Source organism: Streptomyces monashensis (assembly GCF_001866665.1).
Lineage (GTDB): Bacteria > Actinomycetota > Actinomycetes > Streptomycetales > Streptomycetaceae > Streptomyces > Streptomyces monashensis.
The window spans coordinates 1-57,239 of record NZ_MLYO01000059.1; the positions used below are offsets into that span (position 1 = coordinate 1).

At 70.3% G+C, this 57,239-nt stretch carries 48 protein-coding genes and 2 pseudogenes; 28 read left to right on the forward strand and 22 right to left on the reverse strand.

The window, feature by feature from the left end:
- Positions 1–1,036: 1,036 nt before the first annotated feature.
- Both BIV23_RS31475 and BIV23_RS31480 read right to left on the reverse strand, forming a co-directional pair.
- Complete coding sequence (locus tag BIV23_RS31475) at positions 1,037–2,284, reverse strand: FAD-dependent monooxygenase (RefSeq protein WP_071384384.1); 1,248 nt, start codon at positions 2,282–2,284, stop codon at positions 1,037–1,039.
- Between the two features lie 18 nt (positions 2,285–2,302).
- Positions 2,303–3,151, reverse strand: coding sequence for an alpha/beta fold hydrolase (locus BIV23_RS31480; protein WP_071384385.1), 849 nt, complete (start codon positions 3,149–3,151; stop codon positions 2,303–2,305).
- Between the two features lie 77 nt (positions 3,152–3,228).
- Here BIV23_RS31480 and BIV23_RS31485 point away from each other — a divergent pair, with 77 nt between their 5' ends.
- Positions 3,229–4,134 (forward strand): helix-turn-helix domain-containing protein, encoded by a 906-nt coding sequence (locus BIV23_RS31485; protein ID WP_245790730.1) that lies wholly within the window; start codon positions 3,229–3,231, stop codon positions 4,132–4,134.
- A gap of 331 nt (positions 4,135–4,465) precedes the next feature.
- Positions 4,466–4,606, forward strand: a complete 141-nt coding sequence (locus BIV23_RS53650) for a hypothetical protein (RefSeq protein ID WP_425443543.1) — start codon at positions 4,466–4,468, stop codon at positions 4,604–4,606.
- On the opposite strand, the gene BIV23_RS31490 is transcribed toward BIV23_RS53650, so the two are convergent.
- Complete coding sequence (locus tag BIV23_RS31490; protein ID WP_071384386.1) at positions 4,590–5,153, reverse strand: dihydrofolate reductase family protein; 564 nt, start codon at positions 5,151–5,153, stop codon at positions 4,590–4,592. The two genes, BIV23_RS53650 and BIV23_RS31490, sit on opposite strands and share 17 nt — an antisense overlap.
- Positions 5,154–5,327: 174 nt before the next feature.
- Here BIV23_RS31490 and BIV23_RS31495 point away from each other — a divergent pair, with 174 nt between their 5' ends.
- Positions 5,328–6,350 carry an RNA polymerase subunit sigma-70 gene (locus tag BIV23_RS31495; RefSeq protein ID WP_071384387.1) on the forward strand — a complete coding sequence of 341 codons (1,023 nt, stop codon included), beginning with the start codon at positions 5,328–5,330 and terminating at the stop codon, positions 6,348–6,350.
- A gap of 436 nt (positions 6,351–6,786) precedes the next feature.
- Here BIV23_RS31495 and BIV23_RS50670 read toward each other — a convergent pair whose 3' ends face one another.
- The 3 genes from BIV23_RS50670 to BIV23_RS50675 form a co-directional block, all read right to left on the reverse strand.
- Positions 6,787–6,939 carry a hypothetical protein gene (locus tag BIV23_RS50670; RefSeq protein WP_177240107.1) on the reverse strand — a complete coding sequence of 51 codons (153 nt, stop codon included), beginning with the start codon at positions 6,937–6,939 and terminating at the stop codon, positions 6,787–6,789.
- Positions 6,936–7,367: a hypothetical protein gene (locus tag BIV23_RS52405; protein WP_245790731.1), complete on the reverse strand. Its 432-nt coding sequence runs from the start codon at positions 7,365–7,367 to the stop codon at positions 6,936–6,938. The genes BIV23_RS50670 and BIV23_RS52405 overlap by 4 nt, the downstream gene beginning before the upstream one ends.
- A 141-nt stretch (positions 7,368–7,508) precedes the next feature.
- Positions 7,509–7,682 carry a hypothetical protein gene (locus BIV23_RS50675; RefSeq protein WP_177240108.1) on the reverse strand — a complete coding sequence of 58 codons (174 nt, stop codon included), beginning with the start codon at positions 7,680–7,682 and terminating at the stop codon, positions 7,509–7,511.
- A 120-nt stretch (positions 7,683–7,802) separates the two neighbouring features.
- Between BIV23_RS50675 and BIV23_RS31510 the strand changes: the two genes are divergently transcribed.
- The gene (locus tag BIV23_RS31510; protein ID WP_071384389.1) at positions 7,803–9,092 is read left to right on the forward strand and encodes a hypothetical protein; all 1,290 of its coding nucleotides are present in this window, start codon (positions 7,803–7,805) and stop codon (positions 9,090–9,092) included.
- 40 nt (positions 9,093–9,132) lie between these two features.
- Here the strand turns inward: BIV23_RS31510 and BIV23_RS31515 are convergent, their stop codons facing one another.
- Together BIV23_RS31515 and BIV23_RS31520 are read right to left on the reverse strand one after the other, a co-directional pair.
- A complete protein-coding gene (locus BIV23_RS31515; protein WP_071384390.1) occupies positions 9,133–9,390 on the reverse strand; it encodes a hypothetical protein in 258 nt (85 codons plus the stop codon).
- Between the two features lie 500 nt (positions 9,391–9,890).
- Positions 9,891–10,670 (reverse strand): NAD(P)H-dependent oxidoreductase, encoded by a 780-nt coding sequence (locus BIV23_RS31520; RefSeq protein ID WP_071384391.1) that lies wholly within the window; start codon positions 10,668–10,670, stop codon positions 9,891–9,893.
- 138 nt (positions 10,671–10,808) lie between these two features.
- Here BIV23_RS31520 and BIV23_RS31525 point away from each other — a divergent pair, with 138 nt between their 5' ends.
- The 4 genes from BIV23_RS31525 to BIV23_RS53310 all read left to right on the forward strand — a co-directional run bounded on the left by BIV23_RS31525 (position 10,809) and on the right by BIV23_RS53310 (position 15,949).
- Positions 10,809–11,660, forward strand: coding sequence for a helix-turn-helix transcriptional regulator (locus tag BIV23_RS31525; protein ID WP_071384392.1), 852 nt, complete (start codon positions 10,809–10,811; stop codon positions 11,658–11,660).
- A gap of 207 nt (positions 11,661–11,867) precedes the next feature.
- Positions 11,868–12,008, forward strand: coding sequence for a hypothetical protein (locus BIV23_RS52410; RefSeq protein WP_245790732.1), 141 nt, complete (start codon positions 11,868–11,870; stop codon positions 12,006–12,008).
- A 1,251-nt stretch (positions 12,009–13,259) separates the two neighbouring features.
- A complete protein-coding gene (locus tag BIV23_RS31530) occupies positions 13,260–14,561 on the forward strand; it encodes a hypothetical protein (protein WP_143079151.1) in 1,302 nt (433 codons plus the stop codon).
- A gap of 566 nt (positions 14,562–15,127) precedes the next feature.
- Positions 15,128–15,949, forward strand: a complete 822-nt coding sequence (locus BIV23_RS53310; RefSeq protein WP_079173514.1) for an AfsR/SARP family transcriptional regulator — start codon at positions 15,128–15,130, stop codon at positions 15,947–15,949.
- Here the strand turns inward: BIV23_RS53310 and BIV23_RS54090 are convergent.
- The 5 genes and pseudogenes from BIV23_RS54090 to BIV23_RS31560 form a co-directional block, all read right to left on the reverse strand.
- Positions 15,937–16,137 (reverse strand): annotated as a pseudogene (locus tag BIV23_RS54090) (IS5/IS1182 family transposase); the annotation flags it as partial. The gene BIV23_RS53310 and the pseudogene BIV23_RS54090 sit on opposite strands and share 13 nt — an antisense overlap.
- A gap of 315 nt (positions 16,138–16,452) precedes the next feature.
- Positions 16,453–17,685: a class I adenylate-forming enzyme family protein gene (locus BIV23_RS31545; protein ID WP_071384396.1), complete on the reverse strand. Its 1,233-nt coding sequence runs from the start codon at positions 17,683–17,685 to the stop codon at positions 16,453–16,455.
- A 110-nt stretch (positions 17,686–17,795) separates the two neighbouring features.
- The gene (locus BIV23_RS31550; RefSeq protein WP_245790733.1) at positions 17,796–18,263 is read right to left on the reverse strand and encodes a methylated-DNA--[protein]-cysteine S-methyltransferase; all 468 of its coding nucleotides are present in this window, start codon (positions 18,261–18,263) and stop codon (positions 17,796–17,798) included.
- Between the two features lie 110 nt (positions 18,264–18,373).
- The gene (locus tag BIV23_RS31555) at positions 18,374–19,225 is read right to left on the reverse strand and encodes an Ada metal-binding domain-containing protein (RefSeq protein ID WP_071384398.1); all 852 of its coding nucleotides are present in this window, start codon (positions 19,223–19,225) and stop codon (positions 18,374–18,376) included.
- Positions 19,222–19,800 (reverse strand): RNA polymerase sigma factor, encoded by a 579-nt coding sequence (locus BIV23_RS31560; RefSeq protein WP_071384399.1) that lies wholly within the window; start codon positions 19,798–19,800, stop codon positions 19,222–19,224. Before BIV23_RS31560 ends, BIV23_RS31555 begins: the two co-directional genes overlap by 4 nt.
- A gap of 306 nt (positions 19,801–20,106) precedes the next feature.
- Here BIV23_RS31560 and BIV23_RS31565 point away from each other — a divergent pair, with 306 nt between their 5' ends.
- Positions 20,107–21,759 (forward strand): FAD-dependent monooxygenase, encoded by a 1,653-nt coding sequence (locus BIV23_RS31565; protein ID WP_071384400.1) that lies wholly within the window; start codon positions 20,107–20,109, stop codon positions 21,757–21,759.
- Between the two features lie 152 nt (positions 21,760–21,911).
- On the opposite strand, the gene BIV23_RS31570 is transcribed toward BIV23_RS31565, so the two are convergent.
- Positions 21,912–22,763 carry a fumarylacetoacetate hydrolase family protein gene (locus BIV23_RS31570; RefSeq protein WP_071384401.1) on the reverse strand — a complete coding sequence of 284 codons (852 nt, stop codon included), beginning with the start codon at positions 22,761–22,763 and terminating at the stop codon, positions 21,912–21,914.
- A gap of 314 nt (positions 22,764–23,077) precedes the next feature.
- Between BIV23_RS31570 and BIV23_RS31575 the strand changes: the two genes are divergently transcribed.
- The 17 genes from BIV23_RS31575 (at position 23,078) to BIV23_RS31655 (ending at position 43,011) form a co-directional block, all read left to right on the forward strand.
- Entirely contained in the window at positions 23,078–24,031 is a 954-nt protein-coding gene (locus BIV23_RS31575) for a VOC family protein (RefSeq protein WP_071384402.1), read from the forward strand.
- Positions 24,032–24,180: 149 nt separating this feature from the next.
- Positions 24,181–25,635, forward strand: coding sequence for an MFS transporter (locus tag BIV23_RS31580; RefSeq protein ID WP_245790734.1), 1,455 nt, complete (start codon positions 24,181–24,183; stop codon positions 25,633–25,635).
- A 312-nt stretch (positions 25,636–25,947) separates the two neighbouring features.
- Positions 25,948–26,757: a 2-amino-3,7-dideoxy-D-threo-hept-6-ulosonate synthase gene (locus tag BIV23_RS31585; RefSeq protein ID WP_071384404.1), complete on the forward strand. Its 810-nt coding sequence runs from the start codon at positions 25,948–25,950 to the stop codon at positions 26,755–26,757.
- Positions 26,754–27,857 (forward strand): 3-dehydroquinate synthase II, encoded by a 1,104-nt coding sequence (locus tag BIV23_RS31590; protein WP_071384405.1) that lies wholly within the window; start codon positions 26,754–26,756, stop codon positions 27,855–27,857. Before BIV23_RS31585 ends, BIV23_RS31590 begins: the two co-directional genes overlap by 4 nt.
- Positions 27,854–28,777 carry a bifunctional transcriptional activator/DNA repair enzyme AdaA gene (locus BIV23_RS31595; RefSeq protein WP_071384406.1) on the forward strand — a complete coding sequence of 308 codons (924 nt, stop codon included), beginning with the start codon at positions 27,854–27,856 and terminating at the stop codon, positions 28,775–28,777. Before BIV23_RS31590 ends, BIV23_RS31595 begins: the two co-directional genes overlap by 4 nt.
- Positions 28,778–28,788: 11 nt before the next feature.
- Complete coding sequence (locus BIV23_RS31600) at positions 28,789–30,531, forward strand: AMP-binding protein (protein WP_071384407.1); 1,743 nt, start codon at positions 28,789–28,791, stop codon at positions 30,529–30,531.
- Between the two features lie 80 nt (positions 30,532–30,611).
- Positions 30,612–31,628: a methyltransferase gene (locus BIV23_RS31605; protein ID WP_071384408.1), complete on the forward strand. Its 1,017-nt coding sequence runs from the start codon at positions 30,612–30,614 to the stop codon at positions 31,626–31,628.
- The gene (locus tag BIV23_RS31610) at positions 31,625–33,469 is read left to right on the forward strand and encodes an FAD-dependent monooxygenase (protein ID WP_071384409.1); all 1,845 of its coding nucleotides are present in this window, start codon (positions 31,625–31,627) and stop codon (positions 33,467–33,469) included. The genes BIV23_RS31605 and BIV23_RS31610 overlap by 4 nt, the downstream gene beginning before the upstream one ends.
- Complete coding sequence (locus BIV23_RS31615) at positions 33,470–35,164, forward strand: FAD-dependent monooxygenase (protein WP_071384410.1); 1,695 nt, start codon at positions 33,470–33,472, stop codon at positions 35,162–35,164.
- On the forward strand, positions 35,161–37,140 hold the full coding sequence (locus BIV23_RS31620; protein WP_071384411.1) for an FAD/NAD(P)-binding protein: 1,980 nt from the start codon (positions 35,161–35,163) through the stop codon (positions 37,138–37,140). Before BIV23_RS31615 ends, BIV23_RS31620 begins: the two co-directional genes overlap by 4 nt.
- Entirely contained in the window at positions 37,137–38,570 is a 1,434-nt protein-coding gene (locus tag BIV23_RS31625; protein ID WP_071384412.1) for a nitrosuccinate lyase, read from the forward strand. The genes BIV23_RS31620 and BIV23_RS31625 overlap by 4 nt, the downstream gene beginning before the upstream one ends.
- Entirely contained in the window at positions 38,570–39,778 is a 1,209-nt protein-coding gene (metK, locus tag BIV23_RS31630; RefSeq protein WP_071384413.1) for a methionine adenosyltransferase, read from the forward strand. Before BIV23_RS31625 ends, metK begins: the two co-directional genes overlap by 1 nt.
- A gap of 1 nt (position 39,779) precedes the next feature.
- Entirely contained in the window at positions 39,780–40,763 is a 984-nt protein-coding gene (locus BIV23_RS31635; protein WP_071384414.1) for a carbohydrate kinase family protein, read from the forward strand.
- Positions 40,764–40,878: 115 nt separating this feature from the next.
- Positions 40,879–41,601: a 2OG-Fe(II) oxygenase gene (locus BIV23_RS31640; protein ID WP_071384415.1), complete on the forward strand. Its 723-nt coding sequence runs from the start codon at positions 40,879–40,881 to the stop codon at positions 41,599–41,601.
- A gap of 68 nt (positions 41,602–41,669) precedes the next feature.
- Entirely contained in the window at positions 41,670–42,410 is a 741-nt protein-coding gene (locus tag BIV23_RS31645; protein ID WP_071384416.1) for a 2OG-Fe(II) oxygenase, read from the forward strand.
- A gap of 14 nt (positions 42,411–42,424) precedes the next feature.
- Complete coding sequence (locus BIV23_RS31650; RefSeq protein WP_071384417.1) at positions 42,425–42,685, forward strand: Ada metal-binding domain-containing protein; 261 nt, start codon at positions 42,425–42,427, stop codon at positions 42,683–42,685.
- Positions 42,682–43,011, forward strand: a complete 330-nt coding sequence (locus BIV23_RS31655) for a hypothetical protein (RefSeq protein WP_071384418.1) — start codon at positions 42,682–42,684, stop codon at positions 43,009–43,011. Before BIV23_RS31650 ends, BIV23_RS31655 begins: the two co-directional genes overlap by 4 nt.
- Before the next feature lie 213 nt (positions 43,012–43,224).
- Here the strand turns inward: BIV23_RS31655 and BIV23_RS31660 are convergent, their stop codons facing one another.
- The 3 genes from BIV23_RS31660 to BIV23_RS50680 form a co-directional block, all read right to left on the reverse strand.
- Positions 43,225–43,419 carry a hypothetical protein gene (locus BIV23_RS31660; protein ID WP_071384419.1) on the reverse strand — a complete coding sequence of 65 codons (195 nt, stop codon included), beginning with the start codon at positions 43,417–43,419 and terminating at the stop codon, positions 43,225–43,227.
- Between the two features lie 27 nt (positions 43,420–43,446).
- Positions 43,447–45,285, reverse strand: a complete 1,839-nt coding sequence (locus tag BIV23_RS31665; protein ID WP_245790735.1) for a trypsin-like serine peptidase — start codon at positions 45,283–45,285, stop codon at positions 43,447–43,449.
- A 457-nt stretch (positions 45,286–45,742) separates the two neighbouring features.
- On the reverse strand, positions 45,743–46,198 hold the full coding sequence (locus BIV23_RS50680; RefSeq protein ID WP_071384420.1) for a DUF4232 domain-containing protein: 456 nt from the start codon (positions 46,196–46,198) through the stop codon (positions 45,743–45,745).
- 636 nt (positions 46,199–46,834) lie between these two features.
- Here BIV23_RS50680 and BIV23_RS52425 point away from each other — a divergent pair.
- Both BIV23_RS52425 and BIV23_RS47170 read left to right on the forward strand, forming a co-directional pair.
- Positions 46,835–47,287, forward strand: coding sequence for a site-specific integrase (locus BIV23_RS52425; RefSeq protein WP_071384421.1), 453 nt, complete (start codon positions 46,835–46,837; stop codon positions 47,285–47,287).
- 108 nt (positions 47,288–47,395) lie between these two features.
- Positions 47,396–47,797: pseudogene (locus tag BIV23_RS47170) on the forward strand (transposase); the annotation flags it as partial.
- Positions 47,798–47,857: 60 nt separating this feature from the next.
- On the opposite strand, the gene upp reads toward BIV23_RS47170, so the two are convergent.
- From upp to BIV23_RS31700, 5 genes are all read right to left on the reverse strand, one after another.
- Positions 47,858–48,580, reverse strand: coding sequence for a uracil phosphoribosyltransferase (gene upp, locus BIV23_RS31680; RefSeq protein ID WP_079173516.1), 723 nt, complete (start codon positions 48,578–48,580; stop codon positions 47,858–47,860).
- Between the two features lie 26 nt (positions 48,581–48,606).
- The gene (locus BIV23_RS31685; RefSeq protein ID WP_245790736.1) at positions 48,607–50,457 is read right to left on the reverse strand and encodes an HAD-IA family hydrolase; all 1,851 of its coding nucleotides are present in this window, start codon (positions 50,455–50,457) and stop codon (positions 48,607–48,609) included.
- Between the two features lie 35 nt (positions 50,458–50,492).
- Positions 50,493–51,446, reverse strand: a complete 954-nt coding sequence (locus BIV23_RS31690) for a pseudouridine-5'-phosphate glycosidase (protein WP_071384422.1) — start codon at positions 51,444–51,446, stop codon at positions 50,493–50,495.
- A gap of 31 nt (positions 51,447–51,477) precedes the next feature.
- Positions 51,478–55,617, reverse strand: a complete 4,140-nt coding sequence (locus BIV23_RS31695) for an amino acid adenylation domain-containing protein (RefSeq protein ID WP_071384423.1) — start codon at positions 55,615–55,617, stop codon at positions 51,478–51,480.
- Between the two features lie 324 nt (positions 55,618–55,941).
- Entirely contained in the window at positions 55,942–57,201 is a 1,260-nt protein-coding gene (locus BIV23_RS31700) for a CynX/NimT family MFS transporter (RefSeq protein WP_079173517.1), read from the reverse strand.
- Positions 57,202–57,239: the final 38 nt, after the last annotated feature.

Here is a 57,239-nt window from a genome sequence, read left to right on the forward strand (position 1 = left end):
TGTCCCGGTCAATGTGATCTACATCGGTCTCGCGGGAGACGCGATGAGTGCGCCGTCCGCGCCGGCGGTCTACGCCAGGTGGTCGCACGGTGTGCGGAGTGGCCCCGACCGCCCCCGTCACCGTGCGCGCCTACCAGGGCGTCATCTGCGCTGTGCCCGGGCGCTGCGGATCGGTGGCACCGGCGGTTCACCAGCCGCTCCGGACACGACACCTGCCCAAGACCAGGATCAACACCACCGGCGACGACGCCGTCCGGCTGCTGGAGCATCTGCGCGAGCACGGCGCCGGCCGCGCCTTCGGTCCCGGGGTCCAGGCTCTGCGGCAGATCATGGTGCAGAACCACTACCGTGACGAGGCGGGCCGCCTGCGCTGGCGCACCGTCGGCGACGGCGGGCTGCCGCCCCCTCCTCGGCGATCGTCTCTCCCTACGACATCACAGCGCGCTACGTCCGGCACGGGCACATCATCAGCTGGAAGGGATTCGCGGCCCATGTCACCGAGACGTGTGCCTCCGACAGCGTCAACGCGATCACGGACGTGGCCACCACCCCGGCCGCCACGAACGACGGCCAGGCCCTGCCCGGTATCCCTGCCCGGCCGGCGCGGCGCGGACTGTTGCCCGCCGAGCATCCGGTCGACGGTGGCTACACCTCTCTCGTCCACCTGGAACGAGCCGAGAGGGAACACCGGGTCACCGTCAGCGGGCCGCTGCCGGGCAACCCCACCCGCCAGCACCGCAGGAACGAGGGTTTCGGCCGGGACGACTTCCGCATCGACTTCGACCGCCGGCAGGTCACCTGCCCCCGGGGCCAGGTCGGCGCGGGCCGGCATGGCCCCTACCCGACCTCCTCGCCGCGTCCGCACCGAGCAGCAGACACCCGAGCACAAGGCCCGCTACGTGGTCCGCTCCGGGGTGGAGGGCTGCCCAAGAGCAGCACCTGCGCCTTGTTGACCAGCAGGTCCTTTCCCACGCGGCCAACAGGCTCAGGCCCATTGTGGGCATTGCTGCGCGCGGTGCCGCCGCTGCGGCGGTCTTCAACGAGGCCGTGAGACGTCCCTGGCTGGCACGGTCGCGTGGCCTGATGACGGCCGGTAGTCGTCGACGGTCATGGAGTTGTAGAGGCGTGCGCTCTTGGTGGTGAGGCGGAGGAGGGCGCGGCTGGGGCCCGCGGGCAGGGCGGAGATCAGGCGGGCCCCCTGGGCCAGTCCCTTCACGCCGAGGCGTGAGGTGGGGATCAGGGTCTTCGCCGCGCTCAGCGCGACCGCGCGGCTGCCGTGCACGTGCTCCGCCATCATGCGCTCGTAGGCGGGGAAGGCGCGCTCGTGGTCGCCGCCCGCGCGCGCCAGTTCTCCGGCGAGGACGTACGCGCCGACGACGGCCAGGGTGGTGCTGCCGCCGACGGCCGGACCGGGGCAGTAGCCCGCGTCGCCGACGAGCGTCACCCTCCCCTGCGACCAGGTGTCCATGCGGAGCTGGGTGATCGAGTCGAAGTAGAACGCCGGGGTGCGGTCGAGCTCGTCCAGCCAGCGGTCCACGTGGGCGTGCATGCCGGCGAACGCACCGCGCAGCAGCTCCTTGTGCCGGGGCACGTCGTGGTGGTGGTAGTCGAGCTCACGCTCGCTCCGGAACAGGAACAACGCCCGCGCGTCGCCGAGGTGCCGCGCGCCGTACATGCCGGCAGTGCGGCCGACGCCGACGTGGATGAGGAGTTCGCCGTCGAGGTCGGAGATGTTCGGCAGGGTCAGCACCCCGAGGTAGGCACCGATGAAGGCGCTGAAGCGGGGCTCCTCGTCGAAGACGAGGCGGCGCACGTTGGAGTGCAGCCCGTCCGCGCCGACGACGAGGTCGAAGCGGCGCGGCGCGGCGTTTTCGAACCGCACCTCGCCGTCGGGCGAGATCGCGGTGATCGAGTCGCCGAAGTGGTACTCGACGTCGTCGCGTGTGGCGTTGTGGTAGATCTCGCTCAGGTCGTCGCGCATGATCTCGACGTGCCGGTCGGACGCGGCGCTGAAGATCTTGGAGAGGTCCGCCCGGACGGGACGCCGTGCGCCCTCCCGGTAGACGGTCATTCGGTTGGTGCCGGTGGCCCGCTCCTCGATACGCGGGAGCACGCCCATCTTCTCCGAGATGTTCATCGCGGGCCGAAACAGGTCGACCGCGTGGCCGCCGGTCTTGCGCAGAGCCGACGCGCGCTCAACGACGGTGACGCAGAAGCCGTGCCTGGTGAGCCAGTAGGCCAGCACCGGACCGGCGACGCTGGCGCCGGAGACGAGAATCTGCATGGCACCCCTCGTTTTCATTCAGTCCGCCTGTACGGCGTGGATCGCGGTGAAGGCCAGCAGGGGGGTGGCGGTCCGCGGGGGATCCTCGAGTATGGGTGAGTGTCCGAGACCGGACAGCAGCTCGACCCTTGCGCCCGGAACGGCGCGGTAGTCGGAGGCGGATGAGGATCGCCATCTGCGGTCGTCCTCGCCGAAGATCACCAGTAGCGGCTTGCCCAGAACCGTCAGCCGATCCGGAAGCGTCCGCTGCTCGAGGTAGGAGCGGGTGGCCCGCATCGTCGTGGTGAGCGAGTGGTACGTCATACCGCGCACATCGTCCAGGAGCTCTGCTGGGATCTGGTAGCCCGCGCGGCTGAAGCCCGTGCTCGCGAACTGCCGGAGTTGCTCGTCGGTCGGCGGCCACTGCGAGAGGCCGATTGCGGCGGACTCCGATGCGATGAAGGCGTCCAGGCTGGGACCGGTGTTGACGAGCACGAGCGCGGTCACCAGGTCGGGCCGCTGTTCGGCGAGGGCGGTGGCGACCACGCCGCCGCTGGAATGACCGACGACCACGGCGTGCTCGACGCCGAGCCGGTCCAGTGCCACGCCGGCCCGGCGTGCCTGGTCCGGGATCGCGTAGCTGCGGTCGGCCGGTTTGGCCGACCGGCCGTGCCCGAGCAGGTCGATCCGGACGACGCGGTGAGATGTGGTCAGCAGCGGAACCATCGGGTTCCACGAGCGGGTCGAGGATGCGGACCCGTGGATGAGGAGGAGAGCGGGGGCGTCGCGGGGGCCGTCCTGGCACACGTGGATGTCGCCGTCGTCCAGCGACAGGGTCGAACTCTCGGCGTCGCCGTTCACGTACGGACCGCCGTCAGAAACAGTCATGAGCCCACTGTCTCCGCCAGTACGCACCGGTGGATTGGACGAATGTTCCCCTCAGCCGGCGCACGTAGCATGGGATGATGCGGTCTTTTGTGCACGACGCGGCTGTGTGGGGCGTGGAGTGCCCGCGGCTGCCCAGCCGGGTGGCCGGTGTCACCATGGCCGGGTTCAGTGTCCGTGACCTGGACGCGCTCCGGATAGTCCCGCACCCGGCTGTGACGCTGCTCCTGGAGTTCGGCGCCGGTTCGCCCGTCCTTGACTGTGCCGCAGGGCGGCAGCAGCGGGGAAGCATCGTCGCCGGGCCCGGGCTCGGGTCCGCGGGCGCGGTTCGGGCGCGGGGAGAGAACGTCGAGTGCGTACAGGTGCGCCTGTCCCCCGTGATCGCACGCGCGATTCTGGGCGCCTCCCCCGCCGACCTCGACGGCGGCGTCGTGTCGCTGGGCGACCTGTGGGGCCGGGAGGCGTCACGGATCCGCGAGCAACTCGGCGATGTCTCGTCCTGGCGGGATCGCTTCGTGTTGACGGACGCGCTGCTCGCCCGGCGGCATGAGGCGGGGCCGCCGGTGGACCCGGAGGTGTCCTGGGCCTGGCACCGGATCGTTGTCAGCCGTGGCCTGATCCGGGTGGATGGACTGGCGGCCGAGGTCGGGTGGAGCCGTAAGCGGCTGTGGTCCCGGTTCCGGTCGCAGCTCGGCCTGCCGCCCAAACGCGCCGTGAAGCTGGTGCGTTTCGACCATGCCGCCCACCGCCTGGTCGCGGGTGAAGGCGCGGCCCACGTCGCCGCCGACACCGGCTACGCCGACCAGTCCCACCTGCATCGGGACGTCATGGCGTTCACCGGGGCAACCCCCGCGACCGTGGCCGACGAGCCGTTTCTCGCCGTTGACGACATCGCCTGGCCCAGCCGCGGAACAACCGCCATGCCACACGTCCCCAGGGAGCTCCTGCTCGGTCGCCGGCCGGAGGCGAGACGGCCACCGCTGTGAACGTCGCCTGCCACCGGGCTCCTTCAGTTGTGCGTCGTGAAACCCACCTTCACCGGCAGCCTCTGGTAGAGCCGCGAGATCACCCGTGTTTGCGGCTGGTGACACGAAGCGGTGATGACAGGAGCCGCGGTGCTCGACGCGGCGGTGGTGACCGGGACGGCGGCGATTGGGGTAGCAGCGACGCCGGCGCACCTGCCGCCTGGTCCGGCGAGACACCAAGAGGCGCGGATCTCGATGTGTTTGTGACCGGTCACCTGTCACAAACAGGCACGCTGCCGCGGGTGATGCGCCAGCGCCCGTCACGGCCGTGAAGGTCTGGCGGGCCCGGATCGTGTCCGAGCCCGTCACCGACTACATCCGCTTCGAGCACGCCACTCGTTCATCAGGTGAGGGGCGCGGTCACGGAGTTCGGCCCGGCCGGCCTGGACCGCCGCCCCCGCGACGAAAGATTCGGGTCAACGCCGGTAGGTGAGATAGACGAGGTCTTCGACGGTGTCGGTTGCGGCGAGGTGCCAGTGTTTGGCGTCGGCGGTGTCGCTGAAGAGGCGGGTACCGTGGCCGATTACCAGCGGAAAGACGACCAGGCGAAGCTCGTCGATCAGGTCGTGCTCGACCAGTTCACGCACCAGCAGGGAGCTGGCCCAGATCATGATCGTTCCGTCGACGTCGGCCTTGAGCTTGGCTGCTTCGGTGGCGGCGTCACCGTTGAGCACGGTGGTGTTGGTCCAGGACGGGTCGGTCAATGTGCTGGACAGGACGTACTTCGGGATGCTCCTGGTGAGTTCCGCGACGGGGTTGGTGCCGTCGGCGTAGCGCGGAGCAAAGAATTCGTAGGTGCGGCGGCCGAACAGCATTGCCTGCACGCCACGCGTGTCGTGCACGATGCGTTGGATCCATTCTTCGTTGGCGGCCGCCGACAGGCTGTCGCGCCAGTCGAAGGCGCTGACGCTCTCCTCGCCGATCGGGTCCTGCATGACACCGTCGAGGGTGATGTTTTCGAAGACGGCGATCTGTCCCATTGGGTGCTCCTATTGTTCGAGGTCACCGAGGTAGATCCGGGGCGCGGCGAAAACTGGGCGGTGCGCGCCGCCCAGTTTCCCCGGGGCGCGGGGTCGGTCTGGTGGACGGCTTGTCCGGCCGGATCCGCAGCCGAAACCGGCGGCGCTCGACCGGCCCGAGGAGAGGATGATGCGGTGACCGCAGAGCTGATCGCCCGGTGCAGGGCCGGCGACGCCGACGCGTTTCGCGAGCTCGTCGAACCGTTCCGCCGGGAGCTGCTGGTGCACTGCTACCGGTTCCTCGGTTCGATGCACGATGCCGAGGACGCCCTGCAGGAGACGTTGTTCGACGCCTGGCGGGGGCTCAGCGCGTTCGAGGCGCGGTCGGCGGTGCGAACCTGGCTTTACCGCGTCGCGACGAACCGCTGCCTCAAGGTGTTGCGGGCCGCCGGCAGGAGGCCGCGAATGGCGATCCCCGGTACCAACGCGGCTGGGTTGGAGCTGCCCGAGCCGTCTGCCCACGGCGAGGTGGTCTGGCTCGAGCCCTGTCCCGACGTGCTGCTCGACGGGGTTCCCGACACCGCGCCCGGACCCGAGGCGCGCTACGCATCGAAACAGGCGATATCGCTGGCGTTCGTCACCGCCGTCCAACTGCTGCCGCCGCGTCAGCGCGCCGTGCTCATCCTGCGGGACGTACTCGGCTACCGTGCCGCCGACGTCGCCGAATTCCTTGACAGCACTGAAGAATCCGTCACCAGCGCCCTCAAGCGCGCCCGCGCCGGCCTCCGAGCGCAGACGTCACGATGCGGCGCCACGCAGCCACCACCTCCGCCCGACTCGCCATGTGAGCGGCAGCTCGTTGACGGCCTCACCCGGGCCTTCGAATCCGGCGACGTCGACGGCGTGGTCGCGCTGCTCGCCGACGACGTCCGCCTCACGATGCCGCCGCTGCCGGTCGAATACCTCGGCCGCGAAGCGGTCACCCGTCTCCTGGCCGCCGTCTTCCAGCGGATCACCCGTTACCGCCTCGTCGCGACCCGAGCCAACAGTCAACCCGCCTTCGGCGTCTACCTCCTGGACCGCCACACGGTCACTTGGCGCGCCACCGGCTTGCTGGTCCTCACCCTCGCGGCAGACCGCATCACCGCAGTGACCCGCTTCGAAAACAGCCACCTACCCCGCTTCGGCCTACCCCGCACCCTGCCACCCGACCACTGACAAGGCCGAGCTGTTGCGTTCGGCCGCCCGGGGGAGGGCGCCCACGTTGCACGCAACACAACTGGCGACGGTATCCCGGTGTGGCGCCCTGACCTGGCGCGTCAGGGGCGTGCGGTCGGCGTACGCCTGCGCCACGCTCCGAAAGCGTTGTTCCGCCCGTTCCCGGGCCTGCACCGCCTGGCTGCTCTCCCCGAGCTCGCGCAGCTGTTTGTCGCTGACGGCACGGTCCGGGGTCGTGGAACAGGCCGAGACGGCTAACAGGACGATCACCGCCAACGATCCCCACACGCTCTTCGAGCCGGCGGCACGTCGCGCGAAAGCTCCCACACTTGTCCGCCTCTCATCGGCAGGCGCCTCTCCAGCGCCGTACGCCCGGCCCGGCTGTCACTGTCCATCAGGACGGCCGGGCCGGACATGAGTACCCGTACTCAGACGGCTACAGGCTCATGGCTGCCATCATGCGTTCGAGAGCATGCGCGTACAGGCGCGTGCCCCCGATCTTCGGGTGGAACGACTGGGCCGACAGGCCGTACTGGTTGATGAGCGGCCAGTCCTTGATCGGCTCGTCGGACTTGGTCAAGGTCTTCACGAGGCCGTGAACCTGTTCCGGGTCACCGCACACGCCCTTGCCGGCGAAGTCGCTCTTCGGGTTGGAGAACACACGTTGATGCCCGAGGCCTTGGCGTCGTCGGCCGCGCCCTGCATCTGCGCCGCCAGTGTGTCGGCGGTGTCGTCGAGCCAGCCCGCGGATTCTCGTGCGGTGAGCAGCCGGTCGGCGTAGACGGGCGGCAGAGCCTGGGTGATGTCGCGGATCCGGGCGTCGTCGGTGGTGCCCGGCGCGGCGGTGAACCCGAAGCAGGCCCGGGTTGAAACGACCAGGCCGGCGGTGGTCGCGGCCCTCTTCTTCGCCTTTGCCAGCGCACCGGGGGTGGCCGCATCGGCGCGTGCGGCCGCCGTGACGAGCCAGCCGGCGAGAGGGCCGAAGGGGTGCCGTGCGATGAGGTTCGCCGGATCCATGAGCCGCGGATCAGCGCGCCATGACCGGCTCGTGCGGTGGGCCCTACAGGTGATCACGGGCCCAGCTGGTGAGCCATCCGGCGAGGAGGGTACCGACGGCGGTGGCGGCGCCGCGGACGAGGCCCGTGAGGGCGGCACGCGTCATGCTGCGGCGAAGACGGCGTTGCCGTTGCGCGGAGGGCGGGTGGACACGGTGCCGGGCGCCTTGCCGGTCGGCAGCGGGCCATTGGGGACGCCGCGGGGCGGGGGTGCCGGCTTCTCGTGAGTCCATGTCGGTGCCTTCCTGCTCTGGTCGTCGAGTCCCTGCCACACCATGAGGCTCCAGGCTGCGCCGGCCTCAATCGGGTGCGGGCTGCTGAGAGGATGCACAGGTCGGGAGTTTGTGCGGAAGCAGCAAAAACCCTGTGAGCAGGGTTTTTCGGGGGTTGGGAAGCGATGGCGGTGCCGCGTGAGGACCGGGTGCACAACGGGCCGGGCCGGCCGCGCAAGGATCCGGAGGGCCTGGCCCAGCCGGTTGCGAAGTGGGCCGAATATCTGCGGCCGCGGGTGGATGCCTGGCCCGTGCGGCGCGAGGCGGCCGAGGCGTTGGGCACGGAGGAGTCGCGGCTGTCGCGCATCGTCCGGGGCGAGGTGATCCCGTCCCGGGAGTGGCTGGCCACATTCCACGAGGCCTACGCGCGCAAGACGGGACGCCCCGTGTCGGACCGTGATCGCAAGGACGCCGCCGTGCTGTACATGGAGGCGCTGCGGGCCGTAGAGGAAGCGGCCCGGGAACGGACCAAAGGCCGGAACCCGCATCAAAGAAGGTCGGTGTTCTACCAACTCGAGGACAAGCTCGGCGAAGCCCTGCACCGGGAACAGGAAGCGGTGCAGGAGCTGGAGCAGGCCCAGCAGGCGCAGCGGACCCTGGATGTGGAGGTGGCGCGGCTGAAGGCCGCGCTCGCCCGGGCACGGGCAGATCTGCCCGCCGCCGAGGCGGACAACAGACGCCTGCGCGCGGCGAACGAGCAGCAAGACCAGCAGCTCGTCGCCGCAGCCGCCTACGTGCGCGACCTGGAGACACAACTGCACAACCGCGAGCTGCAGCGTGTCTCCATGCTGGAGACGATCCGCCAGCTCCGCCAGGAGATCACCGAACTACGCCAGCACGGCCATCAGCTTCAGCAGCGGCGCCAGCGCTTCCTCTCCAAGGCCCGGATCGCCAAAGCGGAACTCAACCCGGTCGACCTCTTGACCTCACTGATCCCCGTCGGCCTCGGCCTGTGGACCGCCACCCTCCTCATACCGAAATTCACCCTGCACGGTGCCATCCCGCAGCAGTTGCTCGCCCTCCTGTGCTGCGCCCTCGCGTTCACCGCCTCCATCGCGGTCGCCAACACGCCGCTCAGCTTGCTCCGGGTCTTCATCGGCCAAAAGTGGTACGAGGCGGACGAACACGAAACCGTCCTCTTCATCCTCGGGACTGTGCTCAACCTGATCGCGTTCCTTGTCCGCGTGGCCTCCTATGGCGTGGCCCTGTGGCTTTCGGTGATCCTCTGCCACACCGTGGGACTGCCCGTCGACCTCTCCGGGAAGAGCGCCGCGCTCCTGTCCGGCATCATCGCCGCAGCCGTCTCGGGAGTCATCGTGCATACGATCGCTGTCGCCGCAGCCATGCTCCGGGCCAAAGAAGACCAAGCTGCCCTCGAACGTCACCGAGAAATGATCAAAAGGCAGCGGGCATGAGAGCACACCCTCCGTACCAGGTGTGGCTGGTCCAAGTCGCTTACCGGGCCAGGCATCGGCTGCCCGAGGGCGACACGGCGCGGCGGGCGCCGGTGATGCCGCGGCCGGCCGCCGTGGTGTTCTGCGTAATGGCCGGTCGGACCTGATGGACGAGCGTGGTGGCGCGCTCCGGTTCGCCGCTGCGGGAGCGGTGGGTGCTGGCGGCCCTGTCGTTCAGCGCGGTGGCGTCCGCTTTCTGCGGCGTGGCCGGGGCGGACGAACCGTAGTTGGCGGCCAGGCTGTTGAGCCTGGTGGTCACGGGGGCTGGGCATGGCCGGCCTCTTGTCCATCCCGGCCGCCTCTCCCGCCAGGTGCCGGACGCCGTCCGCCGGCGCTCCCCCGCGCCGGGCGCCCCGGGCGCCCAACCGCCACCGGGGACAGGACGTCGGGCACGTCGACGCGTTGAACATCCGACCCCGCGGATACGCGTGAGGCACCGCACCGCGCTCTGGGCGCAACTTGTACCCCCTGTGCTGAACACAGCCGACACGGGGGCCACCCGGCAGTCAACTCCACGCTCCCTCCGTCGCGTTGGGCGCATCCAAGAACGCCCACCCCACAGCCTGCACCCCGTTCTGCATGGTTTCAGCCACGGACGCCACGTGACTACCCGTCAGGCGCGAGTCGGGCCCGGCTCCGTTCCAGCCGGGGAGCGGAGGTGCCCAGGGACGAGAGCAGGCAGCCGGCGGCCACTGCTGCCACGGCCCTCAGCCTGCTCTCGGGTTCGCTCCCCGGCTCGTCCTGTTCCATCGCCGGCGGTCAGCCGCGCACGTGCAGCCCGAAACCCGTGCGGCCCGCGGGCTCCAGTCCCTCCTTCAGGTGCAGCGAGGGGATCTCGTAGTCACCGAAGTTCTGCCGCCGGAACGCAACCGGCTCAGTCGACTCCAGGCTGAGCAGGCGCTGCTCCCAGGCCCTGGCGACGTCCGGGTAGTCCTCGCCGGTCATCCGGTCGGTTCCGTACAGCACGAACGGCGGCAGCACCTCGATGCCCGGGTAGTAGAGGATGCCGTGCTGGATCGGGAACAGCAGATCGTCGATGGGGCCGTTGATCCCGCGAGCGGCGTAATGCGACTGCGGACCGCCGGCGGTCACCGACAACAGAGCCCTCCTGCCTGCGAGGGTGCCTTCGCCGAAGCGCTCGCCGTACTTGGTGTCGCTGTGCTCGCCGACGCCGTACGCGAAGCGGTAGGTGAACACCCGGTCCACCCAGCCCTTGAGGATCGCGGGCATCGAGTACCACCACAGCGGGAACTGGAAGATGATCGTGTCGGCCCACAGCAGCTTCTCCTGCTCGGCGAGGACGTCCGGGGTGAGCGTCCCGGAGTCGAAGGCCCGGCCCGAGTCCAGGGCGACCTTCAGCGGACGTGAGGCGTTGGGGCCATAGTCCGCGGCGTCCACGACCGCCTTCCAGTTCATCGCGTACAGATCGCTCACCCGTACCTCGTGCCCGGCATTCTCCAATGTGGACACCGCGAGGTCCTTCAGTGAGCTGTTGAGCGACTTCGGCTCCGGGTGGGCATGGACGATCAGCGTCTTCATGGGAACTCCTTCGGATCGGATGCCCTCGATCCTGAGCGCCGCGGCGCCTGGCGTTCAGGGGCTCCTGTTCCGTCGGACGGGACTTCCTGGTAATGGCAGGGCCACCTTCACGGGCTCCGCCGAGGCGATACTGGGGGCATGGACGATCTCGCGGGCTTCCTTCGGACCCGGCGTTCCCGGGTCGGCCCGGCGGCCCTCGGCATCTCCACCGACAGCCGCCGGCGGGTCGAGGGGCTGCGCCGCGAAGAGGTCGCGCACCTGTCCGGAGTCAGCGTCGACTACTACGTACGCCTGGAGCAGGGCCGCGCGACCCAGCCCTCCGAGCAGGTCCTCGACGCCCTCGCCCGCGTCCTCGGCCTCGACGAGACCGAACGCGGGCACCTCTACCGGCTCGCCCGGCAGCGCCGCCGCCGTGCGAAGACACCGGGCGGGCGGGTCCGGCCCGAGCTGCTGCGCGTCCTGGACCTGGTCGCCGACGGACCCGCGCTGATCATGAACCACCGCCTGGACGTGCTCGCCGGGAACCGCCTCGCCGGGCTCCTCTACGGTCGGCCGGTGCCGGGCCTGAACACCGCACGGCACATCTTCCTCGAGGAGGCCGAGCGCGGCCTTTACGCGGACTGGGCGAACTGCACCCTCGACGTGGTCGGGCACCTGCGCCTGGCCGCCGGCAAATACCCCGATGATTCCCGCCTGGCCTCACTCATAGGCGAGCTGGCGATGGGCAGCGAGCGCTTCCGCCGCCTCTGGGCCCGCGCGGACGTGCGCGCCCGCTCACACGGACGCAAGGCGTATCGGCATCCGCTGGTCGGACTGCTGGAGCTGCACCAGGAGAACTTCGCGCTACCGGACGGATCGGGCACGGAGCTGCTGGTGCTGTCCGCGACCCCCGGCAGCCCCGCCGAGGACGGGCTGCGCCTGCTCTCAAGCCTGGGCGCTGCCAGCGGTGACGCGCATCCCACAGTGAACCCTCAGATCCGCGACTACTGACTTCCGCTCGTCAGGATGAACTTCCTCGAAGTCCCTGATGGGCATGGAGCGGGGTCTGTGCAAGGACAACCGCGGCAGCAGGCAGTGACCGGTGCTTGCATGCCAGGAACGGGTTCCCGAGCTCGGCAACTCCCGCATCGCACAGACACAGGTAGCCCACCGGCCCATCCCGGCGACGGATTCCCCTCGGTGGGAGCGGTACCGTCCGTGCCGGGCTACTACGAGGCCGTTTCCCACAGCGGCATCACGCTCGGGCCGGTCATCGGCCGGCTGCTTGCTTCGGAGATCCTCAGCGGGAAGAGAGACGAGATGCCGGCAGACTTCCGTCCAGAGCGGTTCCTCTCGTGACAGCTTGGGCAAGAGCCGGCGTTTGCCGGGCTTTGAGGCGCTGACAGCGCCCGTCGTGGTGTCCGGCCCGCGGCCACGGGGGAGAGCGACGGGCCGGACGTTTCACGATGGCATACGCCCGTGCCCGGCGCAGGCGAACGGGCACGCAGAGGCGATGATGCAGCGCAGCGATACGGCTGTGGCTTGCGGCCGCGGCCCCGGTCACATCGACGAATCGGTTCTCCTCGCGTCCCCACCGACAGGTCTGACGTCCGTAGCTGCTCGACCCGGTCGTTGCCCACTTCGCCGGGGTGTGCCCATACCCCGGCGCCCTTGACGATCTCCATGGCGTGAGCCTGGTGCTACGCCCAGGTCGCCGACACCCAACATCCTTTTGCGGGTTCCAAGCCTCGTTGCGGCATGGTGCACAAGGGGGCCGAAAGGTCATGTTGCCGCAGGGAGAGCGAGGGACTTAGGCTCGCTGCGGGGAGCAAGCGGCCCTGAAGAGGGGGAACGCACCATGCTGGAGCAGGAATCAGCGTCGTACAACGAGGAATTCGCTGACGGTCTACTGCGTTCTGACAGCTTCTCATACGGATTCCGATCCCGACTTCCACACGGATTCCCACACGGATTTCCATGCGGATTCCCATGCGGTTTTCGCCCTGTTCGAGCGAGGACGTCACACGGTGGCGTGGATGGGACGCGGTCGCGATCTGCCAGCCCCTTGCCTCGGCCCATGACGCGAGTCGACTCCCCTCCGTCATGCCGCTGACGGGGATGCCGGTGCCGTCACATGCGAGTGGCCACGCCCCGGCTTCCCGTTGGGAGGCGCCGGTCAGCCCGGCAAGCCCCTCGCCCGCCCGCAGCGGCTCGGCAACCTGTTCCGAGAGCAGACGCACGTCTGTCTGACGAGCGGTGCCCACATCACTCTTCCCATGGCGATTGAGACTCGGATGAGAGGCAGCAGTGAACGATGCCGCGAAGCCAGGCGGTAAACAATATCGCAGGACGTTGCGAAGCATGCTCGCGGGACTTCGATTACCCGAGAACGAAGTTGTCAGGCATGTGGCGATACAACTTACCAAAGATTGCGCATTACGTCCGCGGGCTGCCTGGAGAATGGCCAACGAGTTGACCCTGGGGCAGGCGGCCATCCGGTTCAATGCTGTGCTGGGTGACCCGAGAGCGCCCGTGGCGGCCGGTCGAATATGGGAATACGAGAAGTGGCCGCATCGCGGCACGCGACCCTCGGTTGACACACTGCGGGTCATGGGTGCGGTGTACGGGACGTCCTGGAGTTCCTTGATAGATGTCGAGGACCTCAAGAAACTGCCGGAGCCCGCCCGCGCCGCCTATCTGGCTGAACGTTCTCGAACGGAATCTCCGAGCGGGGGAGCCTTCGGGACTCAGGGACCACGGCGTGGTCCCACCGATTCGGGTGGGGCGGGTTCGGTGTCCGCTGCCGATGACGCCGCACTCGACGGTCTGGAGATCAGTGCGGCCCAGTCCCTCGAACTGGCCGGGCTTGTCGCCGAAGCGAACGTCGACGACGACGTGCTCGCGCTGCTGCAGAACGAGCTGCTTGAGCTGACCTTCTTCCTCATGCGCAGCTCCCTCGCCGCGTCGTACCGGCGAGCGGTCCGGCTTCGCGATCAGGTGTGGGACCTCCTGCGTCGCCGTCCACGAGCAGGCCGTCAAAGGGAGTTGTCCGTCATCGCCGCGAAGGTGTGCACCCTGCTCGCGTGGATATGCGAGGACTTGGGCCGGCGCGCTGTCGCCCTCGGCCACGCACGAGCCGGCTGGATGTGCGCGGAGCAGGCCGACCACAACGGTGCCCGACGATGGATACGTGTCGCACAGTCCCGGATGGCGTTCTGGTCGGGCGAATACGCCAAGTCGGCCCAATACGCCGCCGACGGCCACAACCACCCTTTCCCGGACGGGTTGGATTCCTACCTGACGCTCTTGGAGGCTCGGGCCCGGGGTGCCGCAGGGGCGCAACAGGAGGCGCTGTCCCTGCTGTCACGGTGGAAGAACAGCTCGGTCTACGAAGCGGATCCACGCAACGAAGACCTGTTCTTCAATCTGACCCTGGACCGGGAGCACTATCTCGCCGGTGGCTCTCTGTTGTTGCTGGGCCGGGCCGGCGATGCGCTGGATCTGTTGGACGAGGCGATGGTGCTGTACAACCGACTTCCCCGACCGCGCCGGTACTACGGCATGGAGATGATCACGCGGATCGACACGGTCCGGGCATGCCTGCGCAGGGGAGAGCTGGAGGCCATACCGGCGATCATCGGCCCGGTGCTCGAGGTGCAGCCCACTCGGCGGCTCACCATGCTCTGTCTCGGTATCCGGGAGCTGGCCCATGAGATTTCTGGTACCCCGTACAGCAAGAGCGCCATCGGCCGCGAACTCAGCGGCACCATAAGGGATTTCTGTGATCGGGCCGAGCTTGCGACGCGAGGTGACGGTCAGCGTCCGTTGCACCAGAAGGCCGGCCCGGTCGCGGCTCGGGCGCGAGATGCGCCGGGTGGTACCGCAGGCGGCGAAGGCGGCACGTGTGGCTGAGTTGGTCACTACGAGTGTCGAGGATCAGACTCCGGTCATCACGATCACTCGAGCCGGTGACCCGAGATCGCGTTCTCCTGCGGCCTGATCGTATGCGGAAACCAGCCAAGTTCGGGCTCCCCGAGGTGTCACGGGGACTCATTCGGGCCGGGGGAGGCGCCATCCGGCTGCCCAGACGTCTCCTTTGTCACATCGCGATGGAGGCCCTGCTCACCGGCATATTTATTTAACAATGAACCGAAAACTCTGCCTCCACCTGCGGAAAATTATCCCAACGAAGAATCAAAAACGCTGGTCAGGTGAGTGATCGTGGGCAGAAAGATGCGGGAGATTCATGGTGATGGTTCCTCTCCTTCCTTCTGTCACGCTGATCCAGTGCGTGTCGCGACGATGGCGTGATCTTCCTGGGACCCGAATGACCCTCGTCGAGCAGGGCCAGTGCCGCCCGATATTTTCATGTAACATAGTTCTGCGTGTCACATGGGCTACAAGTGCACAATCCGTCTACGAGCCTTCCGTGGATCCTGACTCATTCTGCCGCCCCCAAGGCCGACTATGGAGTCCTGATGAACGTCGGAATACTGGGCCCTTTCTTACTGTCCGTTGACGATCTTTCCGTCTTCGTGGAACTTGCCCCCAAGCCTCGAGCTGTTCTCGCCACCCTCGTTGCCCTCGCAGGCGAAACGATCCCCGTGTCGACTTTGGTTCGTGAAGTCTGGGGAGACGACTCTCCCGTCAGTGCGCTCCGTAACATTCAGACCTACGTGCTCCAGTCACGTAAGGAGCTGGCCCGGGTTACGGGGCTCCCCCCTCGCGTAGTGGCCAGTGAACTGCTGGTCACACGGCCCGGCGGGTACATGTTCAACGACGCGGCTGCGCAACTGGATTACCGGCGGTACAAAGAGCTGAGCACAACTGGCCAGAGCGTCCTGCGCAGTGGCGGCACTGCGGAGGGAATCTCACTGCTCTCCCGCAGCCTTGGCATCTGGCGCGGCGCCGCCTTCGTGGATGTGATGACCGGTCCCGCACTGGGATCCCTGCGGCACCAGTTGGAGGAATCCAGGCTCGGCACCGTCGAGGCCCTGTCGGACGTGAGGATCGGCACAGGCCGGCACGATGAGGCGATCTTCGACCTCGCCCCGGCGGTGTCGAACAACCCCCTCCACGAAGGACTGCACTATCAGTACATGCGAGCCCTGGCCGTCACCGGGCGCCGGGCGAAGGCACTCGAAGTCTTCAACCTCCTGCGGCTGAACCTGGTGTCCGAGCTGGGCATCGAACCCGGCGCACCGATCCAGCAGTTGCAGTATCAGATCCTCAACTCGTCGGACATCGGTCACATGGCCGCGTACTCGCCGTCCACCGGCGGGATGGCGCCGGTGGTGTAGGCGGCGAGCTGGTCGGCGCGGTCGGGGAGCACCGAGATGCCGTGGCGCCTGCAGATCCGCGTGATCCGGATGATCCGGTGGGTGCGGGCGGCCGTCAGGTGGTGAGCACGTCCCGCGGCGCAGGCGAGGTCCACGGCCGCCGCCCCGCCGGATCGGGTCACCACCGGCACGTTCACCCCGTGCCGACGAGGCGTGGGGGAAACAGCCGGGCAGATCGATGACAGCGGTCGTAGAGGCGTGGGCGGCAGCGAACTTCTCCTCGGGCCGTCCGGCAGCCAGGACGTTCGCACCCCGAGCGGCGAAGGCAGGTGCGGCGGCTCGCCCGGTGCCGGCGCCGCTGCCGGTGATGACTGCGGTCTTCCCCGTCGGGGTGGCCATCGCGTCTCACCTCCTGGTCGGGATGAACAGATCCTTCCGCCCAGAAGAACACCTTTCGCAGGGCACTGGTTGCACTCGTCGGCGCGGCCGGGAAGCCGGCGGCCGCAGGCCGCCGGTCCGGTTCGTCAGGTCGGCTGCCCGCCCCGCGTGAGCGTCCGTCCCGCCGTCCGGTCGGCCAGCAGGACGTGGTCGAGCCCCCGGGTCAGGCTGTGCCGGTCCGCGGGCGGATCGATTCGGCCGAGGATCCGCAGCGCGCCGTCGGCCGGATCGCGCACCGCCCGGTCACGGGTACACAGCCAGCCAGGTCCGTCCGCGGCTCCGTCGGCGATGAAGCGGGCGGGTGCCGTCTCCTCCGTCAGATACGGCGTGCGCTCCATGCGGACCTGCAGCTCTCCGTCGACCAGCCGCACCCGCGTCCCCGGCGCCGCCATGCCCACCGTGCCCGGGCCGAACCATCCCGTCGGGTCGGCGGCCACGATGCCGGTCTCCGTCGTGCCGTACGCCTGTCCGATGCGCACGCCGTATCGCTCGGTGAACCGGGCGTACACACGGTCCTCCAGCCGGTCGCCGCCGGAGATCGCGCGGTGCAGCCTCGGCATCCGCACGGCGCGGTCCGCCAGGGCCAGTCCTGTGAAGTGCTCGGTCATGCCCAGAATCGTGTCGGAGCCCGACCGGATCGCCGCGCGGAGCACGGCCGGCCTCGTGCTGCGGCTCGCGAAGACCGTGACGGCACCGGCATTCATGTTCTGCAGCAGGCCACCGATGAGGTTGAAGGAGTGCGCGACCGGGCCCAGAAGCAGCACCTTCGAGCCGGGTCCGGGCATGCCGCCGATACGGCGGAAGACGTCGAGTTCGGTCAGCAGGGACTGCGGGGTGCGTCCCACTGCCTTGGCCAGTCCGGTGCTGCCGGAGGTGAAGTGGACGAGGCAGTGGTCGCTGACGGCTCGATGCCCGCCCCGGAGCTGGCGGACGAACATCTCGCACTCGTCCTGAAAGCGGTGTGGCCCGAAGGAGGACGCGTCGAAGGACACGTAGAACTGGGGCCGGCAACGGTCGAGGAGCCGGCCCAGCTCACGGCCGCGTATCGTCGGTCCCATCAGCATGACCTGAGCGTCGAGCGACCACAGTGCGAAGACGGACCACAACTGGGTGAAGCTCGGGGTTCCCCGCAGGGCCACGGTGGTGCCGGGCCGGATGCCGTGGGCCAGGAAGAGCCGGCGCAACGCGCCTGTCTGTGTGCGGAGCCGCTCGTATGTCACCTCGTGACGGGCCCGTGCCCACACCGCACCCGCGGGATGCCGTGCCAGCAACTCCGCTCCCCACCAGTCGGGCTCACCGGCACCGGACGTTTCACGCATGGAGGATGCCCACACTTCCCACTCCTCGCCAGGACTGTGCCGCACTGGTTCGAACACCGGAGTGAGGAGAAGAGTTGCACACCGGCGGGGACCGCACACCCGCGGGTGGCTCAGCCGGCCGCTTCCAGGTCGAGGAGGTACTTCTTGGCGGCGGATCCCCCCGCGTATCCGGTGAGTTGACCCGAGGCACCCACGATGCGGTGGCAGGGGAGGACGACACACAGCGGGTTGGCGCCGAGCGCCCTGCCGACCGCCCGGGCGGCCTTGGGGCGGCCCAGTCGCTTCGCGAGTTCGCCGTAGGTGCTGGTGCGGCCGTAAGGGACGAACTCCTCCAGCCCCACGACGGTTTCCCGGACGAAAGCGGTGGCCCTGCGCAGATCCAGCGGAAGCGTGAACGTCCGCAGCCGGCCGCCGAGGTACGCGTCGAGCTGGGCGCGGGCCTCGTCCAGAACGGCCCGCTGGGCCGGTGTGGCGTCCCACGGCACCGTCAGCCGGTCGGGCACGCGCGGCTCCGCAACATCCGGTGTGCGGAATCCGCAGTACACGAGGGCCTCGCCGGTGGCCGCAAGGGTCAGCATGCCGACAGGGGTGGGATGACTGACGGTCACGGGATCGTCGGCGCACGGTGGTTCAGCCAGGGGCATTACGGAGTTCTCTCTCTTCCGGTTCTGTCGGACAGCGGGCGGTCTCAGGCGGTGAGGGGCCGGCAGCTGCGGCATGCGCGATATCCGGCCTGTCGGGCCTCTGAGGCGTTGTGGAACGGCCGCTGGTGCCGCGGTGTGATGCGGCGGGCATGCGCGCAGGTGGGATGGCAGTAGATGTGTGTGGTGGCGCTGCCCAGCAGGAAGGCGCCTCGCCGGGCCAGCTCTGCCAGCCGTGTCATGTCGATGCCCTCGGTGGCCCGCAACGCTTCTCCTGTGCCGGGCGGATACGCGGCATCACAGGGCGTGCCGTCCTCGCCCGTGATGCGGTGGCAGGGAATCAGCAGGACCGCCGGGTTCGCCGCGAGTGCCCGGCCGATGATGTCACCGCCTTCGCACTCGCGCTCGCCGCGTTCACGCTCGCCGCGCTCACGATCGAGGCCCGCCTCCCTGGCGATCCAACTTACCGGACGCAGCTGCCCCTTGGGGACGGTCCGCACGGCGTCCAGGACCGCGCGCTGTTCCGTGCCGACGTGTCCCATGTCGATGGCCAGGTTCTTGGCGCGCCCGGTGCGCACGGCCGTGCGCAGCCCGGGGAACGGTGTCGTGGCACGGATCGCGGTCCGTCGGGTCCGGCTCCGGTGCAGTTCCTCGAACCCGTCGGGTCCGGTGACCATCGTCTCCAGCATCGCGCCGGTGACCGCATGCGGGCCGAAGGCGACGTAGAGTCCGCCGGCGTCCGTGTCGACCCGCACATAGCTGTCGTACCGGTCCCGGGCGATCCCTGCCCGCCGCAGCACGCGCAGCCTGAAGTCCGCCGGAGCGGGGGAGGCGAGGGCGGCCAGCGCTTTCTCCAGTTCCGGCGCTGACGGCAGGGGCCCTTCGTCGTCCGGTCTCATCGCAACACCTCCCTCGTGGGCGGGGCCTTGGCGTCGAGCAGCTGACGCAGACTGTCGATGCCCCGGGAGACCTGTGCCTTCACGGTCCCGACCGGACATCTCCGAGCCTCGGCGATCTCTCCGTAACTGAGGCCGACCACATGTCTGAGCACGACGGCGATGCGGGGGTTCTCCGGCAGCTCGGTCAGTGCAGACACCAGCCGGACCCGGTCCTCGGCCGTCGCCACCCGCTCTTCCGGGCCGGGAGCCGTGTCGGGCCAGGCCTGGCAGGCGTCCTCGACCGGCGTCGTGGACACCGGGCGGCGCACGTTCGTACGGACGTGGTTGCGCCAGACGTTGGCCGCGATGGTCATCAGCCAGGCGCGTGGCCGTAGTTCACGGCGGCGCTGGAGCTCGTAGCCCCGCAGCGCGGCGTAGGCGCGTAGGAACGTCTCCTGTCCCAGGTCGTCCGCGTCGGTGGCCGACCCCGAGACCCGGAACAGGAACGTACGGACCGCCGCGGAGTGGACGCGTACGAGTTCCGTGAAGCCGTCGTCGAGATCCACCGCCAGGCGCTCGGGCAGCTGCTCGTCCATCACTGGTCAGAACACCCCGGTTTCTCCGAGAGTCGCACAGGACGTCATGGCGTGCGGGCCACCACCGGGCCTCAGCTCTCCTGCCCTGCCGAATCCACTGTGCGGCGGGTGCCGCCCCGGCGCTGGCGTGATTCAGACACGGCGTTCGGCGCTGCGCCGCGGCCTGGGCGCGAGGGCCGGCCGCGGGCCCCGGGGGGCTCGTTCGGTCCGGTGATTCGGCGGCAAGTTCCAGGACGTGTCGGGGCTGCTCGATTGCGTACCGTTCCCGGGACAACACCCTGTGACTCGGGATGAGGACGGTCTGACATGGACATCGCGGTGCGGGCCCCCGTCGTCATCGTCGGCGGGGGGCCGGTCGGGCTCGCTCTCGCTCTCTTCCTCGACGCCCAGGACGTGGCGAGCGTGGTGTGCGACGAGGGCGACCCGTCCTTCGCCCATCCACGGGGCAACACCCACAACGCGCGCACCATGGAGCACTACCGGCGGCTCGGCATCGCCGACCGGGTACGCGCCCTGGGCCTGCCCGAGGAACATCCCACGGACGTCGCGTACTTCACCCGTTACAGCGGCTTCGAACTGGCACGGCTGCCGATGCCGTCGAGCGCGCAGAAGCGCAAGGCCGTCGCTTCGGCGCCGCGGACGGACCAGGTGCCCGAGCCGCTGCACCGCGCCAATCAGATGTACGTCGAGCGGTTCCTGGTCCGGCACGCGCGGGCCCGGCCCCGCATCACCCTGCGGTACGGGTGCCGGGTCGAGGGGATCCTCCCGGACGGCGCGGGCGTGACCGTGCGGCTCCGGGGCGGCGAACGGCTGCGGGCCCGCTACGTCGTCGGCTGCGACGGCGGGCGCAGCCTGGTGCGCCACTCGGCAGGGATCTCCTACTCCGGGCAGAGTTCGCTCGACCAGGACATCCTCGGCCGACGGGCCACCGCGGCCCATCTGCGGCTGCCCACCCTGCGCCGGGAGTTCCTCGGCGGGCGGGACGCCTGGAGCTACTGGGCCGTCAACGCCGAGGTCGTCGTCAACCTCTTCTCCCTCGACGGAACGGACGAGTACAGCCTGCTGACCAGCTCGCTGGATCCCGACTTCTTCGACGCACGGCAGCTCGCGCGCATCGTGCGGCAGGCGGCGGGAGCCGACCTACCGGTCCAGGTGCTCGGCCATCGGCCCTGGACGCCGGGGGCGGCGCTGGTCGCCGAGAGTTTCGGCACGGAACGCGTGTTCCTCGCCGGGGACGCCGCCCATCTGTTCACCCCCACGGGCGGGTTCGGGATGAACACGGGCATCGACGACGCGGCGAACCTCGCATGGAAACTGGCTGCCCGCGTGCACGGCTGGGGCGGGGAAGGCCTGTTGGACAGCTATGCCGCGGAGCGTCGCCCCGTCGCCCTGCGCAACACCGCCGCGGCCCGGGAACTCAACCGGAATCTCGCCGGCCTGCAGCGCCCGGCCGTACTCGACGACGACTCGCCCGAAGGGCGCGCCGCGCGCGAGGCGCTGGGGGCCCGGCTGGGGGGCTTCGGCGAGCAGTTCGGGTCCCTCGGTGTCCAGCTGGGCGCGCGCTACGACGGCTCTCCCGTCATCGTCGGTGAAGATCGCGACGATCCGCCCACGGACTGCCTCACCAGCTATACGCCGAGCAGTGTCCCGGGCGGTCGCGCCCCGCATCTGTGGCTGGACGAGCGGCGGGAGAGGGGCGGTTCGCTCTTCGACCGGCTCGGCCCCGGCTTCACACTGCTGCGCCTCGGCGGGCGGCCGCCCGCCTGCGACGCGCTGCGGGCGGAGGCCGCCGCTCGCGGCATCCCGCTGACCGTCCTGGACATACCCGACGGGGCGGCACGTGACCTCTACGAACGCGACCTGGTGCTCATCCGCCCGGACCAGCATGTCGCCTGGCGCGGCAGCCGGCTGCCGGAGAGCGTGGGTGCGCTGCTCGCCAGGGTGTCCGGCAGCATGTGAGGTCCGCGGACCGGCCGGCGCGCGCGGCGGATACGGCGACGGCGCACGCGGCTCCCGGCAGTACCGGAGGTGTGACGCCACCCCGTCCGCCAGGAGCTTCGTCGTTGCCGTGCGACGGGATCCGGCGGCCCGCCCGGGGACCGCGAGGGGCCTCAGGAGCGGCGGTCCTCGTGGGCCACGACCTGCTGGCGCTGCTCTCCCAACCCTGCCACCGAAAGCCGCAGGCTGTCCCCGGGCTTGAGGAAGCGGTTGCGGGCGAAGCCGACACCGGCGGGCGTGCCCGTGGCGATCACGTCTCCGGGCAGCAGCGTCATGAAGCGGCTGAGATACGCCACGACATGAGCGCAGTCGAAGATCATCTCACTGGTCGATCCCGCTTGCATGATCTCGCCGCTGACCTCGGCGGTGAGTTCCAGGTTCTGCGGGTCCGCCACCTCGTCGGCGGTGACGAGCCAGGGACCGAGGGGGCAGAAGGTGTCGCTGCTCTTTCCCTTGACCCATTGCCCGCCGCGCTCCACCTGGAAGGCGCGCTCCGAGACATCGTTGACCACGCAGTATCCGGCGACGTAGCGCTGCCAGTCCTCCTCGGCCACGTACTGCGCCTTCTGCCCGATGACCAGTCCGAGTTCGACCTCCCAGTCCCCTTTCTCCGCGCCCTTGGGGAGTACGACATCGTCGTACGGGCCTGAGATCGACGTCGTCGCCTTCATGAAGACAACGGGTTCGGACGGGATGGGCTTGCCCGTTTCCCGTGCGTGGTCACGGTAGTTGAGGCCGATGCACACCACTTTCGAGGTCCCCGTCAGACAGGGGCCGATCCGTTCACCCTCGTCCACCAGCGGCAGGCTCTCCGGAGCGATGCCGCGCAGTCGGCTCAGAGCCTCGGGTGCCAGAAGCTCAGGGGTGATGTCCGCGTGGATCCCGCTGAGATCGCGGACCCGGCCGTCCTGGTCGAGGATTCCCGCCTTCTCACGGCCGGGCTGTCCGTAGCGCACCAGCTTCATGCAATCCGCTCCTGCCTGCCGACCGACCGGGCTCGACACCCGCGTCGGAGTCGTGTGAGCCGTTGGGAGCCACAGCCCGCCGGGGCCGCCCGCCCCAAGGCAGTGACGGGCCGAGTCTCGGTCCGGCGGGCGGCGCCCGGCACTCCGACCCTTGCGGTCGAACTCACCGGCCCGTGCCTCGATCCACCGGCCCGCGCCTGGACCCACCGGCCCGCGCCCCGCGGATTTCGACAGCAACATGCAGAGCGTGTGCGCCACAGAACGCCTTCTACGGTTGACCGACGGTAAGCAGCCCGCCGCTCCGGGAGATGACCATGGGAGAAAGCTCGCCTGCCCCGCAGCCCACGCGCCGAACGGGACTTCTCGGTGTACATTCCCTCGACAGCTTCAGCCTCGCCGTTCCCGATCTGGCGGTGGCGGAGGGGTTCTACCGCGATTTCGGCCTCACCGTGACGGAGCGGGGAAACGGCCTCGGCCTGTTCACGGACGACAGCACGCACTGCTGGGGCAACTTCTCCGAAGGCCGGACCAAGAAGCTGAAGCACCTCTCCTTCGGTGTGTTCCCCGACGACCTGCCGCGGTTCGCCCGGAGGCTGCAGCATCAGGGCATCACGCGTCTCGACCCGCCGGCCGGAACCGAGAGCGACGGCGTGTGGTTCCAGGACTGCGACGGACTGCTGATCGAGCTGAGGGATGCCGGGAAAAGCTCCCCGAACGAGAAGTCACGGACCCTCATGCCGGCTTCGCCTCCCGGGACACGGTGCGCTCCGCTGCGTTCCGAAACCGGACAGGTCAGACCGCGCCGGCTGCAGCACGTCCTGATCTTCACGCGGAACGTGGACCGGGCGGTCGAGTTCTACGGCCGGGTGCTGGGCCTGCGGCTGTCGGACCAGGCCGGCGAGGTCGCCTTCATGCACGGCGTGCACGGCAGCGACCACCACCTGCTGGCATTCGCCGCGTCGAACGGGCCCGGGTTCCACCACTGCAGCTGGGACGTCGCCTCCGTCCACGACGTCGGCCTCGGGGCGATGCAGATGGCCGACCAGGGATTCAGCGCCGGCTGGGGCCTCGGACGGCACGTTCTCGGATCGAACTATTTCCACTACGTCCGCGATCCGTGGGGCAGCTACTCGGAGTATTCGGCCGCAATGGACTACATTCCCTGCGGGATGGACTGGTCCGCGCAACAGCACAAGCCGGAAAACGGCTTCTACCTCTGGGGACCCGAACCCCCCGAGGGATTTGCCGTAAACGGCGAGGTCGCATAGCGGCGGCCCCAGGGGGTATCCGGTTGACGCCGTGCGCGCCGGACGAACACCACGTCCGAATATCGCCAGCTCCGCTCCTTCGGCTCCGGTTGACTTGAGTCCGCGACACGGGTCACGTCGCCGCGTTCGAACGGTCAGAGAGGGAGTCGATGACTGAGGCAACACAGAGGCCGCAACACTCCGGGTGGCTGCTGACGGCGTTACTGGGCGGAATGTTCCTGGGCAACGTGGACATCGCCATCGTCAACATCGCCACCCCCTCGATCCAGCATCATCTGCACGCCTCTGGGGCCGAGCTGGAGCTGATCGTCTCCGGCTACACCCTCACGTACGCCGTGCTGCTCATCACCAGCGCACGGCTGGGCGGTGCGCGCGGCTACCGGCGGATGTTCCAACTCGGTCTCACGGTCTTCACCTTCGGGTCGCTGGCCTGCGGCCTGGCGCCGACGCCTGTCCTCCTGGTGGTCGCCCGGGTCGTCCAGGGGGCCGGTGCCGCGCTGCTCACCTCGCAGGTGCTGACCGGTATCCAGCTCAACTTCCAGGGCCCCGCCCGCAGCCGTGCCCTCGGGCTGTACACGGCGGTGCTGTCGGGCAGCGCGGTGTTCGGCCAGGTCATCGGCGGTGTTCTGGTCTCGGCGGATCTGTTCGGGACGGCCTGGCGCCCGATCTTCCTGATCAACGTCCCGCTCGGACTCTGCCTGATCGTGGTCGGCTGGCGCTTCCTTCCGGCGGACGGACGGCGCGGCACTCAGCGCATGGATCTGGCGGGTGTGGCCGTCCTGTCCGCGGCGCTGCTGCTGCTCGTCCTGCCCATGGTGCTGGGCCGCGAGGCGGGCTGGCCCGCGTGGACGTGGATCTGCTTCGCCGCGAGCCTGCCCGCCCTCGCGTGGTTCGTCGGGGTCGAGCGCCGTGTGGGCCGGCGGGGAGGGCAACCACTGATCACGCTGTCCCTCCTCACCCGCAAGCCGGTGGTGTACGCCCTGGTCTCCCAGGCCGCCACCCGGGCCACGTACTTCGCCCTGCTCTTCGTGCTGGCGCAGTATCTGCAGGCGGGACTCCACAAGAGCGCCACCTACTCGGGCCTCGTCCTGGTGTCCTGGGTGGCCGCCTTCGGTGTCTCCGGCCCGCTGCTCGACCGCATGCCCGCCGCTGTCAAGCGCCGGGTGGCCCCCCTCGGCACCGTGCTGCTCGCGCTCGCCTTCGCAGGCATCGGTGTGGGGGCGTGGGCCGGCACGACGAGCGGCGTGCTGCTGACGGCCCTGCTCGGTCTCGGCGGGCTGGGGTACGGAGCCGCGTTCAGCGGCACGCTCACCCATCTGACCAGCGCGGTGGAGGACCGGTACGCGCCGGACATGAGCGGGCTGTTCAACACCACCCTTCAAGTCGGCGGCGTGCTGGGCGTCGCGCTCTTCGGCACCGTGTACCTGGATCTCGCTCCGAGCGGCGGGCGCGCGGCAGCGGTGCACGGCTTCATGGTGATCACCCTCGTGCTGAGCGCTGTCGGATTCGCCGCGGCGGCCCTGGCGCAACTGGCGGTCCTCAGCAGGCGCACCGCACCCGCCGCGGCGAGCAGCACCCCCGCCCGGACCAAGACCGCGACGTAACGGGCCGCGGCAGTCCGTCCGTCATCGCGGGTGACGGCATACCCGAGCGGCGTGGGCCACCATCCGGCCCGCGCCGCTTTTTCATGCCTGCGTCGGAACCGGGTATTCCCGTTCTCTGTAGCGGCTCTATGCAGCTTCTGGTGCCGTCGATGGCAGGATGTTTTTCAGCGGAAAACCGGTATCGACGAGCCTCACAAGCAGAGCGTCGTCGTGGGTGCATTCAATCTACACGTGGCTGCCGACCGGCGTGCCGATGTGCAACAAAGAGCGGACGGCGGCCCCGGTATCTGTTGCACAAAGGAGTGCCCGACCATGAGATCTTTTTCCACGGGAAAATCATTGCGTCTGGCAAGGCTGTCCGGTCATGGAGACGGGCGCTATCTGTTCATTCCCCTCGACCACTCCGTCTCGGACGGGCCGATCGCCAAGGCCGACCGCTTCGACGCACTGGTCCGCGACGTCGTGGCCGGCGGTGCCGACGGCATCGTCGTGCACAAGGGCCGGGCGCGGGTCATCGACCCCGAACTGCTCTCGCGCTGCTCCCTGCTCGTCCACCTGAGCGCCAGCACCGCGCACAGCCCGGACGTCGACGCCAAAGTCCTGGTCGGCGATGTCGAGGACGCCATCCGCCTCGGGGCCGACGCGGTGAGCGTGCACGTGAACATCGGATCGGACACCGAGGCCGCCCAGATCGCCGACCTGGGGACGGTCGCCACGGCCTGCGACCGCTGGGGCATGCCCCTGCTCGCCATGATCTACCCGCGCGGCCCCCGGGTCACCGACCCCTCCGACCCCGCTCTGCTCTCCCACGTGGTCAACATCGCCGCCGACCTCGGAGTCGACATCGTCAAGACGGTGGTCGCCACGCCGACGGAGCGGATGGCCGAGGTCGTCGAAAGCTCCCCCCTCCCCATCGTCGTGGCCGGCGGTGCCCACGACGGCAGCCTCGCCGACTTCGCCACCTCCGCCCTTGCCGTCGGATGCCGCGGCCTTGCCGTCGGGCGCCGGGTGTTCGGCTCGACGGCACCCCGCGCGACCGTCCTCGAACTGGCCGGGATCGTCCACGGTCCCGCCGGTTCCCTCCTCTCCACCTCCTCTCCGCGAATGGCAGGTGCCCTGTGAAGCTCAGCTGGATTGATGTGCGATCGATCGGCACGGCGAAGGAAGCCGTCATCGAAGAGGCGATCCATGCCCGGATCGACGGGATCCTCACATCCGACCCGGCGGACCTGGCTTCCCTGCCGCCCACGGTGAAGAAGATCCTCTTCCCCCAGGGACAGACCCTCCCCGACGATTTCGGGGCCGCCGACGTGGTCGTCGTCGACCCGGCCAAGCACGGGGAACCGGCGGAACTGGCGCTGCGTCACCCCGAGCTGGAATTCGGCCGCTACGTCGAGATCGTCGACGCCGAGACGCTGGAGGAGGCCTGCCGCTCCGGCCGTACGGACAAATGGAGCCTGCTCGACTTCCGCGACCCCACGAAGATTCCGCTGGAGATCGTGATCGCGGCGGCAGCCAGGGCGGAGGGCAGCCTCGTCACCGTCGCCCACGACGTCGAAGAGGCCGAGATCATCTTCGGTGTCCTCGAACTCGGCTCGGACGGTGTGCTCATGGCACCGGCCAAGGTCGGTGACGCCACCGCCCTGAAGAGGTCCGCCGAGGCCGGAGTACCGGATCTTGAGCTGACAGAGCTGGAGATCACCGCCACCGCACATGTCGGGATGGGCGACCGGGCCTGTGTGGACACGACCGCCTACTTCGGCAAGGACGAGGGCATCCTGGTCGGCTCGCACTCCAAGGGCATGATCCTGTGCGTCAGCGAGACCCATCCGCTGCCCTACATGCCCACGCGGCCCTTCCGCGTCAACGCCGGAGCCATCCACTCCTACACCCTCGGGCAGAACGAACGCACCAACTACCTCAGCGAGTTGACGGCCGGCAGCAAGGTCACCGCCGTGGACGTCCACGGCCGGACCAGGCTGGTCACCGTGGGCCGCGTCAAGATCGAGAGCCGTCCGCTGATCTCCATCGACGCGGTCGGCCCCGACGGACGCACGGCCAACCTGATCCTCCAGGACGACTGGCACGTGCGTGTGCTGGGCCCGGGCGGTGCCGTACTCAACAGCACCGAACTCAAGCCGGGAGACAAGGTGCTCGGCTATCTGCCCGTCGCCGACCGGCACGTCGGCTATCCCATCAACGAGTTCTGCCTGGAGAAATGAGCGCCGTGCGGGAAGAGGAGTCCGAAGGGGCGCGGTGGGCGGCGCGGCCGGCCGGGGACTTCGCCGACGACGACGCACGCTGGCGCGCGGTGCTGCGGCGCGACCGCCGCGCCGACGGGGCCTTCTGCTACTCGGTGGTGACGACCGGCACCTACAGCCGCCCCTCGTGCGGCTCGCGGCATGCGCACCGCGCCAACACGGTGTTCTTCGCCGACCCGGCCGCGGCGGAACGGGCGGGCTTCCGGCCCTGCCTGCGCTGCCGTCCGGACAAGGCCTTACGCGACACCCATGTCGAGACAGTCATACGGTCATGCCGGGTCATGGAGGCTTCCGGGCCGACCCCGTCGCTCGGTGAACTCGCGGACGCGACGGGCTTCAGCCGGTTCCACTTCCATCGCGTCTTCACCTCACGGATGGGAGTGACACCCCGGCTCTACGGTGTCGCCTGCCGCGGCGACCGGCTGCGGCGGGCCATCCACCGGACGCCGACCATCACGGAAGCCATCTACGAGTCGGGATTCAACTCCAGCGGAAACTTCTACGCCCTGGCGCAGAACCTCCTGGGCATGACCCCCACCGCCTTCAAGAACCGTGGGCGCGGGGTGCGCGTGCGCTACGCGTTCGCCGAGTGCCAACTCGGCCACCTGCTCGCCGCCACCACCCGCGCGGGCGTCTGCTCCCTGCTGCTCGGCCCGGACCCGAAGAGCCTGCTGCGGCGGCTGCGCGACCACTTCGCCGCAGCGGAGATGACCGCCGCGGACCGTGGCTTCAACCGGCACCTGGCCGACACCCTGCACCGGGCCGCGCCCCTCGCGGCCGGCCGGGGCATCCCCTGGGACATCCGCAGCAGGGCCCTGGCCGAGTGGGTGCGCACAGCGCTCGCCGGAACACCGGAGCAGGCATCCTCCACCGAAGGCTGAGAGGCACGCAGATGTACCTATTCGGGACCCATCGGTCCGTCGCCGAGCGCCTGCGGCTGACCGCCGATCGCCGCCTCGGCGCGGGCAACTTCTTCTGGCACGCCTGGCAGATCGCGAGCGACCGGGACAGGCCTCTCCTGTTCCACCCCGACACCACCTCTCCCACCTGGGACGACGCAGAGATGCCCGGCATGTCCCTCAACGACATGCGGGTCACCGTCATCCGGTACGCGCACTGGTACCGCGCGCACGGCGTCCTGCCGTCGACCCACGTCGGGCTCTACACCCGTCATGGCCTGTACGGTCTGCTGCACCACATAGCGATCACGAGCCTCGGCGCGGTGGCCGTGCACTGCAACCCGGACATGGCCAGGGAAACCGCTGCCGAGTACTTCCGGCGCACCCGCACCACGGTGCTCGTCGGCGACGCGGACCTGCTCGCCGCGTGCGCCGACGTCTGGGCCAGGCCCCAGGGCGCCTCGGCCAAGACCGTACTGACGGAAGACATCCGGCGGCTCGACGAGACGGCCCCGCGCCCGTCGGGATTGATGCCCGGCTTCCCGTACGCGCACGGGGGCGACGACCTCGTGATGATCTCGCACTCGTCCGGGACCACCGGCCGGCCCAAGGCTCCGGTCTTCACGCACGCCTCGTTCTTCGACGGCAAACGCGAGCGGTTCTGGACGTTCCCGTCGCTTCGCTCCGACCGCATGCTGACCGCACTGCCGCACAGCCACTCGGCAGGCATCAGCTATCTGAGCATGGCTTTGCTGCTGGGGATTCCCACCCTCGTGCTGGACGGCGCGGACGGCGACCTGGTGGCCCGGGCGATCAACCGCTTCCGCCCCACGTTCGTCCTCGCCTTCCCGCTGACCCTGGCGGAGATCGACGTCGCCCGGATCACCCCGTACGCGGCACGGTCCGTCCACTCCTGGAACGGGATGGGCGACGCCTCGCACGAGCGGCACATCCGCCCGCTCACGGCACTCGGCACACGGCGCGAGGGACGCCGCAGGCTTACCGGCTCGCGCTACGTCGACGGCCTGGGCTCGTCCGAGATGGGCATGGTGCTGTTCCGTACGGTCCACACCCCGCAGACCGCCGAGTACGGCCGTCTCATCGGCCGCCCGGTCAAGGCCGTGCGGGACGCCGCCGTCCTCGACGAGCGGGGCCGCCCGGTCCCCGACGGCGAGGCCGGGCTGCTGGGCGTACGCACCCCCAGCGTCACCCCGGGCTACTGGGACGACCCGGCCCTCGGCCAGGAATCCCTCAGCAACGGCTACTTCCTGACAGGAGACGTCGTACGGCGCGAGCCCGACGGCCGCTGGTACCACCTCGACCGCACCCCGGATGTGATCCGTACCGCCGAGGGCCCCGTCTACAGCCTTCCCCTGGAGGAGTCGGTGCTGCTGACGACGCAGGCACTCGACGCGGCAGTGGTGGCCGTCGACGATCCCGACCACCCGGGGCGGTCGCTGCCGGCCGCGGTGGTCCTGTTCCGCGGCACGCCCGACGCCGAGCCGGGAGCCCTGCTCGGCCGGTGCAACGCCGTGCTCGCCGAGCAGGGGCTCGCCCCGCTCGCCGGGCTGGTCGTGGCGGCGGACCGCGGCGCGCTGCCGGTCGGTCCCACCGGCAAGGTGCTCAAGCGCCGGCTGCGCGAGGACCACCGCGACCTGCTGCGCCGCCCTGCCGAGGGGCCCGTGGCGCACGACCGCGGGACATCCCCGCGGACCGTGCCCGAGGCCGTCGAGTAGCCGCCTTCGACGGAGCGGCTCCCCACGGTGCCCGGCGCCGACGACCGCGTCGAACGATCCGACATCGAAAGGCTCGACACATGGCACACGAGAACCCCACGCGTCGCGTGGTGGACCTTCTCACCGGCGCCTGGCAGGCCCAGGCGCTCCATGCGGCCGCCGCACTCGACATCCCCGACCGCGTCCATGCCGGGTGCACCACGCCCACGGCGCTGGCCGACGCGACCGGATCCCGACAGGACGGTATCGAACGCCTGATGCGCCTGCTGACCGCCATGGGCGTCTTCGACGGCGGCGCCGACGACGGCTACCGCCTCACTCCCGTCGGCGACCTGCTGCGGAGCGACCACGACCGCTCCATGCGGGACATGGCCGTGATCTACGGCGAGGAGTTCTACCGCGCCTGGGGCGCCGTTGTTCCCGCGATCCGTACCGGCGACTCCGGATTCCGGCACGCCTTCGGCACCGCGCTGGGCGAGCATCTGGCCGCTCACCCGGAGACCGCCGCACGCTTCCAGCGCGCCATGAACGCCGGCAACGTCTTCTTCCCGGACGTCATCGACGCCTACGACTTCTCGTCCGCGCACACCGTCGTCGACGTCGCGGGGGGTGCCGGCAGGCTGCTGGCCACGATCCTGCGCGCCCACACGGGACTGCGCGGCGTGCTGTTCGACCTTCCCCACGTGATCCCGGTCGCCGAGGAGCACCTCCTGCGCGTGCTCGGCGCCGGCCGTCACGAAACGGTCGGCGGCGACGTCTTCGAGAGGGTCCCCGCCGGCGGTGACGTCTACCTGTTGTCGCGGGTGCTGCAGGACTGGGACGACATGCGCTGTGTCCAGCTGCTGTCCACGGTCCGCGCGGCGATGCCCGACTCCGCCCGGCTGCTGGTCGTGGAGCGGGTCGTCCCGACCGACGGATCGGCATTGCTTCCCCTCCTGTGGGATCTGCACCTCCTGGTGCAGGCGGGCGGGCGGGAGCGGACGCTCGACGGCTACCGGACGCTGCTGGGCAGGGCCGGGCTGCGTCTGGAGTCCGTCTGCGACATGGCCCTGGAGACCAGCCTGCTCGTCGCGGCACCGGCGAAGGAGGACGCATGAACGTGCCTCCCGAGCCCGGTCCGGACGGCCTCCGCCGCGTCCCCGTACTCGTCGTGGGCGGCGGGGGTGCCGGACTCACCTCGTCGCTCGCCCTGTCCGACCTCGGTGTCGAGTCCCTGCTCGTGGAGCGCCACCCCTCGACGTCGGTGCAGCCCAAAGCGCACATCCTCAACGCCCGGACGATGGAGATATTCGCGCACCACCAGGTGGCCGCCGACATCCGCCGCGAGGGATCGCCCCCGGAGAACTGCAGGGCGATGGCCTGGCTGTCCAGCCTCGGCGGGGACGAGCCCTACGACCGCAAGGTGCTGTACCGCACGAGCGCCTACGGTGGCGGGGAACTGGCCGAACGCTACGCCAAGGCGTCCGCGCAGCCGCATGCCAATCTCGGCCAGCGCTGGCTCGAACCGCTGCTGCGCCGCCACGCCGAGGAGCGTGCGCCCGGCGGCCTGCTCTTCCACCACGAACTGCTGACCCTCGACGAGGACGGGACCGGAGTCACCGCGACCGTCCTGGACCGCACCGGCGGCCGGACGTTCCGGGTCCGTGCGTCGTACGTGATCGCGGCGGACGGCGGCAAGACGATCGGCCGGCTGCGGGACATCCCCATGGAGGGCACCCCGACCTTCCTGGAGTGGATCAACCTCCATGTCCGGGCCGACTTCTCGCCGTTCATCCCGTACGACGACGCGGTGGTCAACCGGGTCTCCAGCCTGTCGGACGACGGCACACTGGAGCACTGCGGGGTGGTGCCCATGGGGCCACGCCGCTGGGGGCGGCACTCCGAGGAGTGGACGCTGATGTTCTCGCGGCCTCCGGGTGGCAAAGAGGCGGCCGAACTGGACGACGAGACGATCGTCAAGATGGTGCGGCGCACCCTGAAGCTGCCCGACGCCCACCCCATGGACGTGCTGAGCATCAGCCGCTGGCCGGTGGAGGGCACGCTCGCCCGGACGTTCCGCTCGGGGCGGGTCTTCCTGGTCGGGGACGCCGCCCACCGCCATCCGCCGTCGGGGGCGCTGGGGCTCAACACCGGTGTCCAGGACGCCCACAACCTCGCGTGGAAACTGGCACTGGTCCTGCGGGGAAACGCCGACGAATCGCTCCTCGACAGCTACGAGCCGGAGCGGCGCCCGGTGGCCCGACGCGTCGTCGAGCGCGCCCTGTTCTCGCTCTTCAACCAGATCGCGTTCACGTCCGGCACCGGCGTGGTGCCCGGCGCCCGCCCCGAATGGAACCGGGCTCAGATGACGGCCCTGTTCTCCGACACCCCGGACGGCGAGACGCGTCGAGCCGTACTGCGCGAGTACTTCGACACCAATCGCATCACCACCGCGCACCTGGGTCTGGAGATGGGCTACGACTACGCCGACGCCGGGTTCGTCACTCCGGACCACACCCCGCGCCCGCGGACGGATCCGCTGGGTCTGCTCTGCCCGCAGACGGCCCGTCCCGGCTCCCGGCTTCCGCACGCGTGGCTGCGCCACCGCGGTGAGCGGGTCTCCACCCACCAACTGCACGGGACCCCGGGCTCGTTCCTGCTGTTCGCCGGCGCCCACGGCGGAGTATGGCGGGAGGCGGCGAAATCGGTGGCACAGCGCCACGGTGTCCGCATCGACGCGTACGCGGTGGGCGCCCCGGGCGAGCCGTACGACGTCGACGGCGAGTGGTACCGGCTGCGTGGGCACGACGAGGACGGAGTGGTCCTGGTCCGCCCGGACGGATTCGTGACGATGCGTCAACTCACCTACTGCGCATACCCCGAGGACGTGCTGAACGATGCGCTGGAGACCGCCCTGGGGCGGCGCGCGCACGCCGCGAGCAGGAAAGGGCACGACTAGATGAAGGGAGCCCTGCGCACCTCCGTCGCCATCGTCGGTGGCGGGGCGGTCGGACTGATGCTGGCGCTCTTCCTCGACCGCCACGGGGTGGAATCCGTGGTGTTCCACGCGGAGGACACCTGGCACGCCGAGCCGCACGGCAACGCACACAGCCCACGGACCATGGAGTACTGCCGCCGGCTGGGCATCGCGGCGCCGATCCGCCGGCTCGGGCTGCCCGCCGGACACCCCGCGGACATCGCCTACTTCACCCGCTTCGGCGGACACGAACTGTCCCGGCTGCCGCTGGCATGCCGAGGGCTGCGGATGCGTCAGGCGGCTGCCGCAGCCGCCACCGACCAGACCCCCGAACCGGTCCTGCGGGCCGACCAGATGTACGTGGAGAAGTTCCTGTACGAACACGTCCTCACCCGGCCGAACATCACCGTGCGCCACGGCCGGCACATCACCGCACTGGAACAGAACGCGGAGCGGGTGAAGGTGCTCGCCCAGCGCGCGGACGGGCCGGCGGAACAGTGGACGGCTCGGTACGCCGTGGGATGCGACGGCGGACACAGCCACGTGCGCCGCGCCGTCGGCGTCCATCACGAGCGCTGCGGATCACACCGACAGCGGACCCCGGGCCACTCGGTGACCGCGGCGCACCTGCGGCTGCCCACCTTCCACCACGACGTCGTGCCCGGCCGGCGCGCCTGGACCTACTGGGCGCTGAACAACGAACTCAGGGCGAGCCTGACCGCGCTCAACGGCAGGGACGAGTTCTTCCTGCTGGCCGACGCGCCGACGCCGGCGCCGACACCGCCGGCCGCCGGCCCGGACCGGCTCGTCGACGTGGTGCGCCGCGCCGCGGGAGTGCCGCTGCCCGTCGAGGTCCTCGGCCGCCGGCCGGGGACGCCGGACACGGCCCTGATCGCGCAGCGCTTCACCATCGGGCGGGTGCTGCTCGCCGGGGACGCCGCCCATCCGTTCGCGTGCGGCGGCGGGTTCGGCATGAACACGGGCGTCGACGACGCGGCCAACCTGGCGTGGAAGCTGGCCGCCGTCCTGCAGGGCTGGGGCGGCCCCGGTCTGCTCGCGACGTACGAGGCGGAGCGCCGCCCCGTCGCCCGGCGCAACGCCGCCGCGGCCGGGGAGCTGGGCGCGTCGCTGGACGCCGTCGAGCTGCCTGCCGCACTGGAGGAGGACAGCCCGCAGGGCGAGCGGACCCGGGTGCGTGCCGGGGACCTGCTGCGCTCGCACGGGGAGCGCACGCACGCCCTGGGCGTGCACCTCGGGGCCCGCTACGACGGTTCCCCGATCGTCGCCGGAGACGGGGAGCCGCCCGCCGACTCGTGGGGCACCTATGTGCCCAGCAGTGTGCCCGGTGGCCGGGCGCCCCACCTGTGGCTGGACGAGTGGCACGGCCAGGGCAGCTCGCTGTTCGACCGGTTCGGCCCGGGCTTCACACTGCTGCGGCTCGGCAGCGGGACCCCGAGCAGCAAGCCGCTGGAGGCAGCCGCCCAGGCGTACGGCATGCCCTTGACGGTCCTGGACGTCGACGTCCCCTGCGCCCGGGAACTCTACGAACACGACCTGGTGCTGATCCGCCCCGACCAGCACGTCGCGTGGCGGGGCAACCAGCTGCCCACCGACCCCGACGGCCTCGTGGCACAGGTGACCGGCGTGGGGCGGAGCGGGGCGAGGGGGACACGATGAGCGCGGCAGGGCTGGAGATCTGCATCGTCGGGGCCGGTCCGCGAGGCCTGTCGGTCCTGGAGCGGATCTGCGCCAACGAACGCGAGTCGGCCACGCACCCGTCGGTGACCGTCCACGTCGTCGACCCGTACCGGCCCGGCGCCGGCCGCGTCTGGCGCACGACGCAGTCGCACGAGCTGCTGATGAACACCGTGGCCTCACAGGTGACCGTCTTCACCGACGACTCGGTGGTGATGGACGGGCCGGTGGAACCGGGGCCCAGCCTCCACGCCTGGGCCAAGGAGGTCGTCCTGGGCGCGGAGCGGGACCTGTTCGACGACCGCACCCGCGCACAGGCCCGCGCACTCCACCCGGACGCGTATCCGACCCGTGCCTTCTACGGCCACTATCTCGCCGACGTCTTCCGGCGGATCACGCAACAGGCCCCGTCGCACTGCACGATCGTCGAGCACCGTACCCGCGCCGTGGCCCTGGCGGACGAGGGCGAGGTGCCCGGCGGCCCCCAGACCCTCGAACTCGCCGACGGCAGTCGCCTGTCCGGCCTGGACGCGGTCGTCCTCGCGCTCGGCCATGTGCCGGGACGGCCCTCGCCGAAAGAGGCCGCATGGGCGCGCGCGGCCACCCGGCTCGGGCTGACGTACTTCCTCCCGGCGAACCCCGCCGACCTCGACCTGTCGGCGGTCGAGCCCGGCCGGACGGTACTGATCCGCGGACTCGGGCTGAACTTCTTCGACCAGATGGCCCTGCTCACCCGCGGCCGGGGCGGCTCCTTCGTCCGACGCGGTGACCGGCTCGTCTACCTGCCCTCCGGACAGGAGCCGAGGATCGTCGCCGGGTCGCGGCGCGGCATCCCGTACCACGCGCGCGGGGAGAACGAGAAGGGCCCGCACGGCCGCTACGAGCCGCGACTGCTGACGACCGGGACGATCGGCGCCCTGCGGCGCAGGGCACACGACGGCGAGCGGATCCACTTCGCCACCGACCTGTGGCCGCTGGTCGCCAAGGAGGTCGAGTGCGTCTACTACGAGACACTGCTCACCGCCCGGGCACGGGCCGAGCAGGCGCCCGGATTCGGGCGGCGCTATCTGGCGGCCCCCGCCGGAGCCGCGCAGCGAGAACTGCTCGACGCCCACGGCATCGAGCACCGGGTCCGCTGGGACTGGGAAGCCGTCGCGCAGCCCACGCGCGGGCGCCGCTTCGCCGACCGCGCCGGCTTTCGCCGCTGGCTCCTGGACTATCTCGCCGACGACATCCGCCAGGCCCGGGCCGGCAACGTCAGCGGCCCGCTGAAGGCGGCCCTGGACGTGCTGCGGGACCTGCGCAACGAGCTGCGGCTCGCGGTCGATCACGGCGGCCTGGAGGGAAACTCGTACCGCGACGATCTGCAGGGCTGGTACACACCGCTCAACGCGTTCCTGTCCATCGGCCCGCCCGTCTCGCGCATCGAGGAGCTGCACGCGCTGATCGAGGCCGGGGTGGTCGACATCCTGGGGCCCGGCACGGAGATCGTCATGGCGACGGACGGCCCGCACACCGAGTTCGCGGCATCCTCCACCAGCGTCGACGCGGAGCCGGTACGGGCGACCGCGCTGATCGAGGCCCGGTTGCCGGAGCCCGATCTGCGGCAGACCGGCGACGCCCTGCTGCGCCAGCTGCTGACCAGCGGCCAGATCACCCCGTACCGGATCGAGGGGAGCTGTGGCACGACGTACGAGTCGGGCGGCGTGGCGGTCACCGAGCGCCCCTACCGCACGGTGGACCGGCACGGCCGGGTACATCCGCGCCGGTTCGCCTACGGAGTTCCCACGGAGGCCGTGCACTGGGTGACGGCGGCCGGGATCAGGCCGGGCGTGAACTCGGTGATCCTCGGCGACTCGGACGCGATCGCCCGTGCCCTGCTCGCGCTCGCCCCGTCACGCGCGACATCCCCCGGAGCCGCCCGTGCCCGGATCGGCCTACTGAAGGTGACCTCATGACACGACGTGAAACGTCCGACGCCCGCACCGACTCCGGACTGCTGTCACCGGTGCGGGCGGGAACCCCCGTCGAGGAAGCCGTGTCCGACCACGCCTGGCTGCAGGCCCTCCTCGACGCGGAGGCGGCGCTCGCCCGCGCCCAGGCGAGGCTGGGCACCGTACCGCGGCCCGCCGCCGGCACCATCACCCGGGCGGCCCGGGCCGAGCGGCTCGATCTGCGCGCGCTGGCCCTGGCCGCGCGCGAGACCGCCAACCCGGTCGTGGGACTCGTCCGCGCCCTCACCGAGGTGGTGGCGGCCGAGGACCCGGCGGCCGCCGAGTACGTGCACCGCGGCTCGACCAGCCAGGACGTGCTGGACACGGGCGCGATGCTGGTGTGCCGCCGAGCGCTGGGGCTGATCGGCGCGGATCTCACGCGGACCGCCGACGCCCTGGCCGCCCTCGCCGGGCGGCATCGCGACACCGTCATGGCGGGCCGCACCCTCGGCCTGCACGCGGTCCCCACCACGTTCGGCCTGAAGGCCGCGGGCTGGCGGCAGTTGGCCGTGGACGCCCGGGCGCGCATCGCCGCCGCACGCGCCTCGCTGCCGGTCTCGCTGGGCGGGGCGGCGGGGACCCTGGCCGGCTATGTGGAGTGCGCGCGGCTCGACGCGGACGCCACGGACCCGGACACCTACCACGACCGCCTCGTCGACGCGTTCGCAGCCGAGACCGGGCTGGTCCGCCCCGCACTGCCCTGGCACGCCCTGCGCACCCCGGTCGCCGACCTGGCCGCCGCGCTCGCTTTCACCACCGGAGCCCTGGGCAAACTGGCCGCCGACGTTCTCGTCCTGACCCGCACCGAGATCCGGGAGGTCGCCGAACCGGCGGTGGCCGGACGGGGAAGCTCGTCCGCGATGCCGCACAAGCGCAACCCCGTCCTCGCCACGCTGATCCGCAGCGCCGCCCTCCAGGTCCCCGGTCTGGCGGGCGGCCTGGCCCAGTGCCTGGTGACGGAGGACGAACGCTCGGCCGGCGCCTGGCACGCCGAATGGCTGCTGCTGCGCGAGTGCCTGCGGCTGACCGGGGGCGCGGCACACACCGCCGCCGAACTCGCGGAGGGGCTCACCGTCTCGCCGGAGAGGATGCGCCACAACCTCGCGCTCACCGGCAGCCAGGTGGTGACCGAGCGCCTGGCCGCCGCCCTCGCCCCGCGGCTCGGCAGAGCCGCGGCCAAGGTGCTGCTCGCCGAGGCGTCGGCGACCGCCGACCGGGAGGACCGTCCGCTGGCGCTCGTCCTGGGCGGCCTTCCCGACATCACCGCGCACTTCACCGAGAAGGCGCTGCACGATCTGCTCGACCCCACCGCCTACACCGGAGCCGCACGGGCGCTGGTCACCCGCGCGCTCGCCGCTCCCGCACCGTCGTTCCACGAGCCGGAGGTCCTGTGATGTCCCGTCGTCTGTTCACCTCGGAGTCCGTCACCGAGGGGCACCCCGACAAGATCGCCGACCGGATCAGCGACGCGATCCTGGACGCGCTCCTGCGCGAGGACCCGGCCTCCCGCGTGGCCGTCGAGACCCTGATCACGACCGGCCAGGTGCACATCGCCGGCGAGGTCGCCACCACGGCGCACGTGCCGATCGCACAGCTGGTACGGGACACGATCCTGGGCATCGGCTACGACTCCTCGGCCAAGGGCTTCGACGGGGCCTCCTGCGGGGTGTCGGTGTCGATCGGCGCGCAGTCGCCGGACATCGCCCAGGGGGTGGACGCCGCCTACGAGTCCCGGGTGGAGGGCCACGAGTATGCCCTGGACCAGCAAGGGGCAGGGGACCAGGGCATCATGTTCGGCTACGCGACCAGGGAGACGCCGACGCTGATGCCGCTGCCGATCGAGCTGGCACACCGGCTCTCCCGCCGCCTGGCCGCCGCCCGGCGCGACGGCTCGATCCCCTACCTGCGCCCGGACGGCAAGACCCAGGTCACCATCGAGTACCAGGGAAGCCGCCCCGTGCGTCTCGACACCGTGGTGGTCTCCTCGCAGCACGCCGCCGACATCGATCCCGCCTCGCTCCTCGAACCGGACATCAGGGAGTTCGTCGTGGAGCCCGTCCTGGACGAACTCGCCGAGGACGGCATCAAGGTGGGGTCGGACGGCCACCGGCTGCTCGTGAACCCCACGGGCCGGTTCGAGATCGGCGGTCCGATGGGCGACGCGGGCGTGACCGGCCGGAAGATCATCGCGGATACGTACGGGGGCATGGCACGCCACGGCGGCGGCGCGTTCTCCGGTAAGGACCCGTCGAAGGTGGACCGGTCGGCGGCGTACGCGATGCGATGGGTGGCCAAGAACGTGGTGGCCGCGGGGCTGGCGGAGCGGTGCGAGCTGCAGGTCGGCTACGCGATCGGCACAGCCGAGCCCGTGGGGCTGTTCGTGGAGACGTTCGGAACCGGCACCGTGGCGCAGGAGCGCATCGAGAAGGCCGTCGACGAGGTCTTCGACCTCCGTCCGGCGGCGATCATCCGGGACCTCGACCTGCTGCGGCCCCTCTACACACAGACCGCGGCCTACGGGCACTTCGGCCGTGAACTGCCCGACTTCACCTGGGAACGGACCGACCGCGCCGACATGCTCCGCCGGGCCGCGGGGGCCTGACATGACCGTCGCGATCACCGGTTCGATCGCCACCGACCATCTCGCGGTCTTCCCCGGGCGGTTCGCGGATCAGCTGATCCCCGGCCGGCTGGACCGTGTCTCGCTGTCGTTCCTGGTCGACGACCTCGACGTGCGCAAGGGGGGCGTGGCCGCCAACATCGCCTTCGGGCTCGGCGGCCTCGGCCTCGCACCGCTGCTGGTCGGCGCTGTCGGCGCCGACTTCGCGCCGTACGAGGTGTGGCTCAAGGACCACGGCGTCGACACCGGCGCGGTCCGTGTGTCCGACCGGCGGCAGACCGCCCGCTTCATGTGCACCACGGACCGCGACGCCAACCAGATCGCCTCCTTCTACACGGGCGCGATGGCGGAGGCGCGCGAGATCGACCTGGCCCGCCTGCCCCTGCCCGCCGCCCGACTCGACCTCGTCCTCGTGGCCCCGAACGACCCCGAGGCGATGCTCCGCCACACACGGCAGTGCCGGGAGCTGGGCATCGCCTTCGCCGCCGACCCCTCGCAACAGCTGGCCCGCCTCGAAGGCCCGCAGGTACGGGAGTTGACCGACGGCGCGCGCTGGCTGTTCACCAACGAGTACGAGGCGGCCCTGCTCCAGGAGCGTACGGGCTGGACACACGACCAGGTCCTGTCCCGCGTGGACACCTGGGTCACCACACTCGGTGAGCGCGGCGCCCTCGTCGAGTCCGCCGGCGCACCGCCGCTCGCCGTCCCCGCGCTCCCCGACGTGCCGGTGGCCGACCCGACGGGCGCCGGAGACGCCTTCCGGGCCGGCTTCCTCGCCGCCACGACCTGGCGCTCCGCCCCCGCCACGGCGGCCCGCCTCGGCTGCGCCCTCGCCGCCCTCGCCCTGGCGACCGTGGGCTCGCAGGCCTATGAGATCGACCGCACGGCACTGCTCACCAAGGTGGCCGAGGCCTACGGCACCGAGGCCGCCGAGCCTCTCGCCCGCCGGCTGGGCGGCTCACCGTGACCACGGCCTCCCGCACCGCCGCCGCGGAAGCCGAGGAGCCCGGAACCGCGGACGGGAACGCGATGTCCGAATGGCGCCAGACCGGGGGCGTGCGGGAGCCGAAGATGAGGACACGATGTCCGACACCTCGACCACCCTCCCCACCGCACCACCCGGCCTCGACCGGGACGACCTGTTCCGGCAGCTGAACGAGGACGGTGTGGCGCTGACACCGCCGTTGCTGACCCGCGCGCAGTGCCGGCGGATCGCCGCGGCGTTCGACGATCCGGCTCTGTTCCGCTCCACCGTGGTCATGCAGCGCCACCGGTTCGGCCGCGGCACGTACAAGTACTTCGCCGACCCCGCCGCCGTACCGCTGGTGCAGCAACTTCGCGAGTGGCTGTACCCGCAGCTCGCGTGGATGGCCAACCGGTGGGCCCCCTTGCTCGGCGAACGGCCCTTCCCCGACACGCTGGACGAGTTGCTCGCCGAGTGCGCGGCACAGGGCCAGTCCAGGCCCACCCCGCTCCTGCTGCGCTACGACCGGGGCGACTACGCCTGCCTCCACCAGGACGTCTACGGCGACATCGTCTTTCCCCTCCAGGTCGCGGTCATGCTCAACGAGCCGGGAGAGGACTTCACCGGCGGTGAGAACGTCTTCGTCGAGCAGCGCCCCCGTTCCCAGTCCCGCGCACTGGTGATCAAGCCCGGCCTCGGGCAGGGAATGGTCTTTCCGGTCCGGCACCGCCCGGTACGCGCGGTCCACGGCTACCGCCGTCATCCCATGCGGCACGGCACCAACGCCGTCACCTCCGGCCGCCGCACCGTGCTGGGCCTGATCTTCCACAACGCCCGCTGAAAGCCGCCGTCACCGGACGCGGCCCGGGCGACGACGGCGAAGACGCCCCGAGGGACGGAGACAGCCCCATGACCGCCACCGAGACGACCGCCACAGCGCCGGCCTGGGCACGGCAGCGGGTCAGGGCGGCCGACTGGACCGCGCTCGCCGAAGAGCTGAACACCTACGGGTGCGCCGCCACGCCGCAGCTGCTCACCGCCGCCGAGTGCCGCGACCTCATCGCCCTCTACGACGACACACAGCGGTTCCGCAACACCGTCGACATGGCCCGTCACCGCTTCGGATCGGGCCAGTACCGCTACTTCACACACGACCTCCCCGAGCCGGTCGCCGCCCTGCGCGCCGCGCTCTACCCGTACCTGCTCGACATCGCCCGCGACTGGGCCCGCCGACTCGGCAGACCCGCCCCATGGCCCGACTCTCTCGACGAGTGGATCGCCCGGTGCCACGCGGCCGGGCAGGACCGCTCCGCGCAGATCCTGCTGCGCTACGCGGAGGGCGACTGGAACGCCCTGCACCGGGACGTCTTCGGCGACATGGTCTTCCCCCTCCAGGTCGTCATCGGCCTCGACGAGTACGGCACGGACTACACGGGCGGGGAATTCCTGCTCGTCGAGCAGCGGCCGCGCGCTCAGTCGCGCGGCACCACCGTGCCGTTGCGCCAGGGCCGGGGGCTGGTCTTCACCACGCGCGACCGCCCCGTGCGCACCAAGCGGGGCTGGTCCGCCGGTGCCACGCGGCACGGTGTGAGCACGGTCCGCACCGGCCGCCGCCACGCACTGGGCATCGTCTTCCACGATGCGACGTAGCGCGGTCGTGCGGCGTGTACGTGCTGACCGGACCGGACGGCCGCCCCTACACCTCCCTCACACCGGGCCGTTACGGCGGCCATCGCCGCGGGCGGCTGTACGGCAGACTGGACTGTCCCTCGGCGCTGCGGGCCATCGCCCGCGGCGGCTACGTCAGCGACCGCGTCTTCTTCGCCGACCGAACCACCGCACAGGCGGCCGGGTACAGGCCGTGCGCCGTGTGCCTGCCGCAGGAGTACGCACGCTGGAAGCGAGAGCGAGGCAACGAGACATGACGACGTCCCCTCTGGTCCCGGCAGCCGCGGCCGCGGCCTACGGCGGGCTTCCAGCACCCTCTGCGCACACGAAGCCCGAACTGGACGCTCTCATCGTGCTGTTGACCCGCGCCGGGTTCCGGATCGAGTCGGTCGCGGTCGGGCACGCGCGCTACGCCGAGTCCCGCGCCGCCGCTGCCGCCTTTTCCACCGCGTGGCAGGCGCGGGGCGGGCAGGTACTGGCGACGCTCGACTGGCCGGAGACGTCCGCGTCCTGGCTGCGCCCCGCCCGGCGGCTGACCGCGCAGCGACCGGACGCATGGGTCGTGGTCGGGGCACTGAGCTGAGCGCGTTGTTCACCGGCGGCGATGCCGGCATCTCCGCTGGTGTGCGGGCTCCCTGGCATGGTGGTCCAGCCGCCGTGTCGGGAGACCCCGGTGCTCCGACCGCCGACTGGTGTGAGCTGGCCGAGTACCCGGACCGCGCTCGTCACAGCCCCGCCTGATGCGCAAGTTCCCGGCAACTACCTGGGTGCGCTGGGCCGTGACAGGCCGCAATGGTCATTCGTCGTGGGCCGGGTGAACGGTCTCGGCGCCGAGGGGGAGCCGGGCGAGCCGTTGCTCTTTCCTCAGGGTCGGTTCGCCCGGCTCCGTCACCACGGCGTGGAACGGGTTGACGGAAGGCGTGGTGGAGGCCCCGGTCGAGGAGAGGTCCCGGTTGAGCGCGGCGAGGCGGATGGCGCCGACCGCACTCAACCGGTTTCGTGGGCTCGGACCGGTTGCTCAGGCTTTGGGAACCAGGTTGTGCTCGGCACCCAGGGTGCTCATGCCGGTGTCGGCGTACAGCGTGGTCTCGCCGTCGGACCAGCGGACAATGAGGTCGTCGGTGCGGTGGTTGGGGGTGAAGTCGCCCGTCGTCATGACCGTGTTGTGGGTCCACAGCTCGTTGCGGTTCTGGATGCGTGCCTCGGTGCCGAGGGCGGAGGCCGTGGTGCCGACGTAGTTGTCGAGCTCGCCGTCCGACCACTGCACCAACACGTCCCATTTCTGGTTTCCGGAGTACTCGCCGGCGGTCAGAAGTGTGGCGTCGGTCCAGATGGACTTGGGTTGCTCCAGCTGGTGCTCCTGGCCGAAGCCTCCGGCGCCCACATTGGTGTAGAGGGTGAGTTCGCCGTCGGACCAGCGCACCATCAGGTCCGTGACGTAGCTCGAGGAGCCGAAGCGACCTGCGGCGATCTGGGTGGCGTTCTCCCAGATGCTGTGGGGCTTGGCCATCTGTGTGCCGGGTACGTTGAGGCCGTTGGTGCCGACGTCACCGTAGAGGGTGACCTTGCCGTCGGACCAGCGGACCATCAGGTCGAACTGGTTCGATCCGGTGAAGTCGCCCGCGGTGATGGTCTCCGCGTTGGTCCAGATGGAATGGGGGGTGACCAACTGGCGTTCGGTGATGAAGTGGCCTTGGCCGTCGTTGGTGTAGAGAGTGACCTCGCCGTCGGTCCAGACCACGATCAGGTCGCTGTGGCCGGTGCCGTTGAAGTCACCGGCGGCCATCAGTTTGGCGTGCTCCCACGTCGTGCCGCTGCCCATGGAGTAGGGCAGGGGCGGCTGGTGGTAGGGGCCGTGGTCGGTGTGCAGGCCCTGCTGGGCGTCATCGTAGTCCTGGAAGAACCGGTCGCCGTGCAGCGGGCTGTAGGTGATCCGGTTGTACAGCGGATTGTCGGTCTTCACATCGGGACCACCCTGCAGGAAGCCGCCCACGTTGCCGATGATCTCGCCGGTGTCGCCGGAGGCGTCGAACTTGGAGAACCACGGTCCGCCGGAGACCCCTCCCCACATGCCGGCGCAGTCGATCTGCATCTGGTTGTAGGCCGGCAGCGGCGTCGTCCAGACATTCGGGCAGTGGAACGAGCGGTCCTGCGAGTCGTACTTGACCATGGGATAGCCGATCACGGTCACCTGGTTGACGAATCCCGGTGTCCGGGCGAGGGTGTTGGCGCCCACGACGTCCTGGACGTTGCGCCCGCCGTTCTCCTTCAGGCGCGCGAAGGCGAAGTCCAGGTCGGAGTTGGCGCTCCGGTCCGAGGCGTACTGTGAGTCGCGGAACCACTCACCGACCGGCCAGATGCCGTACGGCTGGTCGCCCGCCGACTTGGTGTGGTCGTACTCGGGTACGAACGCCGCGTTGCTGCCGAGGCAGTGCCCGGCGGTGAGGATGAGGTCGCGCCCTGGGCTGCGTACCACGCTGGCCGTGCAGTGATGGGCCGTCATGTCACCTGTGGTGGTGAAGAGCATGCCGACGGACTTGATGCCGTCGAAGTGCTCACCGTCGATGGCGGTCAGGGACCGCTTCTTGTGCGGTGCCTTCCAGCCCTGCGGCTGCGCGATGCGGCCCGAGGGGTCGGTGGCCGAGGCCATGCGCTGGGGCGTCCAGAACCGGATGGCGTCCTGAACAGTCCAACTGCCGCTGGTGGCCGACGAGGGCGTGACGGACACCGGAGGGCTCGCGACGGCGGTCGTGTGGTCGGTGCGGTTCGGCGTGGCCGTCACCTGTCCGGTGGGGGCCGGGGCGGGTGCGGCGGCTCTGGCCGCGGCGGCGTTGCCCAGAAGAAGTGCGGCGCACAACGCGAACGCACTCCCCAGGCTTATTCGTGTATTGTGCAACTTAATTTGCTCCAGGTGAGGCAGGCCGGAGAGCTCGACGCGTCCGGGCCGCGCAGCGAATGGACGGCCGGCGCGGAGGGCGCGGCCGGGTCTTGCCGGCGGGAAGTTCAGTTCCTCGGCACGGAGTGGAGTGAAGGCGTTTCAGTCGTGGCGGCTGATCGTGGTCGCCGCTCGGGCACACCGGGCGTCAGGACAGATGACAGGCTCGGCAGACGGCCCGACTCGGGCCGTTCGACGCGCGGGCCCTCACGTGTGGACAGGCGGGGGCGCCCCCATGATCCAGTCCAGCGCACAGCGCACCCCCCGATGCATTCCCCCCGCCGCCCCGTGAGACGGCACCCGGTAGACCATGGTCAGCGGTCACCGGCGCCATCATGATCGCACAACAATCGAACGTACGTGCAGATTTTGTTGCCGTCTACCGCGGACGGGGTGCGCCCACGTGAATGGTGTCGCAGAACACCGGGGTCACATGTCGGCCGTGCGGGTCGGTGATCTGCAGCGAAGCGCCATAGTCGGTGGACGCGGGGTGCGGTGGCAGCACCTCGATGCGCGGGGCGTCGTCCACCGGGATGGCGCAGGAACCGTCCGCGGAAGGGGATGCCGGGTAGAAGAGCGGGAAGTCCACCGTTTTGCCATGGTTCAACACCAGCCGGACCGGCGCCTTGGCTTTCGGCTCCGACCAGACGGCAGGGCCTTTGCCGGCGTACGCCTGCACCTTCGGATAGCCATCGAAGGCGCAGGGCGCGGCGCTGGTGTTGGTCGCGCTCAGCAGAGCCGTCGGCGCCTTGCTCGGCTTATGGGTGAAGAGTGTCAGCTTCCATCGCAGCTGCGCGGTCCCGCATGCGGCTCCCGCCGAGGCCGTGGGGGACACACTCGTCCGTCCCCCGCCGGGGGTCGCCGCCGTCGCTCGGGACGACGGCCCGGCGCCCGGCTTCCCGGCGTCCGGATGCGCTGGACCGCACGCCACAGCAGCCGCCATCACCGTCAGGCTGATAGTGGAGACTGCCGCTGTCCGCCGTGCCACGAGAACTCCCCCTGGGAAGCGCCCCTGCGGAGGCCGGGTGCCACCGCTCCTGCCTCCCGGCCAGGGAGATGCATTCGCCCCCGCGAGGGTTCCCCCGCGAAGCGGCACCCTGAGACGCGGACGCGTGGACACCCGCGTCGTCGATGGTGAGGTCGAACTCCCCAACTCGCCCGCGAGCAACCCTCCCTCCCCAGGCCCCTCACCCGTCGCCCGGCACGCGACGGCATGGGGCCCTCCGCCGTCCATCATGATGTGGCCCACACCTCGGCCCGTTCCCGGCATGGCCCTCGACCGGCTCTAAGTCCTCGTCTGCAACCGACTCGAACGCCTGCAGCAGGCCCCACACCCGCTGGATGACCAGCGACGACACCCGCCACCGCCGGGAGGCAGGCCACTTCGTGCGCCGGGCTCTGGCCCAGAAGATCGCCCGCGATCTCGGCTTCCCGGCCGAACGATGGAACACCGGAAGACTGCTTTGCCGGGTTGCTGTTGCTCCTCCATGCCCAGTGGCCCGCGGCGATCTCCCGGCTCACCATCGACCACATCGAGGAGACGGACGGATCCGTCCGCATCCGCCTCGGCGCCGTTCCGGTCGAGGTTCCCGCACCCGACGCTGACCTGGTCCTGCAACAGGTCGAGGTTCGCCGCAGCCATGCTGTCCTCGCCCGGACAGACTCACCCTGGCTCTTCCCCGGCGGCCGGCCCGGCTGTCCGATCAGTGCCTGGGCCATGGGCGAACGACTCCGCAAACTCGGCATCCGGCTCGCGGAAGCCCGCTCGACCGCACTGTTCCAGCTCGCCACCGAACTGCCCGCCGCCGTCCTCGCCCGCACCCTCGGCATCGACATCACCGTCGCCGTCACATGGCAGCGAGCCACCGCCGGGGACTGGGGCGCCTACGCGGCCGAGGTCAGCCGCGGCCACCATGACGTCTGAATCCAAAGGCAAGGGAGCAAACCAGATGCTGCTACGTGATGTTGAGTACGGCGACGTCGACGCCTACGTCCGGATGACACCGCCAACTCCGTAGTCACCTGCCCTGCCGGACACACCGTTGCCCTGTCGGAGGCCGGCGGACAGCACCACCGGCGCAAGGCGGCCTTCGGGAACCTGGGCACCGGATGCTCCCTGCGCGAGCGGTGTACCACGGCTGAAGCCGACCGCATCCTGACCATCCGCCCCCGCCACGATCGGCAAGCGGCTGCCCGCCGCCAGGCCGCCACCGACCCCAACTGGCGAGCCGACTACTGCCGCTGGCGACCACCGGTCGAACGCGCCGTCGCCTGGCTCGTCCTGCACGGCAACCGCCGTCTGCGCTACCGCGGGACCATCGCCAACAACACCTGGCTCCACACCCGAGCAGCCCCTCTCAACCTCCGCCGACTGGTCAACCTCGGACTCACCCACACCGGCGGCCGCTGGCAACTCGCCCCGGCCACCACATAGCGAACAGGGGCTGCCCGGCCTCCGGCCGGACAGCCCCTCACCAAGATCTTCATGACCCTTCTAGCGGTCCGTTCCGAAGTAGCGGTCTCCGAAGTCGCCGATGCCGGGCACCATGTAGGCGTTCTCGTTGAGCCTCTCCTCGATCGCCGAGGTCACGATCCGCACCCTGGGGAAGCGCTCGCACACCGCCGTGATGCCTTCCGGCACGGTGATGAAGTTGACGAAGACGATGTGTTCCTCGGGCACGCCCCGTTCGAGCAGCAGCTCGATGGCGGCCACCGCCGTGCCGCCGGTCGCCAGCATCGGGTCGAGCAGGAGGACGTGGCGGTCGGCGGTGTCGTCGGGGAGCGCCTCGTAGTACAGGTGCGGTCGCTTGGTCGTCCTGTTCCGCTGAATGAGGATCTTGCCGATCCTGATCCCCGGGATCACCGCGCGCAGTTCGCTTTCCATGCTCTCCCCGGCACGCACGATGGGCACCGCGAGCAGCCGGTCGGCGAAGCGCAGCCCGTGGTACGTACTGCCGACGGGAGTCTGGACGTCGTACGGCTCGAAGGGCATGAGGTCCAGGGCGGCCTCGGTCAGGAGGCGGATGATCCGGCCGGCGTGGAAGACGAAGTCCTGACGGCTGGCTTCACGGTCGCGGATGACGGTGTGCAGGGCGCGCAGCTGTTTCGTCTGGGGCAGCAGGTGGACGTTGCGGCCGAGGTAGTGCTCGACGGATGCGGCGGGCGCGGGCCCGGTCCACGGGGTCACTTCGGTGGTCTGCTGGAGTGCGGTGGTCATCTCTGGTCCTTGCGTGCGGAGGGCGGTCAGTCGGTCGGCGGCTGTTCGAAGGTGAGCGGAAGCTCCGGGGTCGCGGTGAACTGGCCCGCGGCGACCCGGTAGATCGACCTGCCGCCCGTGCGATGCCACAGCTCGCGCATCACGTGGACGAGCTTGGGGTTGTGTTCCTCTTCCTCCTCTACGGCCCTGGCGATGTGCCAGTCCCATTCGCGGGCCCAGCGGGGGTCGCTGAGGTCGTCCGTCGCGGTGTCGAAGAGGCTGCCGAGCGCGGTCAGTTTCGCGGGGCGCGGGAAGTGGCCGCGGGAGAACAGCACGCCCAGGACGCCGGTCCAGTAGGCCTTGACCACGTCGGGGCGCTGTCCGGCGGGGAGGGCGTCGCAGACGGCCCGCATGGCGTGCAGTGCGGTGATGAGGTGCAGGAGCAGGAAGTCCCCTGGTTCCGCCAGGTACAGCAGGGTGACCAGGTAGGCGAGCTGGTTCCAGCTGGCGGCGGGGTCCTGGCCCTCGACCCAGCCGGGGGTGTCGTGAATCAGCGGGTGGCCCTCGCCGAGCATCCGGGCGATCCGGTACTGGAGTCCGGACCTGACCAGCTCCGGGTGGATGTCGGGCGAGGTCTCGCCGACCAGGTTCTCCACCCACGCGCCGAGCTGCGGCTGGTTCGCCTCCCAGTGGCCGGCGATGCGCAGCAGCGAGTCCTTCGGCCGCTCCGTGCCGTGTGCGGCCGAGGCGTCCGACGGGACTGAGCGCTCGGGATGGCAGCTCACATAGGAGAAGGCCAGGTAGGAGATGCCCTCGATGGCCATCCAGCGGTGGCCCGCGGCCAGTGCCCAGCCCAGGTGGATGGTCGCGTGCTGGAGCGCTCCGGCCCAGCCGGGGAGCAGGTGCGGCAGGTAGCGGCGCAGCAGTTCGGGCATGCCGATCTCCCGCTCGCGCCGGTCGAAGAAATCGCAGTAGGCGGCCCAGTCCTGGCGCCTGCCGACGAGTTCGAGCCAGTTGTCTTCGTCGATGGTCCGCCGGGGCGGCCTGGCCGGCTCGACCGCGCAGCCGTACGGCGTCATCCTGATGTAGTTGTCGTGGTAGGCCTTGATCCGTTCCGGCGCGACGCCGAGGCCGGCGAGCGCGACGACGGCGTGTTTGACGTGGTTGGTCAGGTGACCGTTGAACTCGATGTGGTACGTACGGTCGTCCAGCAGCCCGTCGACCACTGCGGCGTCGGGCAGCGTGCCGAGGATGTACGCCACGACCTCGGGGAACGTCTCGGCCACGTGTGACGGGCGGGCCGCGGCGAGTTCCGCCCGCCCGTGCACCCCGTAGGTGACCGCGATCGACCCGGTCCCGGCCGCGTGCGCCATCTTCAGGTCGTGGGTGGTGTCGCCGACCATCACGGCGTGCTCGGGGCGGGCGCCGAGGTGTTCGAGGATGCGCAGCCCCGACTCGGGGTGCGGCTTGGGGTGGGTGACGTCGTCCGCGCCGATCAGCACGGTGAAGTGGTCACGCAGTTCGGCCGCGGTGAGCAGGGCGTCGGCGCTGGCGTGGAACTTGCTCGTGGCCACCGCCAGGGTCACGCCGCGGCGCCGCAGTGCGGCAAGTCCCTCGGCGACGCCGGGGAAGACCAGTGAGCGGGCGCGGGGCAGGATGACGGTGCGGAACGCCTCCTGGTAGCGCGCGACGCCGTCGGCGACGCGGGAGTCGTCCTGCGGGACGCCCAGCAGCTTGGCGAACGCCTGCTCCAGGGGCAGGCCGATGGTGGCGCGGACGTCCGCCTCGCTTCGAGGGCTCTCGCCGAGCGCCTCGAAGGCGGCGGCGAAGGTCTCGACGATCGCCCGCGGGGAGTCGACGAGTGTCCCGTCCAGGTCGAACATCGCCACGTGTGTCACGGCTGCCTCTTCCTTTTCCGTTTCCCTGGCGGTGTTCACTGCGTCTCCTCGCGTCGGAGCCGGGCGTGGGCGGCGGCGAGCCGGCCGCCGACCTCGGCGGTGTTGATCAGGACAGCCATGTTGGCCGTGGCGGAGCGGCCCTCGGTGGCACGGTCCACGGCGCGCATGACGTACTTGGTCACGGCACCGCCCCGCACCCCGTCGGCCTCGGCGCCCCGCAGCGCCGCGGCGATGGCGTCCTCGATGTCGTCCCCGTCGATCGCGTCCTCCTCCCGGGTGGGGCTGGTGATGAGGACACCGCCGGGGTTGCCCAGGGCCCAGTGGGTGTCCACGGCCCTGGCGATCTGTGTCTCGTCGTCCAGGCGGTGCGGGGCGCGCAGCCCGCTGGAACGGCAGTAGAAGGCCGGGAAGTCGTCGTAGCCGTAGGAGATGACCGGCACGCAGTGGGTCTCCAGGAACTCCATGGTCAGGCGGAGGTCGAGGATCTTCTTCGCACCGGCGCAGACCACCGCCACCTTGGAGCGGGTGAACTGGATCAGATCCGAGGAGATGTCCATGGTGGTCTCGGCGCCGCGGTGGACGCCGCCGATGCCGGCGGAGGAGAAGAAGGTGATGCCGGCGAGTTCCGCCGCCACCAGCGACGAGGCGACCGTGCTGGCGCCCATGCCGCCGGAGGCGAGGACGGCCGGCAGGTCCCTGCTGCTGACCTTGGGGATGCCGGGGGTGGAGGCGAAGCGCTCGATGTCCGTGCCGGTCATCCCGATCAGGATCCGGCCGCCGTCGATGCCGATGGTGGCGGGTGTCGCACCGCCGGCTCTTACGGCGTCCTCCACCTTGCGGGCGGTGGCCGCGTTGTCCGGGTAGGCGAGTCCGTGGGTGATGACGTTCGACTCCAGGGCCACCACCGGGTCGCCGTCGGCGAGGGCGGCGGCCACCTCCTCCGTGAAGACCAGCGGGACGGAGTGCCGGCCGGGTGTGCGTGTCGTCATGTGTGTCCTTCCAGGAACCGGGGTGCGGCGGTCAGTAGTTGGGCGTCTTGCGGAGCAGGTCCTGGCGGCGGACGATCTCGGGCTCGTAGACCTGTTCGTGCCAGGCCTCCTGCTTGACCGGTTCGATGGCGATGGAGACGACGTCCTCCTTGCAGCCGAAGGCGTTGCTCACCGCCGAGGTGAGAGCGGAGAGGAGTTCCTTCTCCTGGGCGGCGCTGAGGGCGACGGGGAAGTGCTTGATGTTGATGTGGGGCACTCCGACCTCCTGGGAGATGACGCGGGACAGGGAGACCTGGCCCGCGGGCGTGGACCTGGCATCGGTGCGCAGCCGCTCGTTGACCAGCGTGGCGAGAGCGCTGACGTGCGGCTCGCGCAGCAGTTCGTAGTGGCCGGAGGGCAGTTGGCGCACAGCGGGCGGCCGGACGGAGAAGGCGCCCTGGCGCTCGACGAAGGAGTAGTTGTCGTCGTTGGCCTTGACGAGCGTCACGGGGGCGTTCAGGCGTCGCCCGGTCAGCTCGTGGAACTCGTACGTCGGGGAGTAGGTGCGCTTGACGATGCCGGTGACGGCCCGGACCAGTTCCGTGCCGAGGCCGGTCAGACGGCTGGTGACGAAGTCGACGAAGCTGTCCTCGTCGGTGACGGTGCGCAGGCAGTCGTCCAGCTGCCGGCCGCTGAGGGTGCCGGCGAAGACGGAGTGGAGGAGGGCGACGAAGGCCCGGTCGGTGAAGTCCGCCCGGCCCGTCGAACCGGCCGTGTCCTGCTCGCGCAGGCGCGGCATGCCCGGGGCGACGAGGAAGAGGTGCTCCACGCGCAGGCCGGCCTGCTCCATCTGCCGGGCCGCCTCGAAGGCGACGCGGGCGCCGAACGAGTAGCCGCACAGGATGTACGGGCCTTCGGGCTGGACGCTGCGGATGGCCTCGACGTCCGCCGTCGCCATCTCGCGGACCGTGGTGTAGGGGAGCTCGCCGCGGTTGATGCCGTGTGCCTGGATGCCGAGGACGGGCCGGTCCTTGCCCAGGGCGGCGGCCAGCGGGCGCAGGTTCATGGGGTAGCCGCCGAGGCCGGGCCAGCAGTGGATCGGTGTGCCGCTGCCCTCCGGCTGGAGCGGGACGAGCCGGGTGAGGGGCTGAGACGACCCGGCGTCCAGTCGGGCGGCGAGCTTCTCGACGGTGGGCGCGTCGAACAGCACCTGGAGAGGAAGCGTTTCCCCGAACGTCTTGTTCATCCGGTTGACGAGGGCCACGGCGAGCAGGGAGTTGCCTCCCAGCTCGAAGAAGTCGTCCGTGACGGAGATCTGCTCCTGCTTGAGGACGGTCTGCCAAAGATCGCGGACTCGGCGCTCGGCACGGGTGCGGGGTGCGACGAACGTCCTTGTGGCCAGGGAGAGTTCGGCGTGCTGTGAGGCCTCCAGCGCCTTGCTGTCGATCTTCCCGTTGGCGGTCAGGGGCAGCCTGTCCAGGACGACGATCCGGTTGGGCAGCATGTAGCGGGGCAGCAGTGCGGCGAGGTCCTCCTTGATCAGCTCGGCCGGTCCCTGCATGTGGACCACGTCCTCCTTCATGCCCTCGCTGCGCAGCTGTTCGTCGCTGACGCGCCCGCCGACGAAGAAGTACGACGGTCCCGTGGGCAGTCCGCAGTCGTGGAGGATCCTGTTCAGCCGCTTGGCCGCGGGCAGGTCGTTGCCGCTCTGGGAGCTGTAGCCCGACGACATGAAGCCGAGGTTCAGGCCGTTCATCTGGAGGCGCTGCAGCTTGCTGCCCAGGTCGAGATAGTGGCGCCAGGAGTCCGGGCCGGTGGCGACCAGGCTGATGCCGAGGCCTGCGCGCTCGTAGACGCGCTGGTTGATGGCGATGACGTGCTTCTTGAGCACCAGGTCGTCCGAGATGCGCACCAGGGAGCCGTCGGCGTACCGGTACTGCCCCGCCTCCAGACCGTCGATCCGGCCCGCGTGTGCCTGGACGTAGATGTCCAGCGCGTCGGCGCTCCCGTTCGCGTCGTACGGCACGAGATCGAACGTGCCCAGGTAGTGGTCTTCCTCCCCGCAGTCGAGTCGGTGCCGGATCTCGGGCCGGTACCCGGCGGCGGCGATGCCGAGGCCGTGGGCGGGGAGCACCGCCTCGAACAGGCCGACCATGTGCCCGGCCTCGATCTCCAGGACCTCCCGTATGTTGTTGCGGTAGACCGGCTCGATCGCGCTGTGCTTGCCGAGGAAGTGGATCCTCGCCCGCGGGGCGGACTGCCGCGGGGCGGGTCCGATCAGCACCAGGTGGTGGTGGAGCGGGTGGTAGTAGTACAGGCCCGGGTCGATGCCGCCGATGCCGTCGAGTTCGAGGTACAGCTGGGTGGCGTAGAGGGAGCCGGGGGAGGCGTAGGCGTACTTGGGCAGCAGCCGCTGGTCGCTGAGGTACTGGCCGAAGTTGCGCAGGATCCCGCCGAGTTCGGCCCGGCTCAGGCTCCCCGGGGCGCGTGGGGCGACGCCCGGCCGGGCGGCCGGGGCCAGCAGGCGCAGGATGTCGTCCCGGCTGACCTGTCCGCCCTCGTAGCAGCGGTACGTCTTGCGGGCGAAGGCCAGGGCCCGCTGGCCGGGCGTGGCCTCGGCGCCGGGGAGTTCGGTCACCGGGCGGCCCGCCAGGTCCGCGGCGTCGCGGCAGCCCGCGTGCGACAGCTGGGCTCTGACCTGGAGCCTGCTGCGCTTGGACTGGTGGTGGGCGCCGTGGTTGCCCTGGTCCATCAGGGCGGCTTCCTTGGGGTTCAGCTCCACGAAGGCGACCAGGTTCTGGAAGCCGGTGGCCTCGTCGTCCCTGAGCAGGACGGCCGAGCTGCGGACCCAGTCGTGCGTCTCGATCGTCTGGCGTATCTCGTCCAGCTCGACCCGGTAGCCGCGCAGCTTGACCTGGTTGTCCGTCCGCCCGACGAACTGCACCGTCCCGTCGGCGTTGAAGTGGGCGAGGTCGCCGGTCCGGTACAGGCGGGCGCCGGGGACGGACGAGAAGGTGTCCTGCACGAACCTCTCGGCGGTCAGGTCGGGGCGGCCGAGGTAGCCGCGGGCCACCTGGATGCCGCCGATGTGCAGTTCGCCGATCTCGCCGACCGCCGCCTGACGGCCGGCCGCGTCCAGGACGTGGAAGGTGGTGCCGTTGACCGGCGTGCCGATCGGCATGATCCGGGGACCGTCCTTGACCGCGACGCGGTCCACGACGAAGGCGGAGGCGTTGATGGTGCACTCGGTCGGACCGTAGAGGTTGACGAGCGAGCAGTCCGGCACGGTGTCGATGAACTGGGCGGCGAGACTGCGGGACAGCGCCTCGCCGCCGCTGAACACCTGGCGCAGCGAGCCGCACTCGGCGAAGGCCTCGGTGTCGAGGAGTGCCTGGAGGAGCGTGGGGACGCACTGGAGGGTGGTGACACCGTGCCGTTGGATCGTGGCCACGATGGCCTCGGGGTCCCGGTAGATTCCCGGGGCACCCATCACCACGGTGCTGCCGCAGGCGGGGGCGAGGATCTCCCACTGGGCGGCGTCGAAACTCAGGGGGGTCTTCTGGAGGACCGTTTTCCCGCTGTCGACTCCGCAGGCTTCGGACAGCCAGCGCATCTGGCTGACGATGCTGCGGTGCTCGATCATCACGCCCTTCGGTTTCCCGGTGCTGCCGGACGTGTAGATGACGTACGCGAGGTCTTCCGGACGGGCCGCTTCCCAGCAATCCGGGGCTGCTGACGAAATATCCTCGACCGTATTCTCTGCCGAACGGAAGATATCCGAAGCGACGACCTGGACGCCGGTCGGCGACAGCTCCTCGAGGCGGGCACGCAGTAATTCCTGAGTAAGGACGACTTCCACCCCCGCGTCCGCAATCATGTACGCGATCCGCTCCTCGGGGTATTCCGGGGAGAGCGGGACGTACGAACCGCCGGCCCAGAGGATTCCCCATACCGTGGTCATCAGCTCCAGCGAGGGCTCCATGAACACGCCGACACGGCTGCCTCTGGTCACTCCGGTGCGCCTGAGGAGGGCTCCCAGCAGCCGGCTCCGGTCCAGCAGTTGGGCGAACGTCAGGCTCCGGTCCTCGTGGACCACGGCGGGCCGGTGGGGTGCGGCACCCGCCCGTTCGGCGAGCAGCGTGGTCAGGGAGATGTCATCGCGTTGGGTGTGGGCATTCGCGTGGGGGCTCATGGACCTCTCTTTTCCGCGGTAGCGGCATTTCCCGGGAATTCGCGCACTCGTGGTGCCCCGGGTTAATGGCTGATGGGAGGCTAGGGGGAATTTTCCGGCCAGGTCAACAAATCCTGGGTATGTTCGCGGAAGCTGATCCCGGCTTGTTAGGGAATCTATCCGGCGGTGCGGCTGCTGATTCCGGGCATGGCGTATTCCGGGCATGGCGCAGTCAATTCGCACCTCCTGCTCGGCAGGGCTGGGGAGGTGAGCAGGAGAGCTAGGATTCCGGTCGCCCTTGACGGCGCGAGCCGGTATGGAATCCGCCGTGCCGAGGAGAGCCGTTCAGCCGATCTGGCGGTCGCGGCCCGCGAGCAGGCCGGCTGCGATCTGCACCAGGGTCATCACCAGGACGAAGGCCAGGGGGGCTCGCCAGCCGCCCGTGTGGCCGTAGAGCACGCCGACGACGAGCGGGCCGGGGATCGAGAGCAGGTAGCCGAAGCTCTGCACGAACCCGGAGAGGCGCACCACGGTGGCGCTGTCGCGGCCGCGCATGCTGATCATGGTCAGGGCCAGCGGGAAGGAACAGTTGGCCACGCCGAGCAGGAACGCCCACAGCCAGGGCGCGGTGGAGGCGGAGGCCCACATCCCCGCGAATCCCGCTAGGCCGCACAGGCCGATTCCCACCGCGATCCCGCTCTGGTTGCGCAGTTTTCCGGCCACGGCCGACAGTGCGAAGGACAGCGGTACGCCGAGGAGCGATGTGCCGGAGAACAGTAGCCCGGCGCTTTCCGCGGACAGCCCGGCATCGCGGAACATCTGGGGAAGCCAGCCGATGATGACGTAGGCGGAACTCGCCTGTAGCCCGAAGTAGGCGGTGAGCGCCCAGGCGGTGGGGTCGCGGGAGATCCGGCCTCGCGGGAGTGCCTGCGGTTCGCCTCCTTCGTCCACCGCACCGGCCGTCGCCCGTCTCTGGTGGCCGGAGGCGGCGAGCCAGGGCGGAACGGCGATCGCGGCCAGGAGGGCCCAGATCCCCAGGCCGTATCGCCAGTCGCCGCCGAACGCCTCGGTGAGGGGCACGGTGACGGCGGCAGCGGTCGAGGCGCCGACGTTCAGCGCCATGGAATACAACCCCGTCACCGCGCCCACCCGGTCGGGGAAGCGCTGCTTGACGACGGCCGGGAGCAGCACGTTCGCGATGGCGATGCCGGCCAGAGACAGGGCGGTCAATGCGACGAACAGGGCGGCGTCGGTGGCGAACGGACGCGCCACGAGTCCGGCCGTCAGCAACGCGGCGCCGGCCGCGATCGCGCCGCTCGCGCCGTAGCGCCGGGCGAGGGCGGGGGCCATGGAGCCGACGAGGGCGAAACACACGGCCGGGATGGACGTCAGCAGTCCGGCGACCGTGCCGCTCATGGCGAGGCTGGCACGGATCTCTTCGAGGACGGGCCCGAGGCTGGTGACGCCCGGGCGCAGGTTCAGCGCCGCGATCACGAGCGCCACGAGCGTCAGTCTGCGCAGCCGTTGTGAGCGGTCGGGGGGCGCCGCCCGACCGGTGGGTAAGGCGGTGTTCTTGAGCTCTTCCTTCGTCACATGGCCGATCATAGACTCATCCCATGACTCTATGTCTAGGGGTTCTTATG

What these genes read in the sequence shown, in the direction of transcription:
- BIV23_RS31475 (WP_071384384.1), bottom strand. Translation starts at nt 2,284, where the DNA reads ATGCAGATTCTCGTCTCCGGCGCCAGCGTCGCCGGTCCGGTGCTGGCC.
- BIV23_RS31480 (WP_071384385.1), bottom strand. Translation starts at nt 3,151, where the DNA reads ATGACTGTTTCTGACGGCGGTCCGTACGTGAACGGCGACGCCGAGAGT.
- BIV23_RS31485 (WP_245790730.1), top strand. Translation starts at nt 3,229, where the DNA reads ATGCGGTCTTTTGTGCACGACGCGGCTGTGTGGGGCGTGGAGTGCCCG.
- BIV23_RS31490 (WP_071384386.1), bottom strand. Translation starts at nt 5,153, where the DNA reads ATGGGACAGATCGCCGTCTTCGAAAACATCACCCTCGACGGTGTCATG.
- BIV23_RS52405 (WP_245790731.1), bottom strand. Translation starts at nt 7,367, where the DNA reads ATGGATCCGGCGAACCTCATCGCACGGCACCCCTTCGGCCCTCTCGCC.
- BIV23_RS50675 (WP_177240108.1), bottom strand. Translation starts at nt 7,682, where the DNA reads ATGGTGTGGCAGGGACTCGACGACCAGAGCAGGAAGGCACCGACATGG.
- BIV23_RS31510 (WP_071384389.1), top strand. Translation starts at nt 7,803, where the DNA reads ATGGCGGTGCCGCGTGAGGACCGGGTGCACAACGGGCCGGGCCGGCCG.
- BIV23_RS31520 (WP_071384391.1), bottom strand. Translation starts at nt 10,670, where the DNA reads ATGAAGACGCTGATCGTCCATGCCCACCCGGAGCCGAAGTCGCTCAAC.
- BIV23_RS31525 (WP_071384392.1), top strand. Translation starts at nt 10,809, where the DNA reads ATGGACGATCTCGCGGGCTTCCTTCGGACCCGGCGTTCCCGGGTCGGC.
- BIV23_RS31530 (WP_143079151.1), top strand. Translation starts at nt 13,260, where the DNA reads ATGGGTGCGGTGTACGGGACGTCCTGGAGTTCCTTGATAGATGTCGAG.
- BIV23_RS53310 (WP_079173514.1), top strand. Translation starts at nt 15,128, where the DNA reads ATGAACGTCGGAATACTGGGCCCTTTCTTACTGTCCGTTGACGATCTT.
- BIV23_RS31545 (WP_071384396.1), bottom strand. Translation starts at nt 17,685, where the DNA reads ATGCGTGAAACGTCCGGTGCCGGTGAGCCCGACTGGTGGGGAGCGGAG.
- BIV23_RS31550 (WP_245790733.1), bottom strand. Translation starts at nt 18,263, where the DNA reads ATGCTGACCCTTGCGGCCACCGGCGAGGCCCTCGTGTACTGCGGATTC.
- BIV23_RS31555 (WP_071384398.1), bottom strand. Translation starts at nt 19,225, where the DNA reads ATGAGACCGGACGACGAAGGGCCCCTGCCGTCAGCGCCGGAACTGGAG.
- BIV23_RS31560 (WP_071384399.1), bottom strand. Translation starts at nt 19,800, where the DNA reads ATGGACGAGCAGCTGCCCGAGCGCCTGGCGGTGGATCTCGACGACGGC.
- BIV23_RS31565 (WP_071384400.1), top strand. Translation starts at nt 20,107, where the DNA reads ATGGACATCGCGGTGCGGGCCCCCGTCGTCATCGTCGGCGGGGGGCCG.
- BIV23_RS31570 (WP_071384401.1), bottom strand. Translation starts at nt 22,763, where the DNA reads ATGAAGCTGGTGCGCTACGGACAGCCCGGCCGTGAGAAGGCGGGAATC.
- BIV23_RS31575 (WP_071384402.1), top strand. Translation starts at nt 23,078, where the DNA reads ATGGGAGAAAGCTCGCCTGCCCCGCAGCCCACGCGCCGAACGGGACTT.
- BIV23_RS31580 (WP_245790734.1), top strand. Translation starts at nt 24,181, where the DNA reads ATGACTGAGGCAACACAGAGGCCGCAACACTCCGGGTGGCTGCTGACG.
- BIV23_RS31585 (WP_071384404.1), top strand. Translation starts at nt 25,948, where the DNA reads ATGAGATCTTTTTCCACGGGAAAATCATTGCGTCTGGCAAGGCTGTCC.
- BIV23_RS31595 (WP_071384406.1), top strand. Translation starts at nt 27,854, where the DNA reads ATGAGCGCCGTGCGGGAAGAGGAGTCCGAAGGGGCGCGGTGGGCGGCG.
- BIV23_RS31600 (WP_071384407.1), top strand. Translation starts at nt 28,789, where the DNA reads ATGTACCTATTCGGGACCCATCGGTCCGTCGCCGAGCGCCTGCGGCTG.
- BIV23_RS31605 (WP_071384408.1), top strand. Translation starts at nt 30,612, where the DNA reads ATGGCACACGAGAACCCCACGCGTCGCGTGGTGGACCTTCTCACCGGC.
- BIV23_RS31610 (WP_071384409.1), top strand. Translation starts at nt 31,625, where the DNA reads ATGAACGTGCCTCCCGAGCCCGGTCCGGACGGCCTCCGCCGCGTCCCC.
- BIV23_RS31615 (WP_071384410.1), top strand. Translation starts at nt 33,470, where the DNA reads ATGAAGGGAGCCCTGCGCACCTCCGTCGCCATCGTCGGTGGCGGGGCG.
- BIV23_RS31620 (WP_071384411.1), top strand. Translation starts at nt 35,161, where the DNA reads ATGAGCGCGGCAGGGCTGGAGATCTGCATCGTCGGGGCCGGTCCGCGA.
- BIV23_RS31625 (WP_071384412.1), top strand. Translation starts at nt 37,137, where the DNA reads ATGACACGACGTGAAACGTCCGACGCCCGCACCGACTCCGGACTGCTG.
- metK (WP_071384413.1), top strand. Translation starts at nt 38,570, where the DNA reads ATGTCCCGTCGTCTGTTCACCTCGGAGTCCGTCACCGAGGGGCACCCC.
- BIV23_RS31635 (WP_071384414.1), top strand. Translation starts at nt 39,780, where the DNA reads ATGACCGTCGCGATCACCGGTTCGATCGCCACCGACCATCTCGCGGTC.
- BIV23_RS31640 (WP_071384415.1), top strand. Translation starts at nt 40,879, where the DNA reads ATGTCCGACACCTCGACCACCCTCCCCACCGCACCACCCGGCCTCGAC.
- BIV23_RS31645 (WP_071384416.1), top strand. Translation starts at nt 41,670, where the DNA reads ATGACCGCCACCGAGACGACCGCCACAGCGCCGGCCTGGGCACGGCAG.
- BIV23_RS31655 (WP_071384418.1), top strand. Translation starts at nt 42,682, where the DNA reads ATGACGACGTCCCCTCTGGTCCCGGCAGCCGCGGCCGCGGCCTACGGC.
- upp (WP_079173516.1), bottom strand. Translation starts at nt 48,580, where the DNA reads ATGACCACCGCACTCCAGCAGACCACCGAAGTGACCCCGTGGACCGGG.
- BIV23_RS31690 (WP_071384422.1), bottom strand. Translation starts at nt 51,446, where the DNA reads ATGACGACACGCACACCCGGCCGGCACTCCGTCCCGCTGGTCTTCACG.
- BIV23_RS31695 (WP_071384423.1), bottom strand. Translation starts at nt 55,617, where the DNA reads ATGAGCCCCCACGCGAATGCCCACACCCAACGCGATGACATCTCCCTG.
- BIV23_RS31700 (WP_079173517.1), bottom strand. Translation starts at nt 57,201, where the DNA reads ATGATCGGCCATGTGACGAAGGAAGAGCTCAAGAACACCGCCTTACCC.